The sequence below is a fragment of the Paenibacillus athensensis genome (assembly GCF_004514475.2).
Taxonomy (GTDB): Bacteria; Bacillota; Bacilli; order Paenibacillales; family NBRC-103111; genus Paenibacillus_AL; species Paenibacillus_AL athensensis.
On sequence record NZ_MYFO02000004.1, the window covers coordinates 172,666 to 228,569 of the forward strand.

General features: G+C 58.3%; 54 protein-coding genes, 1 tRNA gene, 1 pseudogene and 1 riboswitch (2 of these 57 only partly in view). Of the genes and pseudogenes, 31 read left to right on the forward strand and 25 right to left on the reverse strand.

What is annotated here, in order from left to right:
- Window positions 1–4,644, forward strand: partial view of an S-layer homology domain-containing protein gene (locus tag B5M42_RS08920; RefSeq protein ID WP_134749267.1) — the 3' portion only. Its footprint begins 273 nt before the window's first position; 4,644 of the gene's 4,917 nt are visible here — the last part of the coding sequence; the start codon falls outside the window, past its left edge; its stop codon occupies window positions 4,642–4,644.
- Window positions 4,645–4,778: 134 nt separating this feature from the next.
- Here the strand turns inward: B5M42_RS08920 and B5M42_RS08925 are convergent, their stop codons facing one another.
- Both B5M42_RS08925 and B5M42_RS08930 read right to left on the reverse strand, forming a co-directional pair.
- A complete protein-coding gene (locus tag B5M42_RS08925) occupies window positions 4,779–5,126 on the reverse strand; it encodes a VOC family protein (RefSeq protein WP_134749269.1) in 348 nt (115 codons plus the stop codon).
- An 82-nt stretch (window positions 5,127–5,208) separates the two neighbouring features.
- Window positions 5,209–6,459: an AGE family epimerase/isomerase gene (locus B5M42_RS08930; RefSeq protein WP_134749271.1), complete on the reverse strand. Its 1,251-nt coding sequence runs from the start codon at window positions 6,457–6,459 to the stop codon at window positions 5,209–5,211.
- A gap of 190 nt (window positions 6,460–6,649) precedes the next feature.
- Here B5M42_RS08930 and B5M42_RS08935 point away from each other — a divergent pair, with 190 nt between their 5' ends.
- Window positions 6,650–7,600, forward strand: coding sequence for a glycoside hydrolase family 113 (locus B5M42_RS08935; RefSeq protein WP_134749274.1), 951 nt, complete (start codon window positions 6,650–6,652; stop codon window positions 7,598–7,600).
- A 147-nt stretch (window positions 7,601–7,747) separates the two neighbouring features.
- On the opposite strand, the gene B5M42_RS08940 is transcribed toward B5M42_RS08935, so the two are convergent.
- The 5 genes from B5M42_RS08940 to htpG all read right to left on the reverse strand — a co-directional run bounded on the left by B5M42_RS08940 (window position 7,748) and on the right by htpG (window position 12,851).
- Window positions 7,748–8,200: a hypothetical protein gene (locus B5M42_RS08940; protein ID WP_134749276.1), complete on the reverse strand. Its 453-nt coding sequence runs from the start codon at window positions 8,198–8,200 to the stop codon at window positions 7,748–7,750.
- 6 nt (window positions 8,201–8,206) lie between these two features.
- Window positions 8,207–8,995, reverse strand: coding sequence for a hypothetical protein (locus B5M42_RS08945; RefSeq protein ID WP_134749278.1), 789 nt, complete (start codon window positions 8,993–8,995; stop codon window positions 8,207–8,209).
- Between the two features lie 84 nt (window positions 8,996–9,079).
- A complete protein-coding gene (locus B5M42_RS08950; RefSeq protein ID WP_134749280.1) occupies window positions 9,080–9,685 on the reverse strand; it encodes a pentapeptide repeat-containing protein in 606 nt (201 codons plus the stop codon).
- A gap of 277 nt (window positions 9,686–9,962) precedes the next feature.
- Window positions 9,963–10,778, reverse strand: a complete 816-nt coding sequence (locus tag B5M42_RS08955) for a class I SAM-dependent methyltransferase (protein ID WP_134749282.1) — start codon at window positions 10,776–10,778, stop codon at window positions 9,963–9,965.
- Window positions 10,779–10,970: 192 nt separating this feature from the next.
- A complete protein-coding gene (gene htpG / locus B5M42_RS08960) occupies window positions 10,971–12,851 on the reverse strand; it encodes a molecular chaperone HtpG (RefSeq protein WP_134749284.1) in 1,881 nt (626 codons plus the stop codon).
- Window positions 12,852–13,167: 316 nt separating this feature from the next.
- Here htpG and B5M42_RS08965 point away from each other — a divergent pair, with 316 nt between their 5' ends.
- The 6 genes and pseudogenes from B5M42_RS08965 (at window position 13,168) to B5M42_RS08990 (ending at window position 21,243) form a co-directional block, all read left to right on the forward strand.
- Window positions 13,168–13,818 (forward strand): peroxiredoxin-like family protein, encoded by a 651-nt coding sequence (locus B5M42_RS08965; protein ID WP_230632817.1) that lies wholly within the window; start codon window positions 13,168–13,170, stop codon window positions 13,816–13,818.
- A gap of 7 nt (window positions 13,819–13,825) precedes the next feature.
- On the forward strand, window positions 13,826–14,068 hold the full coding sequence (locus B5M42_RS08970; RefSeq protein WP_134749286.1) for a glutaredoxin family protein: 243 nt from the start codon (window positions 13,826–13,828) through the stop codon (window positions 14,066–14,068).
- Window positions 14,061–14,777, forward strand: coding sequence for a Crp/Fnr family transcriptional regulator (locus B5M42_RS08975; RefSeq protein WP_167689577.1), 717 nt, complete (start codon window positions 14,061–14,063; stop codon window positions 14,775–14,777). The genes B5M42_RS08970 and B5M42_RS08975 overlap by 8 nt, the downstream gene beginning before the upstream one ends.
- Before the next feature lie 212 nt (window positions 14,778–14,989).
- Complete coding sequence (locus B5M42_RS08980; RefSeq protein ID WP_167689579.1) at window positions 14,990–19,633, forward strand: fibronectin type III domain-containing protein; 4,644 nt, start codon at window positions 14,990–14,992, stop codon at window positions 19,631–19,633.
- 224 nt (window positions 19,634–19,857) lie between these two features.
- Window positions 19,858–20,388 (forward strand): annotated as a pseudogene (locus B5M42_RS08985) (TerD family protein); the annotation flags it as partial.
- Between the two features lie 192 nt (window positions 20,389–20,580).
- Window positions 20,581–21,243, forward strand: coding sequence for a vWA domain-containing protein (locus B5M42_RS08990; protein WP_230632840.1), 663 nt, complete (start codon window positions 20,581–20,583; stop codon window positions 21,241–21,243).
- A 225-nt stretch (window positions 21,244–21,468) separates the two neighbouring features.
- On the opposite strand, the gene B5M42_RS08995 is transcribed toward B5M42_RS08990, so the two are convergent.
- The 4 genes from B5M42_RS08995 to B5M42_RS09010 form a co-directional block, all read right to left on the reverse strand.
- A complete protein-coding gene (locus tag B5M42_RS08995) occupies window positions 21,469–22,449 on the reverse strand; it encodes a glycerophosphodiester phosphodiesterase family protein (protein WP_134749294.1) in 981 nt (326 codons plus the stop codon).
- The gene (locus B5M42_RS09000) at window positions 22,442–23,035 is read right to left on the reverse strand and encodes a TetR/AcrR family transcriptional regulator (RefSeq protein ID WP_134749296.1); all 594 of its coding nucleotides are present in this window, start codon (window positions 23,033–23,035) and stop codon (window positions 22,442–22,444) included. Before B5M42_RS09000 ends, B5M42_RS08995 begins: the two co-directional genes overlap by 8 nt.
- A 142-nt stretch (window positions 23,036–23,177) precedes the next feature.
- Entirely contained in the window at window positions 23,178–23,993 is an 816-nt protein-coding gene (locus tag B5M42_RS09005) for an ABC transporter permease (protein WP_134749298.1), read from the reverse strand.
- Window positions 23,990–25,009, reverse strand: coding sequence for an ATP-binding cassette domain-containing protein (locus tag B5M42_RS09010; protein ID WP_134749300.1), 1,020 nt, complete (start codon window positions 25,007–25,009; stop codon window positions 23,990–23,992). The genes B5M42_RS09005 and B5M42_RS09010 overlap by 4 nt, the downstream gene beginning before the upstream one ends.
- 394 nt (window positions 25,010–25,403) lie before the next feature.
- On the opposite strand from B5M42_RS09010, the gene B5M42_RS09015 reads away from it, so the two are divergent.
- Complete coding sequence (locus B5M42_RS09015) at window positions 25,404–26,321, forward strand: NAD(P)/FAD-dependent oxidoreductase (RefSeq protein WP_134749302.1); 918 nt, start codon at window positions 25,404–25,406, stop codon at window positions 26,319–26,321.
- Window positions 26,322–26,364: 43 nt separating this feature from the next.
- On the opposite strand, the gene B5M42_RS09020 is transcribed toward B5M42_RS09015, so the two are convergent.
- Entirely contained in the window at window positions 26,365–27,333 is a 969-nt protein-coding gene (locus tag B5M42_RS09020) for an LLM class flavin-dependent oxidoreductase (protein WP_134749304.1), read from the reverse strand.
- On the opposite strand from B5M42_RS09020, the gene B5M42_RS09025 reads away from it, so the two are divergent.
- A complete protein-coding gene (locus B5M42_RS09025; protein WP_134749306.1) occupies window positions 27,323–28,039 on the forward strand; it encodes an Rpn family recombination-promoting nuclease/putative transposase in 717 nt (238 codons plus the stop codon). The two genes, B5M42_RS09020 and B5M42_RS09025, sit on opposite strands and share 11 nt — an antisense overlap.
- A gap of 175 nt (window positions 28,040–28,214) precedes the next feature.
- On the opposite strand, the gene B5M42_RS09030 is transcribed toward B5M42_RS09025, so the two are convergent.
- Window positions 28,215–28,287 (reverse strand) — tRNA-Ala (locus B5M42_RS09030).
- Window positions 28,288–28,548: 261 nt separating this feature from the next.
- Between B5M42_RS09030 and B5M42_RS09035 the strand changes: the two genes are divergently transcribed.
- The 3 genes from B5M42_RS09035 to B5M42_RS09045 all read left to right on the forward strand — a co-directional run bounded on the left by B5M42_RS09035 (window position 28,549) and on the right by B5M42_RS09045 (window position 29,891).
- Window positions 28,549–28,836: a hypothetical protein gene (locus B5M42_RS09035; protein WP_134749308.1), complete on the forward strand. Its 288-nt coding sequence runs from the start codon at window positions 28,549–28,551 to the stop codon at window positions 28,834–28,836.
- 14 nt (window positions 28,837–28,850) lie between these two features.
- Entirely contained in the window at window positions 28,851–29,399 is a 549-nt protein-coding gene (locus B5M42_RS09040) for a VanZ family protein (protein WP_134749311.1), read from the forward strand.
- A gap of 99 nt (window positions 29,400–29,498) precedes the next feature.
- Window positions 29,499–29,891, forward strand: a complete 393-nt coding sequence (locus B5M42_RS09045) for a hypothetical protein (RefSeq protein ID WP_134749313.1) — start codon at window positions 29,499–29,501, stop codon at window positions 29,889–29,891.
- A gap of 4 nt (window positions 29,892–29,895) precedes the next feature.
- Here B5M42_RS09045 and B5M42_RS09050 read toward each other — a convergent pair whose 3' ends face one another.
- The gene (locus B5M42_RS09050; RefSeq protein WP_134749315.1) at window positions 29,896–30,156 is read right to left on the reverse strand and encodes a hypothetical protein; all 261 of its coding nucleotides are present in this window, start codon (window positions 30,154–30,156) and stop codon (window positions 29,896–29,898) included.
- A 108-nt stretch (window positions 30,157–30,264) separates the two neighbouring features.
- Between B5M42_RS09050 and B5M42_RS09055 the strand changes: the two genes are divergently transcribed.
- The 4 genes from B5M42_RS09055 to B5M42_RS09070 all read left to right on the forward strand — a co-directional run bounded on the left by B5M42_RS09055 (window position 30,265) and on the right by B5M42_RS09070 (window position 32,930).
- The gene (locus B5M42_RS09055; RefSeq protein WP_134749317.1) at window positions 30,265–30,627 is read left to right on the forward strand and encodes a response regulator; all 363 of its coding nucleotides are present in this window, start codon (window positions 30,265–30,267) and stop codon (window positions 30,625–30,627) included.
- A gap of 201 nt (window positions 30,628–30,828) precedes the next feature.
- Complete coding sequence (locus B5M42_RS09060; protein ID WP_134749319.1) at window positions 30,829–31,491, forward strand: tetratricopeptide repeat protein; 663 nt, start codon at window positions 30,829–30,831, stop codon at window positions 31,489–31,491.
- Between the two features lie 259 nt (window positions 31,492–31,750).
- Entirely contained in the window at window positions 31,751–32,185 is a 435-nt protein-coding gene (locus B5M42_RS09065; protein WP_134749321.1) for a DUF86 domain-containing protein, read from the forward strand.
- Window positions 32,186–32,297: 112 nt separating this feature from the next.
- Window positions 32,298–32,930 (forward strand): helix-turn-helix transcriptional regulator, encoded by a 633-nt coding sequence (locus B5M42_RS09070; protein ID WP_134749323.1) that lies wholly within the window; start codon window positions 32,298–32,300, stop codon window positions 32,928–32,930.
- A gap of 160 nt (window positions 32,931–33,090) precedes the next feature.
- On the opposite strand, the gene B5M42_RS09075 is transcribed toward B5M42_RS09070, so the two are convergent.
- Window positions 33,091–33,726, reverse strand: a complete 636-nt coding sequence (locus tag B5M42_RS09075; RefSeq protein ID WP_134749324.1) for a bifunctional 4-hydroxy-2-oxoglutarate aldolase/2-dehydro-3-deoxy-phosphogluconate aldolase — start codon at window positions 33,724–33,726, stop codon at window positions 33,091–33,093.
- 158 nt (window positions 33,727–33,884) lie between these two features.
- On the opposite strand from B5M42_RS09075, the gene B5M42_RS09080 reads away from it, so the two are divergent.
- A complete protein-coding gene (locus B5M42_RS09080; protein WP_134749326.1) occupies window positions 33,885–34,373 on the forward strand; it encodes a hypothetical protein in 489 nt (162 codons plus the stop codon).
- Window positions 34,366–34,734, forward strand: a complete 369-nt coding sequence (locus tag B5M42_RS09085; RefSeq protein ID WP_134749328.1) for a YtxH domain-containing protein — start codon at window positions 34,366–34,368, stop codon at window positions 34,732–34,734. The genes B5M42_RS09080 and B5M42_RS09085 overlap by 8 nt, the downstream gene beginning before the upstream one ends.
- Before the next feature lie 157 nt (window positions 34,735–34,891).
- Here B5M42_RS09085 and B5M42_RS09090 read toward each other — a convergent pair whose 3' ends face one another.
- Together B5M42_RS09090 and B5M42_RS09095 are read right to left on the reverse strand one after the other, a co-directional pair.
- Window positions 34,892–36,013 (reverse strand): phosphodiester glycosidase family protein, encoded by a 1,122-nt coding sequence (locus tag B5M42_RS09090; protein ID WP_134749330.1) that lies wholly within the window; start codon window positions 36,011–36,013, stop codon window positions 34,892–34,894.
- A 366-nt stretch (window positions 36,014–36,379) separates the two neighbouring features.
- Window positions 36,380–37,036 (reverse strand): helix-turn-helix domain-containing protein, encoded by a 657-nt coding sequence (locus tag B5M42_RS09095; protein WP_230632818.1) that lies wholly within the window; start codon window positions 37,034–37,036, stop codon window positions 36,380–36,382.
- 161 nt (window positions 37,037–37,197) lie between these two features.
- On the opposite strand from B5M42_RS09095, the gene B5M42_RS09100 reads away from it, so the two are divergent.
- From B5M42_RS09100 to B5M42_RS09135, 8 genes are all read left to right on the forward strand, one after another.
- Window positions 37,198–39,234 carry a glycoside hydrolase family 15 protein gene (locus B5M42_RS09100; RefSeq protein WP_134749332.1) on the forward strand — a complete coding sequence of 679 codons (2,037 nt, stop codon included), beginning with the start codon at window positions 37,198–37,200 and terminating at the stop codon, window positions 39,232–39,234.
- Between the two features lie 152 nt (window positions 39,235–39,386).
- The gene (locus B5M42_RS09105; RefSeq protein ID WP_230632819.1) at window positions 39,387–40,763 is read left to right on the forward strand and encodes a glucose 1-dehydrogenase; all 1,377 of its coding nucleotides are present in this window, start codon (window positions 39,387–39,389) and stop codon (window positions 40,761–40,763) included.
- 203 nt (window positions 40,764–40,966) lie between these two features.
- Complete coding sequence (locus B5M42_RS09110) at window positions 40,967–41,395, forward strand: disulfide oxidoreductase (protein ID WP_134749336.1); 429 nt, start codon at window positions 40,967–40,969, stop codon at window positions 41,393–41,395.
- Between the two features lie 212 nt (window positions 41,396–41,607).
- Window positions 41,608–42,552, forward strand: a complete 945-nt coding sequence (locus B5M42_RS09115; protein ID WP_134749339.1) for a polysaccharide deacetylase family protein — start codon at window positions 41,608–41,610, stop codon at window positions 42,550–42,552.
- Window positions 42,553–42,744: 192 nt separating this feature from the next.
- Entirely contained in the window at window positions 42,745–43,554 is an 810-nt protein-coding gene (gene racE / locus B5M42_RS09120; RefSeq protein WP_134749341.1) for a glutamate racemase, read from the forward strand.
- A gap of 154 nt (window positions 43,555–43,708) precedes the next feature.
- A complete protein-coding gene (locus B5M42_RS09125; RefSeq protein ID WP_134749344.1) occupies window positions 43,709–44,632 on the forward strand; it encodes a M14 family metallopeptidase in 924 nt (307 codons plus the stop codon).
- Between the two features lie 80 nt (window positions 44,633–44,712).
- Entirely contained in the window at window positions 44,713–44,925 is a 213-nt protein-coding gene (locus B5M42_RS09130; RefSeq protein ID WP_134749348.1) for a hypothetical protein, read from the forward strand.
- A gap of 57 nt (window positions 44,926–44,982) precedes the next feature.
- A complete protein-coding gene (locus B5M42_RS09135) occupies window positions 44,983–45,657 on the forward strand; it encodes a SanA/YdcF family protein (protein WP_134749350.1) in 675 nt (224 codons plus the stop codon).
- Between the two features lie 86 nt (window positions 45,658–45,743).
- Here B5M42_RS09135 and B5M42_RS09140 read toward each other — a convergent pair whose 3' ends face one another.
- Window positions 45,744–47,324, reverse strand: a complete 1,581-nt coding sequence (locus tag B5M42_RS09140; RefSeq protein ID WP_134749353.1) for an MDR family MFS transporter — start codon at window positions 47,322–47,324, stop codon at window positions 45,744–45,746.
- 52 nt (window positions 47,325–47,376) lie between these two features.
- Window positions 47,377–47,814 (reverse strand): MarR family winged helix-turn-helix transcriptional regulator, encoded by a 438-nt coding sequence (locus B5M42_RS09145; RefSeq protein ID WP_134749355.1) that lies wholly within the window; start codon window positions 47,812–47,814, stop codon window positions 47,377–47,379.
- Between the two features lie 200 nt (window positions 47,815–48,014).
- Here B5M42_RS09145 and B5M42_RS09150 point away from each other — a divergent pair, with 200 nt between their 5' ends.
- Window positions 48,015–48,275, forward strand: a complete 261-nt coding sequence (locus B5M42_RS09150; RefSeq protein WP_209280648.1) for a hypothetical protein — start codon at window positions 48,015–48,017, stop codon at window positions 48,273–48,275.
- A gap of 70 nt (window positions 48,276–48,345) precedes the next feature.
- Here B5M42_RS09150 and B5M42_RS09155 read toward each other — a convergent pair whose 3' ends face one another.
- The 5 genes from B5M42_RS09155 to B5M42_RS09175 all read right to left on the reverse strand — a co-directional run bounded on the left by B5M42_RS09155 (window position 48,346) and on the right by B5M42_RS09175 (window position 51,535).
- Complete coding sequence (locus B5M42_RS09155) at window positions 48,346–48,531, reverse strand: DUF2524 domain-containing protein (RefSeq protein ID WP_134749358.1); 186 nt, start codon at window positions 48,529–48,531, stop codon at window positions 48,346–48,348.
- Between the two features lie 284 nt (window positions 48,532–48,815).
- On the reverse strand, window positions 48,816–48,989 hold the full coding sequence (locus tag B5M42_RS09160) for a hypothetical protein (RefSeq protein ID WP_167689581.1): 174 nt from the start codon (window positions 48,987–48,989) through the stop codon (window positions 48,816–48,818).
- Between the two features lie 263 nt (window positions 48,990–49,252).
- Window positions 49,253–50,356, reverse strand: a complete 1,104-nt coding sequence (gene ytvI / locus B5M42_RS09165; protein ID WP_134749361.1) for a sporulation integral membrane protein YtvI — start codon at window positions 50,354–50,356, stop codon at window positions 49,253–49,255.
- A 15-nt stretch (window positions 50,357–50,371) separates the two neighbouring features.
- Complete coding sequence (map, locus tag B5M42_RS09170) at window positions 50,372–51,127, reverse strand: type I methionyl aminopeptidase (RefSeq protein ID WP_134749364.1); 756 nt, start codon at window positions 51,125–51,127, stop codon at window positions 50,372–50,374.
- A 48-nt stretch (window positions 51,128–51,175) separates the two neighbouring features.
- Window positions 51,176–51,535 (reverse strand): winged helix-turn-helix transcriptional regulator, encoded by a 360-nt coding sequence (locus B5M42_RS09175; RefSeq protein WP_134749367.1) that lies wholly within the window; start codon window positions 51,533–51,535, stop codon window positions 51,176–51,178.
- Between the two features lie 192 nt (window positions 51,536–51,727).
- Here B5M42_RS09175 and B5M42_RS09180 point away from each other — a divergent pair, with 192 nt between their 5' ends.
- From B5M42_RS09180 to B5M42_RS09190, 3 genes are all read left to right on the forward strand, one after another.
- Window positions 51,728–52,030 (forward strand): iron-sulfur cluster assembly accessory protein, encoded by a 303-nt coding sequence (locus tag B5M42_RS09180; RefSeq protein ID WP_134749369.1) that lies wholly within the window; start codon window positions 51,728–51,730, stop codon window positions 52,028–52,030.
- The gene (locus tag B5M42_RS09185; RefSeq protein ID WP_134749371.1) at window positions 52,030–52,251 is read left to right on the forward strand and encodes a DUF1450 domain-containing protein; all 222 of its coding nucleotides are present in this window, start codon (window positions 52,030–52,032) and stop codon (window positions 52,249–52,251) included. The genes B5M42_RS09180 and B5M42_RS09185 overlap by 1 nt, the downstream gene beginning before the upstream one ends.
- Before the next feature lie 331 nt (window positions 52,252–52,582).
- Window positions 52,583–54,073 (forward strand): esterase-like activity of phytase family protein, encoded by a 1,491-nt coding sequence (locus tag B5M42_RS09190; RefSeq protein WP_134749374.1) that lies wholly within the window; start codon window positions 52,583–52,585, stop codon window positions 54,071–54,073.
- A gap of 195 nt (window positions 54,074–54,268) precedes the next feature.
- On the opposite strand, the gene B5M42_RS09195 is transcribed toward B5M42_RS09190, so the two are convergent.
- Complete coding sequence (locus B5M42_RS09195) at window positions 54,269–55,168, reverse strand: TIGR01777 family oxidoreductase (protein WP_134749376.1); 900 nt, start codon at window positions 55,166–55,168, stop codon at window positions 54,269–54,271.
- Window positions 55,169–55,854: 686 nt separating this feature from the next.
- A riboswitch (cyclic di-GMP riboswitch) is annotated at window positions 55,855–55,904 on the forward strand (it continues 46 nt past the right edge of the window).

The window sequence follows — 55,904 nt, forward strand, 5'->3', positions numbered from 1 at the left end:
AAGCTGGATATCGGCGTCTATCTGGACGAAGCGCACAATGCCGTGGATCTGGCGCTGTACAGCAGTCTGGATTTTGATCTCATGGTCCCGGTGGACGCCTTCAGCGGCACATTGGGCGTCAAGGCGGCGATGAACGATCCGGATTGGGCTGATATCGATGCCGCTTACGGACTCGACCCGGCAACGGCCGAACACACAACGATAGGCAGCACGGAATATGCGGTGTTTCATCGCAGCGTAAACTTCGACAATGTGGCCAATAAAGCGACGCGCAAGCAGCTGGTACTGGAAATTGCCGGACAAAATGCAGATTTTGCAGGTATGTTATATCTGGATAATGTCAAGCTGATCAGCAGCGGCGTTGACGGCGGGGAGCCGACGCCGACACCGCCTCCGCCGACGAAGGAGGCCCCGGCGACCGATTATGTGAAGCCGCAGGCCGGACAGGATTATACGTATTCGTTCGATACGAATAACAACGGCTGGTTTGACGATTGGGGCGGCGCGTTCAAAACGAACTTCCCGATCGTTTACAGCACCGATTTGGCTCAGCCGGGCAATCCGGGGGCGCTGCGTCTGAACGTCAATTATGACGGCTCCGGCTGGAATGAAGCGAACGCCAGCGTCTGGATGAGCGGTGCGGAAAATCAGAAATTCGATTTGACCGCTTACGAAAAAATCGCATTTGACATCTACATCCCGCTGTCGGCGCGCACGGCTTCGCCGAACGGCATTTTCAAAATGCGTCCGTTCCTCAACGCGAATTTTTACGGGTTTCACGATGTATACGATTATAAGCTGAGCGATTTGCCGGTGGTGACAATCAACGGCGTCTCGTACATGAAGCTGCACGCGGAGGAGCCGCTGGGCTCGCTGCCGCGGATGGACAGCGGCAAGCTGGGCATTACGTTCGCAGCCAACGGCATCGTGCATAACGGTCCGATTTATCTGGACGATGTGAAGCTGGAAACATACAAGGCGTTCAAGGGCTTCCTGTCTGCGCCCAAGCAGGCCGATATCGTGTCCGGCAGTGTGGCGCTGAGCGCCGATGTGATGGTGCCGCCAACGGCGTCGGTCGCATCCGTGAAGGTTGTGACGCCAAGCGGCGAGGTGCCGCTGACGTTGCAGGACGGCCACTATGTCGGCCAATGGGACAGCACGCAGGTTGACGACGGTTTTTACACGTTAAGCCTGCAGGTTGTCGGCAGTGACAATGAAACCAGTCATCAGGACATCGAGGTCCAGGTGAAAAATAGCGATACGGCCGTTTCCTGGACGGCGCCGACAGCCGGCAGCGCGCTGAGCGGTTCGTATGCGCTGAGTCTGAATATTACCTCCTCTGCGGGCGTGCAAACGGCCACGGTGGAATTGAACGGCACGCAGTTCCCGCTTGTGAATGCAGGAGGTCAGACGTATACGGCCCAGATAGATACGACCTTATTCGCTGATGGCGTATACACGCTGGTTGCCGATGTGACGGACGGCAATGGACAGACGACCACTGATTTTATCGATGCGGTTATTCAGAACGGCGCAGGCGTCAGCGGCTTTGTTACGCGCGACGGCGCGCAATTCAAGCTCGGCGGGGAGCCATACTATTTTGTCGGCTATAATACGTACAATCTTCCGTTCTTTTATCCGTCTGCTTCGGGCATGAATCAGAAAATCGTTACGTTTACGACCGACGGGCGCAGGCTGGAGAAAATCATTCCGGCCGGCACCAACTACAGCTTCGAGCAGCTGGTTGACCTCAACTTGACGGAAGCGCGCAAGCTGGGCATGACGGTTGTGCGCACATGGTTGTTCAATACCGACCTGACGAACGATCATTCCTATTACGTGGGCGACTACGCGCATTTCCGCGAGGAGCAGTTCGCGCGCTTCGACTATATTCTGGACAGCGCGAAGCGCCACGGCGTACGCGTGATGCCGACCTTGTCCAACTACTGGACCGACTACGGCGGCATCAAGGCGTATGCGACGGCGAACAATCTGCAATGGCTGGAGTTTTATACCAACCCGCAGCTCAAGCAGCTGTTCAAGGATTACATCCAGTATGCAACGAACCGTACGAATACGCTGACGCAGGTTGCCTACAAGGACGATCCGACGATTATCGCTTGGGATTTGATGAACGAGCCGCGGATGGATGCGAGCAGCGATACGTCGGCCGACCGTTCCCTGTTTGATCCAACAGGCGACAAACTGGGCGCATGGCTGGAGGAAATGGCCGCTTACACCAAATCGGTCGATGGCCACCATCTTGTGGCGGCCGGCGCTGAAGGTCATGGCTACGAAGGGTTCGGAAGCCGTACCGAGGGCTATGGCGACGACCCGATCCGCGTGCAAAATCAGCCGTCTCTGGATTTCATCTCGTATCACCCGTATCCGAATGAGCCTTGGGCCGATTTCTCGTATTTCAAGGCCGACAGCTTTGTCACGCAATTCGCCGCGGACAGCTTGCAAAGCGGCAAGCCGGTGCTGCTCCAGGAATGGGGCCTGCGCGCCACCGAGCCGATTACGAACGTGTCGGGCGTGCATGTGCAGCCGGATGATCCGACCTATGCTGCGGTGAAAAATGTCTGGTTCAAAACGCTGCTGGGCGATTTCCGCCGGGCCGGAGGCAGCGGCAGTAATCTGTGGATGTTCCAGGCGTATCAGATCCAGGACCGCGCTTATGCGCTGACGGCGTATTCGACGCCGGATATGGTCGATCCGGATCGGACGCTGCTGGAGATTATCGCGCGGGAAGCCAAGCTGACCGAGGCGCTGAGCGGCAAGGTGCGCTACAGCGATACGGCAAGCGATCCGCGTCTGGGCTACATCAATGAAGCCGATTATTTGGGCTACATGAGCGGCAGCGGCGGCAGCTTCCATCCGGGGGACGGCGTGACGGCCGGCGAGTTCGTGCAGATTTTGAAAAACGCCCGGCTGGCTGACGTTTCGTTCAGCTCCGCAGAGAGCGGCGCGTTGACGGTTAGCCAAGCAGCGGCGATTGCCGCTGCAGCGATCGGCATTCCGGCTCCGACGGCGCTGGCGCCGGCATTGGACGGAAGCCGGACGCTGACACGCGCCGAGGTTGCCGAGCTGACGGTCCGCCTGTGCGACGTGCTGCAAGCCGCGGGAGCGGACAGCGCGGCTGCGCCCTATACGCTGGACGCGACGGGGCTTGGCCATCTGCTGGCAGCGGCCTTGCTGCCGGGAGGACCGCTGACGGCGGTATACGCGCCGAAAACGGCGGGCTTGGTGAAGGCGCTGGCGATTGAGCTGGCGGCGCAAAAAGGCGCCAAGCTGGCGTTGTTCGAGGGCGACAAGAAGGTCGCTGAAGCGACGGCGACCGGCGGGCGGCAGACGTGGACGGTGCCGATCAGCGTGGGCGTTCACAAGAATCTGGCGCTCACGGTGACGGATGAGCTGGGGGATTTCAACAAGGTCTATTTGCCGGTGATGACGATTCGCCAAGCCGATGGCGCGGGCAGCACCAGCGGCGATGCCGGAGGTACAGGTGCCGGTGAAGCGGCTGGCAACGGCAACGTAACCGTTGTCTCGTCGCAGACACTGACCCGTCCGGTGGACGGCAAGGTGAAGGTGACGCTTGCTGCAGGCAGCGCCAGACTGTCATTGCCGCTGGACGCAGCGAAGCTGCTGGGCGACAGCAAGCTGGTCGTCGAACGCAGCGGCTTGTCGGCCGAATTGCCGTCGAGCGTGCTGGGTCGGCTGCAGCAGTTGGCCGCGCAGAACGGCCTGAAGAACGCCAGCATCAGCTTTGGCGTTGTGCCGGTCGACAAAGCGGCGCAAGCCGCGCTGCTGGAGCAGGCGGCGGCGGCTAGCGCGGCAGGCGTGAAGCCTGCGGGCGATATGTATGAATTTACGCTTTCCGTGACTGGCGAGGATGGCAGCGAGACGAAGCTGGGCTTGTTTGACGAGCCGCTGACGCTGCGCTTCCAGGTGGAGGCCGAAGCGGGAACGAATGCCGATTTGCTGGGCATTTACTATGTGGCTGACGATGGACATCTGGAATACGTCCGCAGCCGACGGGACGGCGATCAGCTGGTAGCGGAAGTGACGCATTTCAGCAAATACGCGGCGCTTTCCTACGAGAAATCGTTCGCCGATGTGCCTGCAGGGCACTGGGCGTCGGCAGCGATCCAGCGGCTGGCTGCCCGTCAGGTGCTAGACGGCGTCACGGTCGATCGCTTTGAGCCAGGCCGCAACGTGACCCGGGCCGAAGCAGCGGCGCTGCTCGTGCGGGCGCTTGGCTTGCCGGCTCCGGCTGACGCTCCGGCGTTCGCCGACGTGCCGGCCGGCGCGTGGTATGCGCCCGCGGTAGCGGCCGCCGCAGCGGCGGGGCTGATCGAAGGGCGCGGCGACGGCACGTTTGCGCCGGATGCGCCAATCAGCCGCGAAGAGATGGCTGCGCTGGCCGTGCGCGCGACCGGAGCGGCTGACGCCGCGGCCGGCAGCGCAGCCGCGCTGCCGGGCTACGCCGACGAGGCCGACATCCAGCCGTGGGCCGTGCGCTACGTGCAAGCGGCGTTCGCCCAAGGGCTGATGGAGGGCCGCGACGGCGGCCGGTTTGCGCCGCAGGCCGGGCTGACCCGCGCCGAGGCTGCCCAGCTGGCGCTCCGCCTGCTGGAGCGCTGAGCCGGGCCTCGCAGCGGCTGCGGGCCTGAGCGGGCGGCTGCGCCAACGATCCCAAAAAACTCCCGATCGCCAAACGGCGGTTCGGGAGTTTTTTGGTGTTGGCCGAGCGCGGGCATGCAGCGCAAGGGCCGTCACTATTTTTGCCAGAGCTCGATCAGTCGGCCCTCCGGGTCTTGGATCCAGATAAAGGAACCGAATTCCCCGGTTTCTTTGCCTCTGGCCAGCGGGACACCGAGCTGTTCGAGGTGCCGGAGCATGTCGTCGAGATTCTCAACCTGAAAATTTAACATCACTTGTTGTTCGGTCGGGAAGTAATCGTCGTTTTGGTCAAAGAAGGAAAAGGCCGTCTGGTTGTCTGCGGTGGGCTGGATCACGGTGCCGTTCCAGTTGTTGATGTCCAGCTTGAGCGTGTCACTGTACCATTGTTTGGTTGCTTCCAGGTTGCGGGTTCTCCAGAAGATGCCTCCGAAGCCTTTAATCATCGTTTCCAGCTCCTGTCGTTTATCAAATGTTTTCCGTAGAATTATTCGCGATGGGAGCGGAAGTTCCTCTATGATCGGCATTTTATACGCCAGACGGGCTGCTTTCCGGGGCTTCTGCAGGCTGCTGCTCAAGCCGTTCAAGCCGCTCGATCAGCTCCATGCAGGCCCGGCCGTTATGGTAAGGACATTTCCAGGCGTTCGTTTTCGGATCTTCCGGGTAGATGTTGCCCTCCCGGCTGACCCGCCAATACCATTCGCCGTGCTCGCGATCCTTGAGCGCCGTCAGGATGAAACGCCACGTCCGCAGCGCCGCTTCGGCGTAGACGCGGTTTCCGCTCCATTGATAGGCGTTGAAAAATCCGACGACGGCTTCCGCTTGCGGCCACCAGAGCTTGTCGGTGTCCAGCCCGCGTCCGGGCTCGCGCTCGTGGAACACGCCGCCGTCAACATCGACGCCTTCCGCCAGCGTGGCTTGCGCCATACGCAGCGCCGTGCGGCTTGTATCGCGCGTCAGCTCCGCGTCGCCGAGCATCTCGGCGGCTTCGCAAAGCAGCCAGCTGCCCTCGATGTCGTGCCCGTAGGACTCGATGGCGGACAACGGCTGCCACGCCGCATCGAAAAACAACACAAAGCGCGACGTCTTTGGATGCACGATCCGCTCCTGCACGATGAAGACCAGCATCGTCAACTGGCGGCGCAGGGCGTCATTCGGCCAGACGCGATACAGGCAGGTATACGCTTCAAGCATGTGCAAATGGGCATTCATCGATTTGTCGACGACATAGGGCCGGCCGGAATCGTGCAGGCGACGCGTGACCGGGGTATGCGTCCAATCGCGGGCAAACACTTCCAGGTAGCCGCCGTGCTCGACATCGGCGCAGCGCTGCTCCAGCAGCTCGAACAGCGAAATCGCCGCGTCGAGCGCTCCGGGCTTGCCGAAGGCGCGATAATATTCGGACAAGCCGTACAGCGCAAACGATTGCCCGTAAATGCGCTTGTCCGGTACGCTGGGCGTGCCGTCGGCATGCAGCTCCCAGTAGTAGCCGCCGTGCAAGCGGTCACGAAAGCTCGCTTCCAGATAAGCAAACGCACGGTCGGCGAACGCGGCATAACGGGCGTCGGGCTTCAGGCGGTATGCGGCCGAGAACGTCCAGAGGATGCGGGCGTGCAGCACAAGCGCCTTGGGCGCGTCGGGAACCGGCTGGAGCGGATAACGGATGGTCCCGATAAAACCGCCGTGCGCATCGTCTTGCACGTGCGTTAACCAAAATGAAAGCAGGCTGTCCAGCTCGCGCTCTGCTTCCATACGCAGAGCGGGAAAATGAAGTCCCATAAATATTCCTCCTTGTTATGATAACAAAATAACGATAATAAGGGGTTTTTCAGGATTTTGTTAGCGGAAATAGCGCGATTTTAAGCTTTTTTCGAGAATGAAAACGTATTCGTTGCTGATCTTTCGAGTTTTTGTTATGATCAAATTAAACTAACGAAATGATAACATGCACAGCGAGGAGAGGACAACCATGAATTGGAAATATGGACAGGTGAACGGAATGACTTGGGGCTGGACGGGGGCGCGCGGCACGTGGGGGTGTGCGGAAGCCGACCGCTCGATGGAGGAGATGGCGAAGCTGGGCGTTGATTGGGTGACGCTGGCTTTTGCGGCTTATCAGGATCACCCGCAGGCGACAACCATTCGCTACGAGGAGGCGCCGACGATTACAGACGACGAGCTGCGCAGGGCGATTGCCAAGGCGCGGGAGCTGGGGATGCGGATTTGCCTGAAGCCGATCGTTAATTGCAGCAACGGCGTGTGGCGGGCGCATATCGGTTTTTTTGAGCAGGATGTGCCGGGTGAGCCTTCATGGACGGAATGGTTCGCGTCCTACGAGCGGTTTATGGAGCATTATGCGCGCATTGCGGAAGAGGAGCAGGTTGAGTTGTTTGCGGTTGGCTGCGAAATGGTGCAGATGGACCGTCGCGAAGCGCAGATTCGGGCGATGATTGCCAAAGTGCGCAGCGTGTACAGCGGGCTGATTACTTATAATTGCGACAAATATCAAGAGGACCGGATCGGCTGGTGGGATGCGGTTGACGTGATTTCCTCCAGCGGATATTATCCGACCGGGACATGGGAAGCGCATTTGGCGCGGATCCAATCGGTGGTGGATGCGTATGGCAAGCCGTTTCTGTTTTTGGAGGGCGGATGTCCAAGCCGCGAGGGCGCCAGCTTGCGGCCAAACGACTGGAGCCTGGCCGGTGCAGCCGATGAAGAGGAGCAAGCCCGTTATTACGAGGAAGTGTTCCGGCATTGCCAGCCGCAGAGCTGGGTGCTCGGCTTCATGTTCTGGGATTGGCCGGCCCGGCTGTATGCCCCCGCCGATGCTGCGGCGAACGACGATTACTGCATTTACGGCAAAAAGGCCGCGGAAGTCGTCTCCCGCTACTACCAGAGCCGCTCCTTGATCGGCTAGAGCGACCGGCGCGCCCAGCGCGCCCGGCAGGCAAACGTGCAGCGCCGGATGACAGCGCGCAGCCGGATGTGCGCAGGCAGCCGGGCAGCGCCTAGCAGCACAAGCTCTGGCGCAGCCTGGCGTTGTGTCTCGTGGCCTGCGCTACCGCTAGTCGGCTTGGCCGATGCCGGATGCCCGGCACGTTTGCAGGATGCTGCGTATCGTAGCGGCTGCTCCTGCCGGGCAACGGACGACGAGCACGACGTCGAAGCGCGGGGAGTTGGCTTTGCGCTGCTTGCGGGAGCGCGTGACGAGCAGGTCAAGGATGAAGCCGGCAAGCGCTCCGGCAGCCAGACCGGCCAAGCCGCTAAGAATCGGCCCCGCGGCCAGGCGAAAGCCGAGGCAGGCGGCAACGACCGCGCCGACGGTCGCCAAGACGGCCGACAAATCGAGCAGGCTTTGCCCGTCAGAGCGATGAATCGTATCGAACAGCCGGACAGAAGGCGCAACCGGCTCCAGCGCAATGGCGGTCATATCGGATTCGGCGATGCCGGCTTCGCGCAGCTGCATGATCGCCAGCTCAAGCCAGTGGGATTGTTCAAAGGAAGAAACCAGATGCATAACGGGCTACTCGCTTTCCTTGGTTTGCAGCAGGGAGTCGAGGCGACCTTGGCAGGAGCGGCGCAGAAACTGGCGCTGCTCTTTTTTGTAGAGCTTGTTTTGCTCGGTAGCCGTCAACTGTGCGTCATAAGCTGCAAAGCAGTAGATCGAAGGCAGGAACAGCGACCATTCCGGATTCATCCGGCCGGTTGGCAACGTCCAGGGCTCGGACAGCAGCTCGTACAGGCATTCGGCGAAGCCGGAATAGATGGAAATCGATATCGTACAGACGATGAGAAAGAAGCCGGTCGGGATTTTATGCAAATACAAATGCCCGAGTCCCGGAAACAGCAGCGACCAGCAAGCGGCCAGCCACGGATGCCGGCGGTCGAGATAGTTCAGCGCCATGCCCGTCATTTTGAACGGTACAATCGGCGCTTGCTCGTAGTCGGCCAGCCGGCAAATATTGTTAAGATCGACGGTCTGCCGGTAGCTGTCCCAAATCGCATGGATGTAGACCGGGATGTACAGCAGCGCCCACTTCATATGGAGCGTTTGCTTGGCCTGCTCCAGACGTCCGGTAAACGACAGCACCATCGCTTCGTTAATATGAGCGTTGGCATTGATGAAAATTTCCCAGAGAATCAAAATAAAGCCTTTCACGTGAATGCCCAGCAGCAGATGCCCAAAGCCGGGCAGCGCAGCCGACCACCAAGCGGTAATCCACGGATTGCGACGATGAATGATATTGCTGTTGATCGTTTCCGTGAAGGAGTTGTAGCGCCGGTACGCACGCGTAGCGTCGGTGTTGTTCATGCCAAGATCAGCTCCTCATAGCGGCTGCGTTCCCGCTTGCGGTCAGCTGTTAGTTTGTTCCATTGGTCGGCGATTATGCGCAGGCTACTCGACTTTGGCCCCGTAGGCTCGCAGGAAAGCGACAGCTTGCGTTGCGTCCATGCGCGCGCCCTGCACGTTCACGGCTTTGAAGTCGATGCCGTCCATCACGGCTCCGCGCAGGTCCGCGCCCTTGAGAACGGCTCCGGCCAGCTGGGCCCGCTCCAGATCGGCCTTGCGCAAATCGGCCTTCTCCAGCTCCGCTCCGCTAAAGTCCGCTTCGACAAAGCGGATGCCGCGCAGGTCCTGTTTGACGAGCCGGGCGTGGCGCAGGTTGACGTAAGACCAGTCGCCCTGCTGCATGGTGATGCCATCAAGCTTCGCTTTGGTGAAGTCGGAGCCGGTCATTTTGCACAGCTCAAATTTGGCCACAAACAGATTCGCTTCGTGAAAACGGCAGTTGACAAACGCTGTTTCCCGGTGCACCGAGCCGTTCAGCTGCGCGCCGGCAAAATCGCATTCAGCGAACCGGCAGCCGGACGTATGGATTTCATCGAGCTGCGCGCCGATAAACCGGCAGCGCGTGAAGGTACAGCGGGTCAGCTCCCCGTAACGCAAATCCTTATGACTGAAATCGACATCTTCATACGTTTGATCGATGTAGGTATACATGAGGAACCAGCTCCTATGCCAAAAAATAGGCGGTACGAATCGCGCCTGCTTATTCGACTATAGCCGTTTCACTGCGGGCTGACAACCTGCGGGTCCTGTGTGTGGCTTGGCCAAGCGTTTGCGGGCCGGGCAGGCGCAACCGGGGGCCGGTCCGGCAGATGTCCGCCGGTCTGCCGGTTCTGCAGGCGTCCGCCGGTACTGGTGCCGGGGCCGATGTGGCATACGGCATACGGTGGCTGCCCGCAGGCTTCGCAGCAGAAGCCCTTGCCGCGGGTCGCTATGCGCCGCCGCGTATGCCGCTGACAGCGAGCATGTACATGCGCATCGCCTGTGCGCCGTCGAGCAGCCATGCGCGGTAATCGCGCTCGGCCGCTGCATGCTGCTCGGCTGTCGTGAAGCCGTCGCGTGCCATTTGCGGTCCGCGGCTGCTGGCGGTATCCGCCCATACGCCGAGAACGGCGGCAAAATCGCTGCGGCTGCGCTCGCTTTCTTCATGCTGCGGCCAGACGGTCAGCTCGCGGACGCCGCAAGCTGCAAGCAGATCGGGCAGCCGGTCGGCAATCGCGTTGTCGAAGCCGGCGTCGGCCCGCCACTGCAAATACGCGGCGTAAAAGATCGCCATGCTGGCCGGAGGCTGCGGCGTCCAGGCGATTTTCTCATGATTGTAATCGGCAATCATTATCTGGCCGCCGATGCGGACCGCACCAAGCAGCGCAGCGAGCGCCCGCTCAGGCTCGGCCAGCCAGACGAAAAGCCGCGCGGCCGTGACGAGATCGAACTGCTCCCGGTAGGCGGACAGCTCATAGACGTCCTCGACAGCGAAGCTGAGACCGGGCACGTCGCCGTGAAGCTGTCGCGCGCGTTCGATCAGCTGCGGGCTGCTGTCGATGCCGAGCACCCGGCCCTCGGGGCCAACGGCTTCGGCAATGCCGCGTGTAATGGCGCCGGTGCCGCAGCCGGCGTCAAGCACGGTCATGCCCGGCCGCAGCAGGTCGGCAAGCCGGGGAAAGGACCGCTCCAGCGAGCGGGCGTCGAGCACATCGGTCAGCTTGCCGGTTAATGCTGCACGCTGTTGGGCGATACGATGATCCATGCTAACTCCTCCTTGGTCAAAGCCGTTAGGGTGCTTCCATCGTAAAGTGGATTGATATATTGGTCAAATATATAAAATAAATAAATTTGATAGTTATTTCCTATGAGGACCTTCGCTACTTTCGCGGGCCGACCGCCCTACTACCGGCTAACGGCAAAGAAGCGCACTGCCGGCCGGCAGTGCGCTTCTTTTTTATACCATAATTTTGCAAATGTCGTTCGTGAATTCAACCGGGTCCTGAATCGGCAAGCCGTCGATCAGCAGCGCCTGATTGTACAGCAGCGCCGTGTACAGGTTCAGCTTCTCCTTATCCTTGGCGAACGCGTCCTTCAGCGAGCCGAACACCTCGTGGTTGACGTTGATTTCCAGCACCTTGCTGGCTTTGACGTTGCCGCTGTTTGGCATGGCGTTCAAAATTTTCTCCATCTCGATGCTGACCTCACCTTCGGCCGACAAGCAGACCGGATGCGATTTCAGCCGCTTGGACGCTTTGACCGCCGTGACCTTGCCCGCGAGCAGCTCGGCCATATGAGCGAACAGCTCTTTGTTTTCTTCCTTGTCCGCTTCGGCATTGGCGTCGGCGTTGTCGGCTTCAATGCCCAAATCGCCGCTGGAGACCGATTTGAATTCCTTGTCCTTGTATTTCATCAGCACTTGAATCGCAAATTCGTCGATATCGTCGGTGAAGTACAAGATTTCATACCCTTTATCCGCAACCAGCTCGGTTTGCGGCAGCTTGTCGATCCGTTCGATCGATTCGCCCGAGGCGTAATAAATGTACTTCTGCTCTTCCGGCATGCGCGACACGTATTCGTCGAGCGACACGAGCTTTTTCTCGTGCGAGGAGTGGAACAGCAGCAGGTCCTGTAGCACATCCTTGTGCGTGCCGAAATCGCTGTACACGCCGAATTTCAGCTGACGGCCGAACGCTTTGAAGAACTGCTCGTATTTCTCGCGGTCGTCTTTGAGCAGGCTTTGCAGCGCGCCTTTGATTTTGCTGGAAATGTTTTTGGCAATCAGCTTCAGCTGGCGGTCATGCTGCAGCATTTCGCGGGAAATGTTGAGCGACAGGTTCTCCGAATCGACCATCCCTTTGACAAAGCTGAAATAGTCCGGCAGCAGGTCGCTGCATTTGTTCATGATCAGCACGCCGTTGGCGTACAGCTCCAGCCCTTTTTCGAACTCCTTCGTGTAGTAATCGAACGGCATGTTCTCGGGGATGAACAGGATCGCCTGATAAACCACCGCGCCGTCTGCGCTGACATGAATGTGCTTGAGCGGCTTGTCGAAGCCGTAATGCTTTTCCTGATAAAAGTTTTCGTAGTCCTCGTCGGTCAGCTCGCTTTTGTTCTTGCGCCAGATCGGCACCATGCTGTTGACGCGTTGCTCTTCCATGACTTCCTCGAACTCGTTGTCGGCGCCTTCCTTCGGCCGCTGGCTGCTGACCTCCATCTTGATCGGATAGCGGATGAAGTCGGAATATTTTTTGATGATCGCTTTGAGACGGTACGTTTCGAGAAATTCATCGTAGCTGTCGTCTTCGGTGTTTGCTTTGATGGTCAAAATAATGTCCGTACCGACCGTCGCCTTCTCGCTGGGCTCGATCGTGTAGCCGTCTGCGCCTTCGGATTGCCACTTGTACGCCGTATCGCTGCCGAGCGCCCGGCTGATGACCGTGACCACGTCTGCGACCATGAAGGCCGAATAGAAGCCGACGCCGAATTGGCCGATAATGTTGTGGCCGTCCTTGGCTTCGTTTTCCTTCTTGAACGAGAGGGAGCCGGATTTGGCGATAATGCCGAGGTGGCTTTCGAGCTCGTCCTTCGTCATGCCGATGCCCGTGTCGCTGATCGTCAGCGTGCGCGCGTTCTTGTCGGCTGTCACTTTAATGAAGTAGTTATCTTTATCGAAAACGAGCGAGTCATCGGTCAAAGCCTTGTAATAAATTTTGTCGATGGCGTCGCTGGAGTTGGAAATCAGCTCTCGGAGGAAAATTTCCTTTTGCGTGTAAATGGAGTTGATCATCATTTCCAAAAGTCGCTTGGATTCGGCCTGGAATTGCTTCTTTTCCATATCAAAACATTCTCCTTTCAGATGGGGCTCGGTCCGCCCGTGTTAGCACTCGAAGTGAATGAGTGCTATCCCTTTATTTTTTATAACATTCCTGAAATTTGATGTCAATATCCGGCAGGGCGGAAGCCGGACACTTTGGGCAAGCCGAAGCCGCTTGCAGCAGGAGGGGGAAGTGTTTTTAATGGAAAAAAACGGGGGAGATCGTCTTTTGTAAGCTGGATTACAGAAGCGGGCATCGGGATGTGATACATTGAAAGAGCTGAAAGGGAGTCGACGATTAGCCCGGACCGCATATTCATGGAACCCGAAAGGATGAATGATGATGACGCTTACGCAAATGCTTCAGGAGGCCAAGGCGCAATTTGTGGCCCAAACGCCGGCCGATATTCATATGGAAATGTTTCGGATGATTCGCGAGCAGCAGCAGGCAGGCATTGCCAGCGGCTTGGCTGAGGGGACGAAGGCGAAAGATTTCGTGCTGAAAAATGCGCTCGGTCAGGAGATTTCGCTGTATGAGGAGCTGTCGAAGGGGCCGGTTGTGCTGACGTTTTACCGTGGGGGCTGGTGCCCGTTTTGCAGCATGCAGCTGCGCGCCTACGAGAAGGCGCTGCCGGAAATTCAGGCGCTGGGGGCGCAGCTGCTGGCTATCAGTCCGCAAAGTCCCGACAATACGCTGTCGCAAGCGGAGAAGGAGCAGCTTTCCTTTCAGGTGCTCAGCGATACGAACGGGCTGGCGGCGGTGAAATATAACGTGCTGTATGACGTGCCGGATTATATCCGCAGCATCATGGAGCATAAGTTCGGTCTCAATTTGGCTGAATACAATGCGACGAACCGCTGGATTTTGCCGGTGCCGTCCACGTTTATGATCGATGAAAGCGCAGTGATCCGTTCGGCTTACGTGAACCCGGACTTCATGCAGCGAATGGACCCGGACGACATTGTGGCCGAGCTGAAAAAGCTGTAAGCGGACGATGAAACAGGTGACCGTATACATTAGCGACGGCTGCGTGGCTTGCGAGGAAACCATCGCGTATTTGCAAAGCCGCGGCGTCGCGCCGGCGATCCGCAATATCGCTGCCGGCAGCGATGTCTGGAAGGAACTGCTGGCGCTGGGCGGGATTGCTACGCCGCTGCTGGTCATTGGCGGAACGGTGCTGCATACGTTGAACAAGCGCGTAGTCGATCAATTGCTGGAGGAGGATGCGGGTGAATAGGCTGGCGTATTTGTCGCAAATCAGCATCTTTGAGGCGATGCCGCTGGAGGAATTGCTGGAGATGGACCGGCTGAAAGCGATCGATCATTTTCGTCACGTGCCAGCGCATACGGTCGTGCAGACGCCGGAGACGGAGCGCGAAGGTCTGTTTTTCGTTAAGGAAGGCAAGCTGCGGCTGTATAAGCTGCATCCTGACGGCCGGCAGTTTACGCTCGGCATTTTATCGAAGGGCAATCTGTTTGGCGAACTGGAGTCGTTTTCTCTGGGCACGCGGCGGGTGTATATCGAGACAATGGAGCCTTCGTTCCTGTGTTCGATGACGGACGCGCAGCTGGAGCGGGTGCTGCTCAGCCGTCCCCGCTTGGCGCTGAAGCTGCTCAAGGCGCTGAGCGACCAGCTCAAGGAACGCGACGATCGGCTGGAGCAGCTGGCGTTCAGCGATTTACGCGGCCGCGTTATCCATCTGCTGACGACGCTGGCGGCGAGGTTTGGCGCGGCTGGCGATGACGGCTACGTGGCGATCGATTTGCGGCTATCCCATCAGGAAATCGCCAACATGCTTGGCGCGACGCGGGAAGCGGTCAGCGTGGTTATGCGCGAGCTGGTCAAGGAAGGCCGGATTCGCACCGGCCGGATGAGCGTGGCGCTGGCGCTGGAGGCTGGGCCGGAGCTGGCGTTGCAGCCGCAATCGCAGGATGCGGATGGTTGAACAAGGAGGCACCTCTTGACGGAGGTGCTTTTTTATTTCCATCCAGCTGAATATGAAAGCCTTTCAGAAGCGTGATTGTTTTAAGGAGGATTCGGGAAGGGGGAGGTCGAAAAATGAGAGTATGGCGTATGATCATAGCAATTGCGCACAGCTCTGTTAGCGTCGCTATTGCCGTATCAAAATTTATTTGTATATGGAGGCACCGACAACTCATGAGGAATTCACGATCTACTGGAAAATTACTGCGAATGCTGCTGGCTTCCTTGCTGATGCTGGCCATTGTATGGCCGGTGCACGTTGAAGTGGCTTCGGCGGCAACCAATCTTGCCAACCTGCTGGCCAATCGTCAGCTGCACCGGGCGGTCACAATGGCCGACGGCAAGGTAATGGTGACCGGGGGCAATGACGGTATCACAGATACCGCCACGACGATGATTTATAATCCGACCAGTAATACGTGGGCGTATGGAGCGTCTATGAGTACACCGCGATTCAGCCACGCTGCAGTTTTGCTGCATGACGGCCGGATTATGGTTATGGGCGGCAACAGCTTTAACGACGGCACACTGAAAACTTCTGAAATTTATGATCCGATAACGAGTACCTGGAGCGCAGCGGCACCGCTTTCCGTAATGCGTGCTGCTCATGCCGCTGTAACATTGCCGGACGGACGCGTGTTGGTCGCCGGCGGCAGCGACGATAACGGGCAGGACCTTGCTACCACCGAAATCTACAATCCGACGACCAATACCTGGTCCGCGGGCGCTATCATGCCGCAGACCCGCAAGGAATTTGGCCTGGCGCTGATGGGCAACGGCAAGGTGTTGGCTTCGGGCGGTACGGTGAACGGCACGATGTCCAATACCGCGTTGATCTACGATCCGGCTTCGGACAGCTGGTCGTCTGCGGCAAACATGCCGGCAGGGCGGTATGTTCATGGCTCGACTACGCTGGAAGACGGACGGGTGACGGCAGTCGGCGGCTTTGATCCGACCTACTCGCCGCTGACCAGCACCATTATTTACGATCCGGAAGACAACACCTGGACGAGCGGACCTGCGATGAACGTAGGTCTCATTGTGCCAGAAGTCGTGCTGCTGCAAAGCGGCGACGTATTCGTGGCAGGTGGGTCGGGCAATTCCGGGCCTACCAATCATAGCGAAACGTACCACCCGACGCCGCGCACTTCGATGCCGCAGCCAAGCGTTGCTGCTGGAGCGGTGTCGCCGGGTACGAACATCTCGCTGACTACGTATGCGTCCGGCACGACGATCTACTATACGACGGACGGCAGCACGCCAACGACGTCCAGCACCGTATATAGCGGAGCGATTACCGTAAACGGAGCGATGACGATCAAAGCGATTGCCAATCGCAGCGGCTGGGGAAGCAGCCGTGTAATGACAGCCGCGTACACGCTGAACCTTCCGTCTGCAGCTAAGCCGACAGCTTCTCCGGCCGGCAGCGAGGTTGCGCGCGGCTCGACAGTTTCGCTGACAACCGGAACGGTCGGGGCGGACATCTACTATACGACGGACGGCAGCACGCCTACTGCGTCGAGCCAGCATTACTCGAGCCCGATCGCCGTCAACGTTGCGATGACGATCAAGGCGATTGCGATCATGTCGGGCTATGTCGACAGCGCTGTGATGACCGAAGCCTACACGCTGCAGCCGACCAAGCCGGATGCGCCGAACGTGACTGGCGTTACGCCGGGCGATAGCTCTGCCAGCGTTGCGTTCACGGTCGCTTCGGACGGCGGTCAGCCGATTACCTCGTATACAGTAACGGCTGAACCGGGCAGCATTACAGCTTCCGGCACAAGCAGCCCGATTAACGTCACCGGTCTGACGAACGGCACGGCTTACACGTTTACCGTGACTGCTACCAACTCTGTCGGCACCTCGGACGCTTCGGCAGCTTCGGACAGCTTCACGCCGGCCGGCGTGCCGGGCGCGCCTACGGCGGTTACGGCTGATGCCGGCAACGGCCAAGCGACGATTTCATTTACAGCGCCTGCCAATACTGGCGGCAGTACGATTACCGATTACACGGTCATGGCGTCTCCGGGCGGGGCGACGGCCAGCGGAACGTCCAGCCCGCTGACAGTTACCGGACTGACCAATGGCACCTCCTACACCTTTACCGTAAAAGCGACGAATACCGCGGCCGTTTCGGCGGCTTCCGATCCGTCGAATGCCGTGACGCCGATGACGGTTGCCGGCGCGCCGACGGGTGTGAGCGCTGCATGGGGCAATGGCCAAGCTACGGTATCCTTCACGCCTCCGGCCGATAACGGCGGCAGCAGCATCACGCAATACACCGTAACGGCGTCTCCGGGCGGCGCGACGGCCAGCGGAACGTCCAGCCCGCTGACAGTGACGGGGCTGACGAACGGCACGGCTTACACCTTTACCGTGACAGCGACGAATGCGAAGGGGGATTCGGCGGCCTCTGCGGCATCCACAGCCGTAACGCCGGCCACTTCGCCACAGCCGCCAACGAACGTTGTGGCAACGCGCGGCGACACGCAAGCGACGGTGTCGTTCAGCGCGCCAGCCGATAATGGCGGCGGCAGCGTAACGCAGTACACCGTAACGGCGTCTCCGGGCGGAGCGACGGCTAGCGGAACGTCCAGCCCGCTGACAGTGACGGGCCTGACGAACGGCACGACGTATACGTTTACGGTAACGGCTACCAATATCGCCGGTACCTCCGGCGATTCCGCACCTTCGGCCGGCATTATCCCGGCAGCTGTACCGGGAGCTCCAACCGGGGCAACAGTTACCGGAGGCGAAGGTCAAGTTGATGTCGCATTCACCGCACCAAGCAGCGACGGCGGCAGCCCGATTACGGGCTACACGGTAACGGTATCTCCCGGCGGACGTACGGTAAGCGGCGCAAGCAGTCCGATTACCGTAACGGGCCTGGATTACGGCGTGGCATACACCTTTACGGTTGCTGCCGTAAGCGATGCCGGCAGCTCGCCAGCTTCCACAGCCACGTCGCCTGTTACGCTGACTACGAAGCCTGAGGCACCAACGAGCGTTTCGGCGGAAAGAGGCAACGCTCAAGCGACCGTGTCGTTCACGCCTCCGGCGTTTATCGGCGGCACGCCGATTACCGGCTATACCGTAACGGCTTCGCCGGGCGGAGCCACGGCGGAAGGGGCGGCCAGCCCGCTCGTCGTCACGGGACTTCAAAACGGCACAGCCTATACCTTTACGGTAACGGCGAAGAACGCAGCCGGCACCTCTGTTGCCTCAACGCCATCGGCAGCCGTTACTCCGGCGACTGTGCCGGGCGCGCCGACCAGCGTTATCGCTTCTGCGGGCAATGGCAAAGCCTTGGTGACATTCAAAGCGCCAACCGATAACGGCGGCAGCGCCATTACGAGATATACGGTCACAGTGCAGCCTGGCGGCAAAACCGTCACGGGAGCGAAAAGCCCGATTGTCATTCCGGCGCTTAATAACGGTACGCCTTATACGTTTACGGTAGTAGCTGAAAATATCGCAGGCAGCTCCGCAGCCTCCGACGCATCGAAGGCTGTCACGCCATCGGTGCCGTCCAGTTCGTCCGCTCCCGTCGTTGTGGAGCAGCCGAGCGCGGATGCGATCATAAACGGCACCCCGGAAAACATCGGCAAGCTGAAAACGACGGAAGACAATGGCCGCACCGTCACGACCGTCGAGGTTGACGAGACGAAGCTGACGGACAAGCTGGCTAATCTGGAAAAAGGCACGGTCATCACGATTCCGATCTCAGCCGGATCGGATGTCGTATCCGGCGAATTGAACGGCCGGATCGTTCAAAGCATGGAAGAGAAATCGGCGGTTGTCGAGATCAAGACGGATACCGCTTCCTATGCGCTCCCTGCGCAGCAGATCAACATCGGCAGCCTGGCCGCCAAGTTCGGCGAAGGTACAGAGCTTCAGGATATCAAGATTCGCATTGAAATCGGCGTACCCGGAGCGGAGACCGCCAAGGCTATCGAGCAGTTGACCGGCTCGGGACAGCTCCAGCTTGCCGCTCCTGCGGTCCAATTTAACGTCAGTGGTACGTACAACGATCAGACGGTGCAGATCGACCGCTTCAACGCCTATGTGGAACGGACGATTGTCATTCCGGAAGGCGTGGATCTGTCCACGGTTACAACGGCTATCGTCATCGATGAAAACGGTACGGTACGCCACGTGCCGACCCAAATCATCGAGGTTGACGGCCGCTATTACGCACAAATCAATAGCCTGACCAACAGCACCTATGCGGTCGTGCAACATTCACTGGCTTTTGAGGATGTACAAGGTCATTGGGCGCAAGCCGCAGTCAACGATATGGGCTCCCGCATGATTCTTAGTGGCGTGGATGACCGGAACTTCCTGCCGGAGAACCCGATCACGCGCGCTGAATTCGCGGCGATGCTGGTTCGCGCGCTGGGTCTGAAGCCAGATGCGTCCGGCGCTTCCTTTACCGATGTAAACGCAGCTTCCTGGTACGCGGGCTTTGTCGGGACGGCCGTCGAATACGGCCTGATCGATGGCTTCGAGGACGGTTTGTTCCATCCCGAAGCGACCATTACCCGCGAGCAAGCGATGGTCATGACAAGCAGAGCGCTGCGTTTGACCGACGGCGCCGTTTCGCAGCTCGATGCCGCACAGGTGCAAGCCGTGATTGCCGGCTTCAGCGACGGAGGCAATACCGGCGCTTGGGCCGCTGGGAGCATCGCACAGCTGGTGCAGCGCGGGCTGATCGTCGGTGGAGCAAGCAACGAGCTTGCGCCTAAGGAGCAGATTACACGCGCGCAAGCGGCTGTGATTGTACAGCGGCTGCTGCAGCAAGCCAAATTGATCTGACGGTTGTCTGTGAAGAAAGACCCTGAAATGAAGGAAGCTCGTGAATAAGAAATGGCCGGTGCAATCTCCGTGATTGCGCCGGTTTTTTTTATGCCAGCGGCAAGTTTAAGTTTCCGTTAGTTCTTGTCGGTTTAGCGGCAAAGCGATCTTCAAATTCGTTCGCCGACAATGAGTGGGGTATAATGGAAATGTGCTTGACTATTTCAAGAGGAAGAGGTTCGCTTATGTTATTGTTAAAAGGTCAACGAGCTGACGTAACGAAGGGACGCAAAACCGATATGCTGGAGCTGCGGTTTGAATGGACAGCGGCACATGCGGCGCTGGACGTCGATGCGTCATGCTTTGTGCTGTCCGAGCAGGGGCGATGTGAGCGCGATGAGGATTTTGTGTTTTATGGTCAGCCGGCCGCGCGCGCGGGGGCGGTGACGCATAGCGTTCTGGCCGGCGGCAATGCCGCTGCCAGCGAAAAGGAAGCCATTTGTGTGCGGTTGTCGGATTTGACTGACGATGCCGCGCGGATTGCTTTTACAATCACGATCCATAACAGCGCCGAGACCGGTTGGACGATCAAGGATTTGCGCGATTTGCAAGTGCGCGTGTGCGATGCCGAACGCGGGGAGGAATTGCTGCGCTTTGCGTTTGGCGGCGATTTGTCGCAGGAGACGGCTATTGTAGTCGGAGAACTGTACCGGCACGGAGCGGAATGGAAGTTCAACGCGGTAGGCAGCGGTTTTTTTGGCGGCTTGGCGGCGCTTTGTACAAGCTACGGGTTGGAGGTGGACGGCGGGGGCGAGCAGACGGCCAATCCTGCGGCGGAAGCGACAGCTGCTGCAGGACAAGCTTCGCAGACAGGCGCGCTGGCGGCACCGGCTTCGTCGGCAGGAGCCTCGGCGCACGCGGCAGCGTCAACCTCTTCGGCATCGGACCGAGCCCCGGGGCTATCCTCCATTGACCTGCGCAAAAAGCGGGTCGAGCTGGTGCTGACAAAAAAGCAGCTCAACCGTGTGTCCGCCCGTGTCGGTCTAGTGCTCGATATTTCCGGCTCGATGCTGCGGCTTTACCGCAACGGCACGGTGCAGGAGGTTGTGGAGCGGATTCTGGCCGTGGCCTGCAAGTTTGACGATAACGCCGAGCTGGATATCTGGATCTACGACAATCTGTTCAGTCGGTTGCCTGCGGCCAGAGAGCAGGATTTTGAGCAATACGTCACCCGAGAGATCATGAACAACAAAAAAATTCATAAGTTCGGCTACAACAACGAACCGCCGGTCATGAAGGATGTCATCCGCAAATATACGGTGGAAGAGCCGTCGCCGCTGCCCGCGTTTATCGTATTTATCAATGACGGCGGGGTGCACAAATCGATCAAAAAGGTCATTGTTGAATCGTCCGTGCAACCGATTTTCTGGCAGTTCGTCGGCATCGGCAATGCTGATTTCGAGGTGCTCAAGCGGCTGGACACGATGGAAGGGCGCGTGGTCGATAACGCCAGCTTTATCCATATTCCCGAAATCGACGCCATCAGCGACGAAGCGCTGTATGATATGCTGCTGAACGAATTTCCGCTCTGGCTGAAAGCTGCAGCGGCGCAGCGGATTGTGCGGGAATAGCAGCAAGCTGGCAGCCTGCGGCACAGCGCCGCCGCCGTTGCCGGGCGGTGCGTCCGGCAGGGGCATACTTCTGCATATAAAGGGTCGCTGCATAAAAGAGCTGCTGATATCGCGCCCGGCTCCAGGCGAATAAGCGTACAGATATGCAGACAAGCGCTGTACGCCGGTTCATTCCGGCGGACGAGCGCTTGTTGAGCGTAGAGCGGCTGCTTCGCGCGGCCAAGCTTAGCGGAATAACGGAGCGATCCGGTCGATGCGGTTCGTCCAGATGACGCCGGCATAGCCCTCGGGCAAGCGCTGCACATCGTCGGGCGTGTCAAAGCCGCTCGAAAACTCGCTGCCGCTGCCGCCGACGGCAATGACCAGCGTGTCTGCCCGGTCCATGCGGCTGAGCAGCCGGTTCGGCCAGCCCCACAGCCACGGTGCGATGCCTTCGGGCAGATGCAGCTCCGTATGCTTGCAGGCAGAGGGCATGTAGCCGCTCCAGCCGATGGCCAGATACGGAATCAGACAGCGCTTCATCGTCGCCTTGGACATGACGCGCATGTCCGGTAAAAGCGCCTTCAGGGCATCGATGGGCTCGTCGCCGCCATAGACGGCGAGCCGCTGCTGCTGTTCGGTCGGCAGCTTGGACAAGAAGCGGGCGAGCAGTTGTCCTTCCGCCGGGTCGCTGCTTTTTACATTGATCAGCAGCCGCTTGTCCACATACCGCTCCAGCACGTCCGTCAGTGCCGGCATCAGCCCGATGCCCTTGCCGCGAAACGGGTGTGTTGCTCCGCCGTCGGCTGTATAGCCGTATCCGATGTCGGCTTGGCGCAGCTCGTTCATCGTATAGTCGCGCGTGGTGCCTTGCATATTCGTGCGGCAGCCGAGCGTCCAGTCGTGAAACACGGCAAACTGCTCGTCACGGGTAATATGCACGTCAAACTCGACGATATCGGCTCCCGCCGCAAATGCCGCGTCCATCGAAGCGAGCGTATTCTCCAGATAGGGCGTCTCCGGCGGATTAATCCGCTCAGCGGTGCAGGTATCGTTTGTGATGCCTTCCATCGTGAATGTTTGCGCGAGGCCGCGATGGGCGAGCAGCTGCGGCGGACCGGCCGGAGGCTTGGCGAGCAGGGAGCTGTTGTTGACGTAGATGAACACGATCAGGGCGGCGAGCAGGAGAAAGCTTCTGCTGGTGAGCACTCGACGAAGCTTAGGCATCGCCGATTCCCTCCCATACGAGCTGCAGGCGCAGGTCCAGCTGTCCGGCGAGCTGCTCTGCGTCTTCAGATGCGGGCGCGAGCAGCAGCGTTTGATAGAAGACGGCAGCCAGCACGGAAGCGCCTGCCCGAAGGTCGAGCCCGGCGCGAACGTTGCCGCGCGCTTGCGCCTCTTCGAGCAGCTCGGCCAGATGCGCTTCGAATATATTCATATTCGTCGAGCCTTCTGGCGCCGCGGAAGCGGAAGAAGCCGCTTTCAGCGTCTCAAGCAGCGTCAGCCTCAGCAGCTGGTTATGCTGCACATAGATATGCAGCAGCTCGCGCAGCATCAGCGTGAGGCGCTCCTTGAGGCCGAGACCGCGATGCGCGGCGGCGATCCCGCGCAGCTTCTCGGCGTAGGCGTCGGCAAGGTGCAGCAGCACCTGCTCTTTTTTGGCAAAATAGTTGAAAAACGTCCCTTTGGCGATCCCGCAAGCGGCGGTGATTTCATCGACCGTGACGCGGTCAAAGCCCTTGAGCTTGAACAGCTCGACGGCTTGGCGGACGATGCGCGCCCGGGTGTCCTGTTTTTTGGTTTCTCTGAGCATAACGGCGGCTCCTTTGCGAACAAAGTTGGCTACGTGTAAAAAAAATGACCGCAGTCATAAATGACTGCGGTCATTATAGCTCCTGCGGAGCTGGTTTGGCAAACTTATCTTCCGGCACAGCGTTTCAGTGCGCATTGCCTACCTATGTCCGGCGCATATACGCCCGCACCGTCAGCGGGGCAAAGATGGCGACAATCGCCGCGGCGCTGATCAGCGAAAGGCTGAACTCGCTGCCGATTGTTCCGGTGTTGACAAGGTCGCGCACAGCGCTGACCAGGTGCGAAACCGGATTGAATTTGACGAACCATTGCAGCCAATTGGGCATGGTGTCGACCGGCACGAATGCATTGGAAAGGAAGGTGAGCGGGAACAATACCATCATGGAAATGCCCTGCACGCTGGACGCGGTGCGCGCAATGACGCCGAAGAAGGCGAAAATCCAGCTGACGGCCCACGAGCAAGCAATCACCAGCAGTCCGGCAAAAACCACATAGCCGAAGCCGCCGTCCGGGCGGAAGCCCATCAGGAAGCCCATGACAAACGTCAGCACCGTGGCAATCGTGTAGCGGATCGTATCGGCCAGCAGCGCGCCGGCCAGCGGGGCGATCCGGGCAATCGGCAGCGACTTGAAGCGGTCGAAGACGCCCTTATCCATGTCCTCGCGCAGCTGGACGCCGGTGACGATCGACGTGCCGATAACGGTTTGCACGAGAATGCCGGGAATGATGATCGGCAAATAGCTGCTCACATCGCCTGCAATCGCGCCGCCAAAAATATACGTAAACATCAAGGTAAACAAAATCGGCTGCAGCGTGACGTCGAACAGCTGCTCCGGCGTGCGGCGAATTTTCAGCAGACCGCGCAGCGCCATCGTCAGCGAGTTGCGCAGCGTTTGAGCAAAGCTGGCGCGATTTTTCAGCGGTCGGTTCAGTTGAGATTGTACGGCTGCCTGATTCATGCTTGGGCTCCCTCCAGTAGTTGAGATGATGGTCGTTCCGTCTGGGCGTTGTCCGCGGCTTCATGTCCGGTAATGGTCAAAAAGACTTCATCCAGCGTCGGCTTCTGTACGCTGATTTCCGCCAGCCCGATCCCTTTGCCGCGCAAGGCGATCAGCAGATCGGTCACCTGATCAGGATTGGCCATTGGCGCGGTAATTTTGCTCGCTTCTGCGGAAGCGCTGGAGCGCACCTGCAGCACGCGTTCCACAATCTCGCGGGCGGCTGCGATATCGTCGGGCTTCTGCACGCGCAGATGGAGCGAGGAGGTGCCTACCGATCCCTTCAGCTCATCGACCGTCCCTTCAGCGACTACCCGGCCGCGGTCAATTACCGCTACGCGGTCGGCGAGCTGATCGGCTTCGTCGAGGTATTGCGTCGTGAGCAGCACGGTTGAGCCGGTCACGACAAGTCGGCGGATCGTATCCCACATCTGCGAGCGCGTCCGCGGGTCCAGCCCGGTCGTCGGTTCATCGAGAAAAATCAGCGGGGGCTGAGCGATCAGGCTGGCTGCCAGATCAAGCCGTCGGCGCATCCCGCCGGAGAAATTTTTTAGCGGCCGCTTGGCCGCTTCGGTCAACCCGAACTCCTCCAGCAGCTCTTCGGCTTTGCGCTTGGATTCGGCGCGTCCAAGGCCGAGCAAACGGGAGAAAATAATCAGATTTTCCGTCGCGCTAAGCGACTCGTCGACCGAGGCGTATTGTCCGGTCACCCCGATCAATTGCCGGACCACATGCGATTCCTTTGTCACATCGCGTCCGAAGATGCGGGCTTCGCCGCCATCCATGCGCAGCAGCGTCGCGAGCATGCGAATCGTCGTCGTTTTGCCGGCGCCGTTGGGGCCAAGCACCCCGTAGATCGTGCCGGCGCGCACGTTCAGGTCCACGCCGTCGACAGCGCGATGGCTGCCGAACGTTTTGACCAATCCGCGGGCTTCCACCGCCCACTCGCTGGAGCTTGCTTGTTTTGTCATTGTCATTTCGCTCTCTCCTTAACAAAAGGTTATGGGAATACAATAGACTGCAAATTTAAACTGAATATAAACGGTCTCGTGATTTCTGCCTGATTGCATTATAAAATGTTTCCCCCACCCGCTTACACCTGCCGAAGAAGGGTGTGCGCCTCGGTCTGCAGACGTAGAGTTGTCTGCACGATCTCCGATGCAATGAGGCAGAGGAGCGGTAGAGGCAAGCAGACGGCTATTTGGAATTCGTTTTCCGCCATTGCAAAAGAAAAATAATTCGGATATTATAGATATAATATATCTTTAATTGCTTTGATTAATGTGAGGATATCGTGCAGGCGATTGAATCGCGGGAATGCAGACCATTTGGGTATTTTTCAAGATATTACAGACATTTGGAGGTTGTAAAATGACAGAGCAACTCGTTGACGTGGCGATTGTTGGCGGTGGTCCGGCTGGATTGAGCGCGGCACTGGTGTTGGGGCGGGCGAGGAAGCGGGTGGCGATGGTCGATGAAGCGAGGCCCCGCAATGCCGTCACTCACGCAGTGCACGGGTTTCTCACCCGAGACGGAGTCAGCCCTGCGGAATTTCGTCGTCTGGCCCATGAAGAGCTTGCCGCCTATCCTTCGGTGAGCCTGACCGAAGATACCGTCGTATCGGTCCAAGGCGCGGACGGCCGCTTCGAGCTGACGACTGCAAGGGGCAGTAAGCTGATCAGCCGGAAAATTCTGTTTGCCACCGGCATGAAAGACAAGCCCTTGCGTATTCCCGGCTTGGCGGAGACGTATGGCACAAGCGCCTTTGTATGCCCGTATTGCGACGGGTGGGAGCTGCGCGACCAGCGGCTGGTTGTGATCCAACAAGGAGCTGAGCTGCTGCACTTTGCTCCGTTAATCGCGGGATGGACGAGCGATTTTGTTGTTTGTACGAATGGGCCGGACGGCTTGAGCGAGGAGCAGCGCGCCGAGCTGCGCGAGCATCGGGTCGTGTGGCATGAATCGCCGATTCGCCGCATTGAATCCGCGGACGGCATCGTGCGGCAGGTCGTGCTGGAGGACGGTACGGCGCTTGCGTGCCGGGGCATCTTTTTCAAGCCGGAGCTGGTCTGCGGATCGGAGCTGCCGGCAGCACTCGGCTGCCGCTTGACGGAGGCGGGAGCCGTCGTGGTTGATGAATTCGGCAAAACGAACGTGCCGGGCGTCTACAGCGCCGGAGATGCGGCGTCGCGGATGTATCAGGCGGTCGCGGCTGCAGCTATGGGCGCGTTTGCCGCTGCCGCGATGAACAATGAGATGAATCTGGAAGCGTGGGTGAACCGCAAATAAGCCACACTAAGGTTTTTTTTCAACGTCGAGGTTTGATTTTCCGCTATGAGGGAGTACGCTCCTGCTTCCCTGCTTCGCCGGACCCGGGAGCAAGCAGCTCATAGGAACGCAGCCGCTTGTTGTAATCCGCAGTCATGGTCACAAGCAAAAATTCATGCACCTCATACATTATCGCCATCTGCTGAAGACGGGATTGAATCGATTCGGCAGTACCGACGAGCAGCTTGGGTGCTCCAGTCATCGTTTCCTCTGACGATTTGGCGTTTGCAGCCGGCCACCCACCGGCTTGCGCCAGCTGCCGGGCTTCTTCATCCGTTTCGGCACAAACGGCGCCGATCGCAACGATGGTCCGCGGCTTGGGACAAAGCGGCGACGGGACGAAGGCTTCCCGGTATCCGCGCAGCGTCTCGGCTGGGTCCGTATCGCTCATAAACTGTCCGAATACGTAGCCCATGCCAAAGGCTGCTGCATATTCCGCGCTTTTTTTATTCGTGCCGAGCAGCCAAATGTCAGGCTGAATGGCCGGCTGCGGTCGGGCGATGACCGATTCATTGTCATACGTATATGTATCTTGCAGCAGGCGAGCGATATCCTGCAACTTATCGGGCATTTGTCCAACATGGGCTAAAAAATTCCCGCTCAGCGCCATACTGGCGTGCGCATTGCCCCCAGGCGCGCGGCCCAGGCCCAAATCGATCCGGCCGGGATACAGGGCCGCCAGCAGCCGGAAAGACTCAGCTACCTTCAGCGGCGAATAATGCGGCAGCAGCACCGCTCCCGAGCCGATGCGAATGCGCCTGGTGTGGGCCCCGACATGGGCAAGCAGCACCTCCGGCGCCGGGCAAGCCAGCCCTGGCATCGCATGATGCTCGGCGATCCAATAACGCGAATACCCGAACCGTTCCGCAGCTTGGGCCAGCTCGACTGCGCGAGCCAAAGCGGCTGTATCGTCTGCACTCTCCCACACGGGGACCAGATCCAGCACGCTAAGCTTTAAGGGGATGGTGTTCATAATCAGCAGCTCCTGTCCGGGCGAATTCCTGTCAGCCCGCTTGGTCAGCGGGTATCTGCTTTCATCTTATTCCGATTCCCCTATGTTTGCAAAATTGCGTTCATGGTATATTGGATACAGCAGAAACGGCACCTTTTTTTATTGGAGCAACATGTATGTACATCAGATTAAGGAAGGCGGCAATTACAGCAAGCTGAAGAAATGCGTCACGATCAACATCCTTAACTTCACCATCTTGCCCAATGAGCGTTATCATAACGTTTTCCATTTACGCGAAGATCACAGCGGCATAACGTTAATCGATGATATTGAAATACACATCATGGAACTGTCAAAGCTGAATGAACACATCATACCCAATGAAGGCGGTCTGCTTAACTGGCTGCTATTCCTGAAAAGCGAAGATACAACCAACTGGGAGGTGTTGAAGGTGAACGAACCAACATTGGGAAAAGCAATGACCGCATTGGAATATCTAAGCCAAGATGCAGAAGCACGCCGCATGTACGAGATGAGACAAAAAGCGCTGCATGATGAAGCCTCTATGTTGGAGGGGGCTAGGGCCGAAGGCGAGTCTATTGGTCGCTCTAAAGAGAAACTAGAAGTTGCCCAGAATATGCTGGATAAGGGCATGGACGTTACAACTATAGCAGAACTAACAGGACTTTCCTCTGAGAAACTGGTTAATCTGAAACGAACACATTGAATGCTTTAGGCTGCGGAAGAATGGCTCTCCGTAGCCTTTGTTTGTATGGATAAATAGAGTGAGTGTGCATCAAATGTTGCTTTCGTTTGCTTCCTAGAACGGGACTAAGGTTCTATTTCTATTGTAAAAACGCAAAAAAAAACGGCATCTCTGCCGTTTCCTCGACATTCTATGATGGAGAATAGGGGGCTCGAACCCCTGACCTCATCGCTGCCAGCGATGCGCTCTCCCAGCTGAGCTAATTCCCCGTATGCGGCGTTTTCGCTTTTCAGCGACTGCCGACTTTTTGAATTATACACGGTATCCAGTGTCAACGCAAGTCCCTCTTTCAAAAAAAATCGGCTCCCCCTTCCCGCGTATCATGGATATGACAAATTTGTTGCAAACCCGAGGAAAGATTGTGTCCATGACCGGATTCATGCTACCCTAGAAGTCGATAAAAGCGTTTGATGCTGCATGGAATCGGGTAATTTAATTCGGGTAATTTTATAAGGATGGAAGTGACCGGGATGTCGGACAATTTATTATACTGGATTTTCCTGGGACTGTCGTTTGCGCTGCCGTTTGCGCTGGGGATTTGGCTGATGCGCGCGACGAAAAGGATGCAGCTGGCATTCTGGCTGTCGACGGCGCTGAACGTGGTGTTGACGGTGGCGGTGGCGCTGTGGTGGGATGCCGTGAACACGGACTCGTTCCGAACGATGTTCGGGATCTTTTTCCTTGTGATCTCGGCCGTTAATTTGGTCGTATTGGAGTTTTTTGCCCTGTTCAGCATCCGTAACAAGTCGGATACGTAAAGGAGAAGCTGCCGATGAACGAAAGTGACGCATGGGCGCGCAGAGATCGGACGGGCGGGTCGTTTGCGCCGCCGGGCTTTTACGTTGCCGCAGCTGCGGCTTTGGGCTGGATGGCGCTGATTTTTGTCAAATCGGCACAATCGTATTCCGAGCAAAGCCTGTTGCCGTTATTTGCCCAGTGGTTTAGTCAGGAACAGCTCATGCGCTGGCTGCCGCATCTGGAGTTTAACTATGACGGCGGCTTGGTGAGCTTCCGCGATCCGTATGGATTTCTGGAGTTTTTTGTGCGAAAAGGCGGCCATGTCACGGAGTTTACCATCCTGACCCTGCTGTGGGCTGTGGCGCTGCTGCTTAAGCCGCTGTCTGCCCGCTGGGCGCTGCCTGCGGCCGGCCTGATCGCGCTGGCTTACGCCGCATCGGATGAGTGGCACCAGACGTTCGTGCCGGAGCGCACCGGCCATGCGATCGACGTGGCGGTCGACGCGTTAGGCGTGTTGCTGGCGCTGCTGCTGGTTGCGGTGGTGCGCGGTACAGTGCGGCGGCGCAGGCGCAAGCAACGCTAAAGAGGCAAAAACGAGTTCACGGCGTTTCACATAATTGGCGGATAAGCCGGGTATACTTTTCTGCAAGACTGTTTGTTTGCAGGGAGGTTTCATAGCACCATGAACAAGGTGGATAAAGCGGAATTCGTGCGCATGACGGAACGAAACGATGTGGCGTGCGCGGATGTGGAAGTACAGCTTGCCGGCAGCGATGAGGTGCTGTTGGCGGAGTTTACTTCGTCGCGCGATCAGGCGTTGATTTTAAGCCACATTTATCGGAAGGAAACGCTTGCAGATGTGGATTGGTACGACAACAATTTGCATCGGGCGTTTGAGGACGTGTCGGGAGAGCTGCTGCACAACGTTGCCGGTGAAGATGGCCGGGAAGCGTTGGCCAAGCAAATTCTGGCCTTTGGTACGGTGAAGGAGGAGCTGAGGGAGCATTTTCAGCTGCTGCGGCGGGCGTCCCTGTTCGGGACGGGGGATGCGGACGATCCCCCAATGGTGCATTAAACGGTTACTTCCGGCGCGGCTGCTGCCCAAAGCGCTGCTCCATCGACTGCCAGCGCGCATTGGCGATAAAAAAGCCGACGACCGCGAACAGCAGCAGACGTACCGGAACCCAACCCCAGTAGGTGGCGCCTTGGGAAACGCGCTCAATGATGCTGAATAAAAGCGTCAGGCCAAGGCTGACTGGGAGGATGCCAAAAAGCAGCAAATATTTCGATCTGCCGAGCTGCTTTCTTTTGTGCCAAAGGGCTTGTTGCTTGTCATTCATGCAAAGTCTCCTTTTCGTGCGTTCCGATTCTTCTCGCAATTTTGATTATACACGAATCCAGATTCTCCTCCAAACCGTATATTTCTTAGAGTAGGGAGGCGTAAAGAAATGGCTCGAATCATGATCGTAGACGATACTCCGTTGATGAGAACGTTAATTAACGCTATTGTGACCGAACACGGTCACGAGGTGGTCGGCATGGCCGCGAATGGCAAGGAGGCGGTGTCGCGATATCCGGAGGCTCGGCCCGATCTGGTCATTATGGACGTATCCATGCCGGAGATGGACGGACTGCAGGCGTTGACCAAGCTGCTGGAAATCGATCCGCAGGCTAAAGTGGTGATGTGTTCCACCTTTGCCCAGCAGCGCTTCGTCATCGAAGCGATTGAGCTGGGGGCCAAGGATTTTGTCGTGAAGCCATTCAGCGCGCTGCGGGTGACGGAAGCGATCGACCACGTGTTGAACCGTTAGCCATACTCCGAAATGGGCTGCGGATTTGGCCGATATGGCCTGCGGATGGCTTCGCGCGAAGGGTTCGGTGCGCATGGCGCAGACAGAGCTCCACGAGATGGGGTTATTTTGTCTGTCTGCGGCAATTTTGCGGTACTGCGAGCCGGTCGTTTGTGGTACGATAAGGAAGGTGCTGGAAAGCAAGCGGAGAGGAGAACGGCTGTGAGCAAATTGGTAATATTCGGCCTGCTGGTTTATCTGACCGGCAATCCGTTTTTGGCTATTATTTTAATGGTGATCATTTTGTATCTGCTGGATCAAAGATTTCTTGGGTTGACGCCGAGTGTGCTGCGTCCCTTCCAGCTGCGCCGCCGGGCGTCGCGATTGCGGCAGGAGCTGCGCAGCAGCCCGCACAATACGTCGACGAAGCTGGATCTGGCGCGCACCTGCATGCTGCTTGGCCGATACGGGGAGGCGCAGCGATATTTGGAAGAAACGCTGGTAATGATGTCGGATTCAGCTGACGTGCATGCCGAGCTGGGGCTCTGCGCCCTGAAGCTTGGCGATATCGGCCGGGGGGAAGCGCTGCTGCTGCAAGCGCTGGAGCTGAACCCGCGCGTCAAGTACGGCGAGCCTTATCTTCGCATGGGCGAAGCGTTCGCGGCTACCGATCCGTCGAAGGCGGTTGCGTATATCGAACGCTTCCGCGAGGAGCATTCGTCGTCCTGCGAGGCGTACTACCGATTGGGAAGGCTGTACGAGCAGCTCGGACGAAGCGAAGACGCCAAGCGCGCCTATGGCGAGGCGCTGGATATTTATCGCGGCTTGCCGCGTTACAGCCGCCGCAAGCAGCGTCGGTGGGCGCTGCTGGCCCGGCTGCGCTAGACCAGCGGCACTGCGAGCAGGCGGGCCGGTCAGGATGACGGCAATCCGTTATCCGCATTCGCCATTGCCCGACTTGACGCTATTTCCGGCGGGAGCTACACTAAAATGCGTAGATGACGAACTGCGAATAGAGCTAGAAGGTGAGACAATGAGTTTGGAATACGTCATGCAAGCAATTTTGCTGCTGTTTCTGGTCATCGTGACGTTTGCGGCGATGCTGGCTTGGACAAAGTGGCGAAAAAGAGGACGGCGATAACGGATGTATTTTGTTAATCGGGAACAAATTGAGCAGCGGCTGAGCTTTGCGGCTGTAGCGGCAGAAGCATGCCGGGAGGTTGAGCGCCGCTGGACGGACACAAGCGGCGATCTGCTGCTGCAGCTGGCCCAGGAGCGGGCGCTGCATCTGGCGATCGAGACCGTGACCGACGTGGGCAGCTTGCTGATCGACGCGTATATTTTGCGCGACGCCAGCAGCTATGAGGATATCGTCGACATTCTCCGCGATGAGCGGGCCGCCGACGAAGCGCTTGCTTCGCTGCTGTTGGAGCTGGTCAAGCTGCGCAAGCCGCTGGTGCAGGACTACATAAGCTGGCCGCGCGCGGAGCTGCACCCGCTGCTGCCGCAGCTGCCGGAGGCGCTGGAGCGTTTTGCGACGGGAGTCCGTACGTTTATGGAGCGGGAAGCGCTGCGTTAAAGCAGCGTTATTCCCAGCGTTTTCCTGCGCGAAAGCGCTTTATAGCGAATTTACATCTGTCAGGGGATGCTGTAAAATGAGACTAACTACAGCTTCGGGGGCAGGTGAGTCAATGAATCGAGAGCCTGAGACTTCTACGCGCAAAGTGATTCTGACGATGCTCAAGACGCAAGGCCCCTTGTCGGTCCACGAAATGTCCCGCCAGCTGGACATTACCGAAATGGCGGTCCGGCGGCACATCCATTCGCTGGAACGGGACGGTCTGCTGGAGACGCAGCTGGTCCGGCAGGCGATGGGCCGTCCATCCAGCCTGTATTCGCTGGCGGCTGCAGCCGATGAGCTGTTTCCCAAGAACTATCACCAGCTGTCGCTGGATTTGCTGGACGAGCTGCTGGAGCATGAAGGCGAGGAATTGGTCGGGCAGTTGTTCGAGCGGCGCAAGGAAAAGCTGCGAGCCCGATACGAGCCGCGGATGTCCGGCAAAAGTCTGGCTGAACGCGTAGCCGAGCTGGCGAGCATCCAGAACGAAAACGGCTACATGGCGGAGTGGTCGCCCAGCGGCGAAGGTGCCTTTACGCTCAGTGAGCATAATTGTCCGATCACACAGGTGGCCGGAGCTTATCAGCAGGCGTGCGCTTGCGAGCTGGCGCTGTTTCGCAAGCTGCTCGGCGCCGAGGTCGAGCGCAGCGAATGCTTGGCCAAGGGCGGAAGCAAATGCGTGTACCATATTCGAGAAGATCAATAAGCCATCTTATTCCCCGCAGGGAAAGAAGATGGCTTATTTTTGCATGCGTAAAATGCAGATATCAAGCTGTTGCGGCAGTCGACACCGGGCCGCCGTAAGGCTCCCGGATGAGCGCTGCCGCACCGTTGAAGCTGTGGAGCCGGAGGGCGCGTGTTGCGGATTACGCTGTAATGGCCGCCAGCAAACGCGCGGCTTTATCCGTAATCGCGGCAAAGTTGCCGGCCTCGACCTCCTTCAATTGCACAAGCGAGCCGCCAATGCCGAGGCCGTAGCAGCCGATGTCGAGGAACTGGCGAATATTCGCTTCGGTGACGCCGCCGACAGCCATCAGCGGAATGTGGTCAAGCGGGCCCATCAGCTCCTTGATGTAGGCGATCCCGACGCTCGCGCTAGGGAATACCTTTACTGCGGTTGCGCCGGCTTTCCACGCTTTAACGATTTCCGTTGGCGTGAAGGCGCCGGGAAAGATCGGCAATCCTTCGGCGGCAGCCCAGCGAATCACATCTTCGTCGGTGTTCGGCGTGACCAGGAATGCGGCGCCTGCTGCGGCAGCTCGCTGCGCGTCCTCCAGATCCAATACGGTGCCTGCGCCGATATACATACGGTCGCCCCATACGGCTTGCAGCTCGCTGATCATAGGGAGCGCTCCTGGAGTGTTGAGTGTAACCTCCATTACTGTAATGCCGCCGTTATATAACGCCTCGGCCAGCGGTACGGCGTGTTCGGCCTTCACGCCTCTGACGATGGCAACGATGCGGGTGCGTGTCAATTCGGCCAATCCTTGCTCGCGGTTCATAGGATGCCTCCTGTGCAGGGTTTTAGCTTTTATTATGACAGGTCTCTGAATTTTTTTCACTGCTTTTGTGTCACAATAGGGGGCAGCTGCCTATACTGTAGTAACTCATAGGCCATTGTTCAGGAGCAGCCGGCCGCTGCACAAGGAGGTGTTGAGTCGTGAGCTGGACGGAAATCAGCGCGGTGGCGGCAGCGATTGCGGCGCTTATCGTGGGGGCGTCTGCCGTGCGCGCATTGCTGGCGGCGCACAGGGCGCTAAGCCAACTGGGAGCTGCGGCAGCGGAAAGCGCGGCGTGCCTGCAGCGGACATCGCAGTCGGCCGAGGCGCTGCTGCAGGAAGCCGGCGAGCTGACGCAGACGGCGAAGAGGCAGCTGGCGGCGCTGGAGAAGAGCGCGGTGGCCGTCGGCGGTACAGCCGAAGCCGTCGGGCAGGTCAATGCGGCGCTGCGCAAGGCGTCGCGGCTGATGGATAGCTCGATCAGCGGCGTTGAGCGGACGGTGCTGACGCATCGGCGGCGTATCGAGGATGCGATGGAATGGGCCGCGACCGGCATGGAGCTGTGGCAGCGCTGGCAGGCTTACCGGCAGGCCGGAACGGACTCCCCGGAGCCCGATAAACCAACCAGAGGAGTGGATAGACATGACTAGTCCAAAAAGAGGAAAAGATCTGTTGATCGGTGCCGTAGTAGGCAGCGTGCTCGGAGCGGCGACAGCGCTTCTTTTTGCGCCCAAATCCGGCCGCGAGCTGCGCAGTGATATCGCCGGGCAGGCGCAGACGATCAGTGAGAAAACGCAGCAGGCGGCAGCAGCCGTCAGCCAACGAACGCAGGAGATCGCCAAGACGGTCGGCTCGACCACGTCCGACTGGTACGGGCGGGCGAAGGAAGCGGCCAGCGGCGTGGCCGACGGTGTGCGCAGCTGGCGCGAAGGTCGGCGCGAGGAGCCGCAGCTGGAGCAGATCGAGGTTTCCGAAGCTGCGGAGGATCTGGTGATCGTGGGCAACCGCTGACGCTGATCTTTCAAGTCCCTACGGCAGACGTCCGGGCCTGTAACGCGCAAACGGACAGCCATGCGAGGAACAACTCGCTTGGCTGTTTGCTGTGTCTATCGAGAGCGTGGAGCTCCTGCATACATGGCGAAAAAACAAAATGGCGAGCCGCTGGGGCTCACCATTTGGAAGGATCAATTTGGCGGATATCCAAACCCTGCCAAATATTAGTAATCTTAACGCCAGCCGGATCGTCAAAAGCGAGCCAAGCTGTCGGCAAATACCGTTCGCCGTATTCGCTCGAAGGTTTGTTGACGATCTCGTTGTTGCGCACGAGCACCGTTGACGAGCCGCCGTCAAGATTGGCCGCCGTCACCGCGCCGTGCTTGAGGAAGATTTCCTGCACGTCGTACAGCGTCGCGCCGATACTATGCTTCTGCCGCCCGTCGATGATCGCAAACAGGATCGCGCCGTCCTTCGTCTGGGCCATGCAGGTACGCGGCGCGACGCCCCAGCCTTCGCTTTGGTTCTTGATCAGCCCTACGCCGTTGACAATAAATCGCGGACTGAATGATACCGCTTCCTGCACGCCCATCTTCAGCAGCTCGGAGGCTTTGAAATTGCCGGCAATCATCCGCCCGTCCCGATCGATGCCGACTACATGCTGCAGCGTGTTCATGTCGCCGTCGTTATAAAAAATCCGCCCGCCCGACATCACAATTCCCTCCGGCTGAAAGCCGTTGCCCTTCCACTCCGGATCGACGAAGCCGCCGCCGTTAATACCGAGCAGCGCGCCGGTTCGCTTGACCATCGACGTGACCTTTTCGCCCTTGCCGACTTTATTCGGCACGACAACGCGCAGCGATTTCGGATCGGCAATGGTCACCAGATAGCCGGCGTAGTTGATTCCGGAAATCGGCTCGACCGTAATCGGCTCCTGCGGCCCTGACGCAAGCTCGGGCTCCGGCTGAAGCTGCACCAGCCCCTTGTCCGGCTCCTTGCCCATATCGTCAAAACGCTTCCAGTAAGCCTCCACGCGCTTTTGCAGCTCAGCGTTACCGATCAGATAAGCGGCCCATGAGCGGTGCTGCGTCGTAATCAGCGTGTCGGCCATCATATAACGGACGCTTGCGCCCGAGGAAGTCAGAAAAAACCAGCATAAACCTGCAATGACAGCCAGCGTGCAGCTGAGCATTCCATACATCGTCATGCGCCAAAACGAGAAGCGGCGCCGGCGCTTGATCGCTTTCGCCGTTCGGGGCGGCAGCCCCGGCGTCGCGGGAATCGGCTTGGTCGCCATACTTGCATCCGTTCCTTTCCGAAAAAAAAGTGGCCTCACATCTATTTGACGAGTTGCCCGGCGCAAAAGTTTCATCCGGCTGCGCTTTTCCGCTTTCGTCCGGAGGGTGCGGTCCGAAAACAAAAAATCGACAAACCGGAATCGGCCCCGTACCCGGTAAGCGCGCTTCCTGCCTTGTCGAATTCGTCATTTAAGCGAAGCCGAGGCTTGCGTTATCCCCGTGCCTTCGCCGCGTTTGTTCGGTTTTCGCTGCGCCCGGCGCTACTGCGTCTGGTGTTTGTATGCCAGCGTTTCGGTGCTTGCGCAACCGTGTTTTTGCTCTAGCCTTCGCCTTGCATCAGCCCAGCACAAGTCCCGTCTGTCTGGCTATGCTTCGCCCTTCGCTGCTTGCAGCGTCAGATCCGCGCCTCCGCGGCCAAAGTTGTATTCGAGGCTTGTGTCTGTATTGCGGGCAACGGTACGGAGCAGCAGCTCATGATATTTTTTCTGGCGCAGCGCAGAGATGACAACGGATTTGCCGGTCCCCTGCGGGTCGAAAATCAGCCGGCCTTCTTTTTCCACATATTTCTGCACGTGATTCAGATTGACGAACAGGTCCGTGTCCAATTTTTTGAAGCCGCATTCGTCCAGCATGTCCATAAAATCGCTAAAATCAACCAGCGAGCCGATGCTGCGGCTGAGCCGTTCCGCTTGCGTGTGATACACGATGTCGCGAGCGCCGACTTCAATGTACAAAATATGCTGCACATTCAAATCGTCGATCGGCTCGGAGGCGGCGTCATGCTCCAGATAGCCTGCCTTTTCCATCAGCTCGGTGTACGAGAAGTTGTAGGCGTCCGACAGCTTCTTGAGCGTAACCGGGGACGGCTTGATTTTCTCGTTCGTGGAGCGATTGCGTTCCAGCTCCAGATCGCGAATATAGGCGTGGGACAAGCCGCTCTTGTGAGCCGCTTCGCGCAGCGACATTTTGCCCCGCAGCCCTTCAAGAAATTTGCCGAAACCTTCCAATTGTTTCATCATCATGAATCCCTCCATTTGCTTCATATTGTAAACGATTTCCTCGAAAATGAAAATGCTTCGCTTCCCGCAGCCGCCGATTTCCCGGCCGAATGCCGTCAACGTGCATAGTTTGCGGGCGAAAAAGGAAAATTAGATAGCGAATTCCTTGAAAAGAGGCTGATGGTATGGCAAGAGATTTGCCCGTAGGCAACGGAAACGTGCTGGTCAATTTTGACGCATCCTATAATATTCGCGACATTTACTTTCCTTTGGTCGGTCAGGAGAATCAGGCCAACGATCATTTGTCTCATTTCGGCGTCTGGTGCGAAAAAGGTTTTTTTTGGATCGACGATCCCGAGGTGATACGCGAGCCGGCGTATTTGCCGGATTCGCTGGTGACCAATACAGCGTGCCGGCACGAGCGCCTGGGGCTCAAGCTGCTGATCCGCGACGGCGTCGACGTGCAGCAGAACATTTTTTTGCGCAAGGTGCGCGTGGAAAATACGTTCGACGAGCAGCGGACGGTGAAGCTGTATTTCCATCTGGATTTGCAGCTTTACGGAAACGGCATTGGCGATACGATTTATTATGAGCCGGAGTTGGGCTCGCTGGTGTTTTACAAGGGGCATCGTTATTTGTCGCTGTCGGGCTGGTCGCCGCAGGAGCAAGCCGCTCAGCCAAGCGGTTTTGCGACCGGGCAAAAAGGGATCAACGGCCGCGAAGGCACCTGGCGCGATGCCGAGGACGGACAGCTTGGCGGCAATCCAATCGCGCAGGGCTCCGTGGACGGCGTGCTGGAGCTGACGCTCACGCTGCAGCCGGAATCGACGAAGGAGGTGTGGTTCTGGATTTGCTTCGGGCGCAGCCGCCAGGAAATCGAGCGCTCCGAAAAGCTGCTGCGAACGGCCCACCCGCAGACGCTGCTGCAGCGGACGCACGATCATTGGGTGCAGTGGGTCAACCGCGATGTGCACGAGCTGCGCTTGCTCAAGCCGGAGCTGGCCGATTTTTACAAGCGCAGCTTGCTGTTGATCCGCACGAATATCGACAACCGCGGTTCGATTCTCGCCGCTAACGATTCGGATATTCTCAAGTTCGCCAAAGATACGTATTCGTACATGTGGCCGCGCGACGGAGCGCTGGTGTCGCATGCGCTGGACCGTGCCGGGTATCATGAGCTGGCCCGGAAGTTTTTCGATTTCTGCATCAAGGCGCTGACGCCGGAGGGATATTTGATGCACAAATATAATCCGGACGGCTCTCCGGGCTCCAGCTGGCATCCGTGGGTGAACGAGCAGGGCGAGAAGCAGCTGGCGATTCAAGAGGATGAGACCGCGCTCGTTATCTACACGCTGTGGCATCATCACCGGCTCGGAGGTACGCTGGCGATGTCCCGCGAGGACTACGACAAGCTGGTCGTGCCCGCTGCCGATTTTATGGTCCGCTACCGCGATGCGTCCGGGCTGCCGCTGCCGTCCTACGATTTGTGGGAGGAGCGCTACGGGGTGCATGCGTTCACTGTTGCCAGCGTCTATGCGGGCTTGAAGGCAGCGGCGGATTTTGCCGACTACCACAAAGACAAGGTACGGGCGACCTATTACGGCGACACGGCCAAAAAGCTGCGAAAAGCAGCCGAGGAGCAGCTGTATTCGCCGCAGCTCAAGCGGTTTTTGCGGGCGCTGATCTGGAATCGCGAGAAGAATGTTTATGAGCCCGACGAGCAGCTCGATATGAGCATGTACGCGCTTTTCGATTTCGAGCTGTTTAGCCGTGACGATCCGCGGGTAAAGGACACTATGCAAGCGCTGAAAAACCGCCTGTGGGTACAGACGGAAATCGGCGGCATCGCCCGCTATGAAAATGATTATTACCATCAGATTTCTCAGGATATCGGCAAGGTGCCGGGAAATCCGTGGTTTATTTGCACGCTGTGGTATGCGGAATGGGTCGTTGCGAAGGCGCAAACGCGCGAGGAGCTGCAGGAAGCCGAAGAGCTGATGCGCTGGGCGATCCGGCACGCGCTGCCGTCCGGCGTCATGGCCGAGCAGGTGCATCCGTATACGGGCCAGCCGTTATCGGTATCGCCGCTGACGTGGTCGCACGCGTCGTATGTGAAGGTGTGCCAGGAATATTTGGCCAAGCTCAAGCAGCTTTCGGCACAGGGTACGCCGCAAAAGACCGATATGAGCGAGCAAAAGGTGCTGGAGCCCGTACAGCGGTAGCGTTGCCGGCAGCGGGCGGACGGTTGCGGCGCTGCCGCCGACTGGCGAGACGGCTTGACGGACAAGCGCGACTCGCCGCGGCCCTGTCGGCCGGACGGAGGCGGTCAGACCCGGCGCAGCAGCAGGACGATACAAGAATGGAGGAGGATCAGATGAAGGCGATACAGATCAGTTTGCTTCAGGAAGGAACGCCAACGATTTCGTTGGCGGACGTGCCTAAGCCGGTGGTCGAGCATCCGCAAGAAGCGGTCGTGCGTGTGCTGGCCGTTGGGCTGGACGGGACGGACCGGGAAATTTTGCAGCAGCATTACGGCGTTCCGCCGGAGGGTGAGGATGCGCTGATTACCGGGCATGAGTCGCTGGGCGTCGTCGTCGAGGCCGGAGCGGACTGCGGGCTTTCGCCCGGCGATCTGGTGACGGCGCTGGTGCGCCGTCCGTGCAAGGAGCAGTCGTGCGTCAACTGCCGCAACGGCCATGCCGACTTCTGCCAGACGGGCCGTTATACCGAGCGCGGCATTCGCGGCGCCAACGGCTTCCTGACCGAGTATTACAAGGAGGAAGGGCGCTACCTGATCCCGATTCCTTCCGATTTGCTCGAAGTCGGCATGCTGGCCGAGCCCCAGAGCATCGTCGAAAAGGTGTGGGATCAAGTGCAGCGCGTCCAGCAGCGCCTGATCTGGGAGCCGCGCACGGCGCTGGTGCTTGGCTCCGGGCCGCTCGGGCTGCTGGCTGCGGCGACGTGCCGGCTGCTCGGTCTGGAGACGCACGTCTGGTCGATGTCGCCAGCGGACAGCTTGGCGGCGCAGCTCGTGCGCGACTGCGGAGCCGAGTACCGGCAGGCGCCGGGCGCCGCAGCCGCAGACGCAGGCGGGGCAGCTGGCGCATCCGGCGGCGCGGCGTCGCCAGCGGGCGGCAGCGCGGCGGACGGCGCCGGGGAGGCCGGCGAAATCGCTGCCAGCGCGGTGCCCGCCAAGGGCGCGGGCGGCAAGGAGCAGGCGTCGGCTGCAGCAGCGCCGCAGTCCCCGCCAGCGAAGGGCGCCGCCCCGTCGGGCAGCGGCTCCGGCGCAGCTCTCGGCTCCGGCCTGAGCGCCTACGTCGATTCGCTGGGCCGGCCGGTCGATCTGATTTTCGAATGCACGGGCTACAGTCCGCTGGCCTTCGAAGCGATGGGAGCGCTTGGTCCGAACGGCGTGCTGGCGCTGCTCGGGGTCACGCCGGCCGACCGCAAGCTGGAGATTCCGTCCGATGCGCTGAATCAGGAAATTGTGCTCGAAAATAAATGCGTGCTGGGCTCGGTGAATGCATCGCGCAAGGATTTCGAGACCGGCCTGTACCGGCTCGGCGAGATGCAGCGCCGCTATCCCGAGCTGCTGGCCGGGCTGATCACCAACCGGCTAAAGCTGGAGGACGTGCCGCAGCTGGATTTTGCGCAAATTCCGATCAAAGCCGTTGTCGACGTTGTGCCCCAGGCGCAGTGGGCCGATATGGTGAAGCCGTCCACCGAGCCGGCGTACAGCTTTTCTGTCTAAGCCGGTGCCAGCCCGGATCTGAGCTGGCTTGCCTGCAGTTGCCGCTGTACATCGGATCAGAACCCTGCGGGGTTCTTTTTTATCGGCTGAATGATGGCGCTTTCAAAGTGGAAATAGACTTCCCGTCGAACTTTTTTTATAATGGGAAAAGAAAACGTCGATGGAAGTATGTTGTTCCATAAAAAAGGAGGCTTGGGAACGCAATGACAGGCTGGAGGCTCTGGATGAAAAACAACGGCATGCACGTTTCCTGGATGCTGGCGCTGGTCGCGACGCTCGGCAGCTTGTATTTTTCCGAAATCATGAATTTTCTGCCGTGCAAGCTGTGCTGGTATCAACGGATTTTGATGTATCCGCTCGTCGTGATTCTGGGCATCGCTTCGGTGCGCAAGGATTACAAGCTGACGATTTACGTGCTGCCGCTGACGATCTGGGGCGCTTGTATTTCGATTTACCACGTGCTGCTGCAGGAGGGCGTGTTTCATGAAGCCGCGACGGCTTGCGGTCCGGTGCCGTGCGACGTTGATTACCTGAACTGGCTCGGCTTTATCACGATTCCGATGCTGGCGGGTACCGCGTTTATTTTGATCACGATTGTGCAGTGGATGACCTGGCGCGCGACTCGCGTTTAAACGGGTCAAGCCTTGCGTGTTACGTTTTTTGTTTGTCAAGCAGCGACCGCTGCCGGCTCAGCCGGGCGGTCGTTTTTTGTCGTTGACGGAGGGGCGAAGCTACCGGAAATTTGTCGAATGTGAACGACGAACTGGCTGATGCGGCAGGTTTTTGTCTATGCCTGTCGAATAAGAAAAGGGATTGCCAAATTCCGTAAGCGAGAGGTGTCCCGATGGATAGACGACGTTCTCTTACCGCCCCGCTGCTTCTAGTCATGCTGAGCGCAACGCTGGCCGGCTGTGCCGGGCAGGGGCCGACCGCCGCTTCAGGCAGCTCCGGCGCTGCGACTGCAACCCCGCCGACGCCGACGGCTACGGTCGTTCCGACCCCTGTGCCTACAGCCACGCCCACGCCTGAGCCGACCGCTACGCCAACGGCTACGCCCTCGCCAACTCCGACGGTGAAGCCCACGGTCAAACCCGCGGCCAAAGGCGAGCTTGCTCCGCTTTCCTGGTATTATATGAAAAAGAAAACCGGGCAAGTGCCTGATTTTCCCCGAGATACGAAGTCGTTTACGCCGGATATGAAGGCTGTCTGGGTCGGCACCGGCAAAAAGGTCTATTTGACGATCGATGCGGGCGGCCCGCTGATCGACGTCGATTTGATGCTCAAGTCGCTCAAGGATAACGACGTCAAGGCGAATTTTTTTATCTCCGGCAACAATATCAAAAACAATCCCGACTACTTGAAGCGGCTCGTCGCCGACGGGCATTTGATCGCCAATCATACGATGACGCACAAGGATTTCAACGAGCTGACCGACGAGCAGATTTTGCAGGAAATCAGCGGCTTCGAGCAGCTGTACAAGCAGATTACCGGCCAGGAGGTCGTGAAGTTTTTCCGCTTTCCGTACGGTCATTACAACATGCACAATTTGCAGCTCGTGTCCTCGCTTGGCTACACGTCCGTGTTCTGGTCGACAGCGATGCGGGACTGGGAGCCGCGCAAGAACGGCGCAGACGATCCGTATAACGATATTATGAACAATTTGCACGACGGCAACGTCATTTTAATGCACCAGGGCTCGAAGGAAAATATGGAAGCGCTTGATCGTATTTTGAAGGATGTGAAAGCGAAGGGCTACGAGTTCGGGCTGGTGAGCGAGCTGCAGGGATAGCGGCGAAAAGGCGAGGCTTGGCCTGCAAGCGGCTGCAAAGCCCGCAGGGCCGGCACGACTGCCTTCCGCCAAGCTTTTAGGGTGGGAATATGCGCCGAAATCTGATAAGATTACCTAGGTACGTTTCGGCTTGTACGTTCATATTCTAACGATGTGGCTCCACCTATTAACCGGCAAAGGAAGCGTATATTTGTGCAGCAAGCGATAGCTATTCTCGACTCCGGCGTCGGAGGATTAACGGTAGTAAAAGAAGTGATGCGTCAGCTTCCGCAGGAGAAAGTGATTTATTTCGGCGATACCGCGCGCAGTCCCTACGGACCGCGGCCAGCCGACGAGGTGCGAACCTTTACCAAGCAAATTGTCGACTATTTGATTCAATTCAATCCGAAAATGATTGTGATTGCCTGCAACACGGCAACTGCCGTAGCTATAGACGAAATTCGCGCCAGCGTATCGGTGCCCGTACTCGGGGTAATTTCGCCGGGCGCGCGCGCGGCGATCAAGACGACGCGCAGCGGCGTCGTCGGCGTTATCGGCACCGAAGGGACCATTCGCAGCAAAGCGTATGAGCAGGCGCTGCGCACTATTTCGCCGAACATTCAGGTGTACAGCGAATCGTGCCCGTTGCTGGCCCCGTTTGTGGAAAAGGGGCTGTTCCAGGGAGACGAGGCGTTCCATGTCGTGGAGCAGTCGTTGCGTCCGCTGTATGGCAAGCCCATCGACTGTCTGATTCTCGGCTGCACGCATTATCCGTTCCTGACTCCGGTCATCTCGCGGGTGATGGGACCGGACGTGACGCTGATTTCTTCGGCGGACGAGACGGCGCGGGAAATCAGCACGATTCTGTATCATCGCGGCATGCTGGCGGCTTCCGGCGTGACGCCGATTCACCAGTTTTTTTGCAGCGGCGAGCCGGAGCTGTTCAAGCGGATCGCGCAGACCTGGCTGCGCGAGCAAATTTCCATTACGCCGGTGGTGTGGCAGGTGCCGAACATCATTTGAGCGGCGGGCTGGCCGGACATAGCCGGACGTTTCCTTACGGGGAGCGTCCGGCTTTTTTGCTTTGGCGAGTCGGCCGCGCATGAACAGCTTTGACGCCGCATATGCATAAAGGTGCGCAAGCTGACTGACAGCGGAGAGAAAGGAGACGAGGCAGATGACGGCATACACGTATGAGCGGTTGTGTGCGGAAATGCGACGTTTGGCGCTGAGGTATCCGTTTTTGGGCTTTCACACGATCGGCAGCAGCGTGCTGGGCAAGCCGATCCCGGCCATCCGGCTTGGCACGGGAGCCGTGCCGGTCCATATCAATGCGGCGTGCCACGCCAATGAGTGGATAACGACGCCGCTTTCGATGCGTTTTCTGGAGGAGGCGTCGCAGGCTTATGCGTCAGGCGTGATATGGCGCGGCCGCGCGTTGCGCGAGGTGCTGGCCGATGTGACGCTGTGGCTCGTACCGATGGTCAATCCGGACGGTGTCGATTTGGTCCAGCGCGGCGCTTGGCCCGGGCAGCCCTACAGCGAGCAGCTGCTGATCTGGAACGGCGGCTCGGAGGATTTTCGCAGCTGGAAGGCGAATGTGCGCGGCGTTGATTTGAACGACCAGTTTCCGGCACACTGGGAGGAGGAACAGGCGCGACGCGGGCGCGAAGGGCCGGGCGAACGCGATTACGGCGGCGAAGCACCGCTGTCCGAGCCGGAGGCGTTGGCGCTGTTTCGGCTGACAGAGGCGCTGGATTTTGAACTGGTAGTTTCGCTGCACACGCAGGGGCAGGAAATTTACTGGAATTACCGCGATTGCGAGCCCCCGGATGCCGAAATTAGCGCCGAGCGACTGGCCCAAGCAAGCGGTTATGCCGCGGTCAAGCTCAGCGGCAGCGATGCCGGGTACAAGGACTGGTTTATTCAGCAGTTCCGGCGTCCGGGATTTACGGTTGAGGTCGGCTTGGGCGAGAATCCGCTGCCGTTCTCTGAGCTGCCTGTTTATTATGAAGAGCTGGCTCCGCTGCTGCTGGAGGCGCTTGACATAGGCCGGGAGCGGGCCGGCAGGCGCGCTGGGACGCAGCTGCGCCGCGACTGACAAGCTGCTGCAAGTCGGCCAGGCCGGCTGCGAACCGATTCGTCCACTCCTCATATATTGGGTATGAAGGAGGAGTGGAGATGGCCGGTAAAGGAAAAGGAAGCAAGTCCAAGCTGAAAAAGGACATTTCTTCGTCCCGCCCGCAGTATGCCATGCGGATCGTCGAATCGGCGACCTGCGCCGCCTGCACCCAGATGTGCTCGCGGGGACAGCGCTATCTGGAGGCGATGTCGCAGCCGGGAGCCGTCGGCAAGGGCGTCCCTTGTATTTTGACGAAAAAACGGATCAACTGATCTGAAATTGAACACGAGCGCCGGATGCCGCGTCTATATGCGTAAGAGGTGAAAGCGATGAAGCTTCGATCCCATCTGCGCAAGGGCATCCTTTTTTTATGGCTTGCGGCTGGCATTGGCGCGTTGACGGTCTGGACGGTTAGCAGCGGAATCAGCCGCGGCATGGCTCCCTATATCGTCTCTGCCGGACAAGCGCCTGTAGCCGATGCGATTCTCGTGCTCGGCGCTTATGTCCGGCCGAACGGCGAGCCTTCCGGCATGCTGGCGGACAGGCTGGAGACGGCGCTGCAGCTGTATGAGGCCGGGGCAGCGCCGAAAATTCTCGTCAGCGGCGACCACGGCCGCAAGGAGTATGACGAAGTGAACACCATGCGCGAATATTTGGAGCAGCGCGGCGTGCCGTCCGCGAGCATTTTTATGGATCACGCCGGCTTCAGCACTTATGAGAGCATGTACCGCGCCCGCGACATTTTTCAGGTGCGCGAGGTCACCGTGGTGACGCAGGGCTACCACCTGCCACGGGCTTTGTTTGCGGCCCGGCAGCTTGGTCTGAACGCGCACGGCGTAGCCGCCGATCTTCACCGCTATGGCGGGATGCCCCGCTTCGAAGCGCGCGAAGTCGTCGCCCGTGCCAAGGATGCGCTGTATGCCGGTGTGCTGCGGCCCAAGCCGACCTTTCTCGGCCGCGAAATTCCGATTACCGGCGACGGGCGGGCCACGCATGACCGCTAGCGAACGGCACATAGCGGCGCGGCAAGCGCAAAAAAACGTCAGAGAGCTCAGCTCCCTGACGTTTTTTTTGAATGGCTTGCGCGACCTTACAGCATTTCCGGCTCGCGCTTCAGCAGCTCGGCGGTCGTGCCGTCGTCGGATTTTTTCATCCGTTCCTTGCCCATGAACAGACCGGCCACCAGACCGATCAAGACGAAGACGATGCCGCTGGCAAAAACAATCGTCACCGAGTGAGCCAGCACACCGCGTACACCGGCGAGCAGCTCAGGCGGCATTTGTGCCCGGGCATCGGCGTTCAGCAGCATTTGCGGATTGGCGAATTTGCCGAGCACCTCGGCAGGAATTTGCGGCAGCTTGCCAGCCAGCTCCTGCAAGCCGCCGTTCATTTTGCTGGTCATCAGCGCACCCATGACAGATACGCCCAGCGTCGCGCCGATCGAGCGGAAGAACTGCGTCGACGATGTAGCTACACCGCGCTGCTCGCGAGGTACGGCGCTTTGCGCAGCGATGGTCAGGACCGGCATCAACGCCCCCATGCCAAGACCTGTAATGATCATGTAGAAGACGACGGTCATGTTGGTCGTATCAACGGTCATTTGCGACATCAGTACAAAGCCAAGTGTCATAATGAGCATGGATACGGTAATGATAACGCGGTAAGGCAGCTTCGTAATCAAACGGCCGCCAACGATGCTCGAAGCGATCAGCGACAGCATCAAGGGGGTCAGGATATAGCCTGCTTTCGACGCAGATTCGCCGATAACGCCTTGCACAAACAGCGGGATGTACGTAATCGCGCCGAACATGCCAATGCCCATAAAGAAGCCGACCACACTCGAGACGGAAATAGCCCGTTTTTTGAACAGAAACAGCGGAATGATCGGTTCCTTGACCTTGGATTCAATCCAGATGAATGCAGCGATCAGCACGGCTGCTGCCGAGAACAGCCCGATAATTTGTGGCGAAGCCCAAGCGTAATGCGTCCCTGCGCCGGTTTCATCACCGCCGCCAAGTACCAATGCAAGCAGCAGGGAAACGATGGCGCCGGATAGGACAATCGCACCGCCCCAGTCGACGGAACGCTTCTCGGTGCTTTTTGTTTCTTTCAGCGAAGCGGCGAGAATAATCGCGCCGACAATGCCAAACGGCAGGTTGACATAGAAAATCCAGTGCCAGTTCAAGTGATCGACGAGGAAGCCGCCGACAGCCGGTCCAACAACACTGGAAAGGCCGAACACGGCGCCGAATACGCCTTGCATTTTACCGCGGCGCTCCGGCGGGAAGATATCGCCGATAATCGTCATCGCGACCGGCATCAGCGCGCCTGCGCCGATCCCTTGAATCGCGCGGAAGACGATCAGCTCGGTCATGTTTTGCGACAGGCCGCACAACGCCGAACCGACGAGGAAAAAGCCCATACCGATCAAATAAATCAGCCTGCGGCCGTACAAGTCGGCCAGCTTGCCGAAAATCGGCACTGATGTCGTCGAAGTCAGCATGTAGATCGAGAATACCCAGCTATACAGCGAAAGTCCGTGCAAATCTGAAATGACGGTCGGCATCGCCGTTGATACGATCGTTTGATCAAGCGATGAGAGCAAGAGGCCCAGCATCAATCCGACGACGATCCATCGGAGCTGCTTAGGCGAAATCGCAGTTTGGTTCATAGTTTCTTTCCACTCCTTGTCTTTGGGGTGCGCTCGGGAGCGCAAGCCGGCTTTACAACAAGCTGTTCAGCTTGCGGAACGAGTCCAGCATCGTTTGCAAATCGTCTTTTTCCATTTGTCCAAAAATTTCAGCGAGCCGCTGCAGCCGGTCCTGCTTCAGCTTCTCGGCGACCTCGCGCCCTTGGTCCGTCAGCGTAAACTGTACGACGCGCCGGTCCTCTTCGGAGCGGGTGCGATGGATCAGCCCGTATTCCACCAGTTTGTCGGAGAGCCCGGTAACCGCGCCGGACGTGACGCCAAGCTTGGCGACGATGTCCGAAGCCGTGCACATTTGATGCTGATACACGTTCATCAGTAAAAACACGTGACCTGTGGAAAGCGGGTGCTCAAATTGCGGCATCACCATGCGATCCTTAATTTTCTTGCCCAACTGCTCCAGCAAGCCAAGCAGCTCCTGCATCGTTTCCTTGTTGTCCGGATGGGACGGCACAGGAACACCTCCTTCTTTTAAGAGTAGAAATACTTAGTGACAGAATATCTTAGTGACTAAAATAATGAATGAGTTAAATATACGCCTGCTGCTGGAAGAAGTCAATATTCAATTTTATAAAAAAGCGAGATGAATCCTGCACAAAACGGGTATATAATGAAAGAAGACAGTCCAAGCCGACAAAAAGGAGCTGGAGCCCGATGCTGCGAAAAATATGGAGTTTGCGCTACTGGAAGCATGTCCTGACGCGCGTCTGGCGTCTTCTGCGCTCGCCGCAGGTGCCGCTGGGCGCCAAGCTGCTGTTTCTGATCCCGGCTTTGCTTTATTGGGTGCTGCCCGACGTTATGCCGTTCATCCCGATTGACGATGCCGCGGTAACGATGCTGCTGGCCGTCGTGTTCTCCGAGGCGCTGGAGCGCAAATATCCCGACCGCAGCCTGGAGGCCGGCCGCAAGCAGTAACGACCCGATCCGACCGGCCCGCCGGTCAAGCAAAAGCCCATCTTCCGCAGAAGGTGGGCTTTTCGGCTGCTTATGAACGGTGTATCGAGCATTTGTTTTCAATGAAGCGGATTTGGTTGCCTACGTGGTTCAGCTGTTCCTGCTCCGCTTGCGAATGCGTGGATTTGCTTTGCAGCAGGCGCTGCTCCTCTTTAAGCGCGTGCAGGTCGGAACCGGCTAAAGCGCAGTCGTAATCGCTGTCCAGATGATCGATCATGCGCTACACCTCCTTGCAGATAGTTTAGGGTCATCTTGCGAACAGGCGTGGCTACTTCTTGCCTTTGCCGCTGTTTTTATCGGAGGTGCGATTGGTCGTGTTCTGGCTGCCGTGGCCCTGTTGTTTGTGTTCAGACATGAAATTCACTCCCCGGTGTTGTCGAATTGTGTTGAAATTCCACACAATAGTAGTATGAGGCGCTTGCGCCTTTTCGATACCCGGCAGAAAAAAACAAAAAGCCCCGCAGCGACGACAGGTCGCTTACAGGGCGGATCGGCTTGGTTTTAATGCTCGGGAAGCAGCTTGTCTTCAAGCGTTTGCTTGACTTTCTTGAGCGCTTCCGTTTCCAGCTTGTGGTTGCGCGGGAACTTGGTCCCAGCTAATGCGAGCGCTTCCTTAACCGTCATCTCGATGCGAATCACTTCTTCTCCTTGCGGAATGTGCAATGTGGAATCCATGTTCAATCACTCCCCGTTTTCCCTGAATTGGTAAGCTTGATGACACCGGCTTGCGTCTATGATCTTTGCTTCGATTGAGTGAAAAATCCTTGATTTGTCACACTTTTAATATAACACATCATGTTAGGTATTGCAAGAGAGAGAAGGGCCTGATTTGAAAAAAATTCGCAGGAATTTTTATAAAAAAAGCCTTCGCGACAAGCGGCGTTTTGCCGTGTCGGAAGGCTTGACACAAAGCTTATGTACAAACATCGCGGCAGGAATTAGCGCGCGGTCAGATCGGACGGGTATTCCTCGATCGGCTTGCGAATCCAGCGCTGCAAATAGCCTTGATCCGAAAGCGCCTTGAGCAAAATAATGAGCACCGGCGACACAATCACCCCGGCGACGCCGAACAGCGACAGCGACACAATCATGAACGCAAGTGTGGTGAAGGCCGAAACGCCCAGCGATTCTCCTGTAATCTTGGGCTCCATAAATTGCCGCACGAGAATGACGACAATCAGCACCGCCGACAGCCAAATCGCCAGCGACGTATTGCCGACGATAAACAAATAAATAATCCACGGAATGAACAGGGTGGAGACGCCAAGCAGCGGCAGCACGTCAAAAATACCGGACAAGAGCGCAATCGAAAACGCATTGTTAACGTTCAGCAGCAGCAATGCGATGAAGATCACGACGAACGTCAACGAAATCAGCTTGGCTTGCGCCTTGACGTAGCTCAGGATGCCGCGCAGCACGTTTTCCTTCAGGAAAAAGAAGGCGGCTTTGAACGTCTTGGGCGTTTTGTCTTCGGCCAGCCGCTTCCACGATTCGATCTCGATGCTCAGGAAATAAGCAAGAATGATGCCGACAACAAAGTTGAACATGAACGTCGAGAACGAGGTCAGCGAATTCACAAGGCCGGAGAGAAAGCCGGTGAGCAGCTTGGCGGCCTTGTTCGTAAACTGTGAGGCATAGTCCTTTGACTTGTCCACGACATCGGGAGGCAGCGCCTCCAGCCTGCTTTGCAGGTCCGCGACGCGTTCGACGATCTGCTCCTGAAAGACGATCTTGTAATCGTCCGCCTTGGCGACGAGATTCATGATCTGGGAGGTGAAAATAATCCCTGCGCCAACAAGCGCGCCGAGAATAACGGTAACGAACAGCAGCACCGAAATCGCCGAAGCAATCGATTTGCGCAGGCCGCGGCGGTGAAGAAAGCGGGCGAGCGGTTCGATCATCGCATAAATAATCAGGGCGAGGAAGATCGGCGTGGCTATTTTGTACAAATAGCTGAATAGCAGCATGAACAAATAAACGGTGAGGACGATCAAAGCGATGTCAAAAGCAGTTCTCCAATATTTGCGGTAAAAGGATATCACGAATGTCCCTCCGGATTAAATGATGGTTTGATCGGTCAAAATAACCGGGCCGTCGCTCGTAATGGCGATGGTATGTTCATATTGCGCGGACAAGCTGCCGTCCACGGTGCGCGCGGTCCATCCGTCGAGATCGACGCGGGCGAAATATTTGCCGATATTGAGCATCGGTTCAATCGTAAACACCATGCCCTCCTTGAGCCGCGGGCCTTTGCCGGCCGGGCCGTAATGCGGCACCTGCGGCGCCTCGTGCATCTCCTGGCCGATCCCGTGACCGACAAAGTCGCGTACGACGGAAAAGCCCTCGGCTTCGGCATGCGCTTGAACGGCGTGGCAGACGTCGCCGAGCCGATTGCCCGCGACAGCCTGTTCAATGCCCTTGTACAGCGACTCCTTCGTGACGCGCATCAGCCTTTCGGCTTCCGGCGACACCGTGCCTACGGCGTAGGACCAGGCCGAATCGGCCAGCCAGCCGTCGAGATTCACAACCATGTCGATGGTCACGATATCGCCGTCGGCCAGCGGCTCTTTTTTCGGGAAACCGTGACAGATGACGTCGTTCACCGAGGCGCAGGTGGCGTAGGGGTAGCCGTTATAGCCTTTTTGCTCGGGCTTGGCGCCGTGGCGGAGCATGAAGCTTTCCGCGAACTGGTCGATCTCCCAGGTGGTGATTCCGGGACGGATCATCTGGGCGATTTCCCGGTGGCAGGCGGCGAGAATACGCCCGGCTTGGGCCATTTTCTCGATCTGCTCTTTCGTTTTGATAACGATCATGGCATACACTCCTCTTATGGTTTCAAGGTGTTGTCTTATCACAGCCCATTATGTCCATTTGGCTGACCAAAGCTTCATTTCTTTTAATATTTGATGCAGATCCTGACCTTTCGGTGTCAGTGAATACTCGACGGTTACCGGCACAGTCGGATATGCCGTGCGCTCCAGAACGCCGTGCTCTTCCAGATGCCGCAGTGTGTCGGTCAGCGATTTCGGGCTGATGCCGCAAATTTGCCGCTGCAGCTCTCCAAAGCGCCGCGTGCCCTGAAACAGCTCGCGCAGCACGAGAAACGCCCATTTGCCGCCGATGACTTCGAGCGTGCGTTCAATGGAGCATTCGATCACCTTAGGTTCCTTGGGCACGTAGTTGCTGAGCGGAGCGACCTTCTCGTTTTCCAGCGTAGACATTCGGTTTATCCTCTCCTTTGGCGGTTGCTTTCGTTTTGAAAGTAAGTATCTCATGTGTAATAAGTAGAGAAATCGTTTACTGCTTTCCATTTTAAATAGCGGGCGGAAAAATGGCAATAGCGGTCCGGGTTGATTTCGCTTCATGGATTCTTTACAATAAGAAATAAAAAAAGTTCCAGGAGATGTCGACTAATGAAGGTGAAAATTTCCCGCAATGCCGCAAAAATGCTCAAAATGGAGCTTGAAAAGGAAGAAAACCAAGGTCTGATCGTGCGCGTTCAAGTGACGCAGCAGCACGGCGACCACGCCCACTACGGTCTCGGACTTGACGACCGCAATGACAACGACGTTCTTGTGACGACGGACAAAGGCATCGATGTGCTGCTCGACCAAAACGAGCCGATGCTCGACGGCATCCGCATCGACTACTTCTATTTACCGCAAGAAGGCTACGTGATTACGAACCCGAGCAAGGGGTATCACGGGGATCACTAATGGCCAATGATATTCGCATTTGCGACAAATGCAAGCATATGAAGGTGAAAACCGCTGTATCCAAGCTGGAGCGCCTCGCGCCAGGCGTCAGCGTGAAAGTCGGCTGCAAGTCGTATTGCGGCCCTTGCTCTCGTTTTGCTTTTATCTACATTAACGGCCGCTACATCACCGGGGCAACCGAAGATGAGGCCATCGAAAAAGCGCGTAAATATGTGAAGTAGAGAAACGCTCCCGGCGACGGGGGCGTTTTTTTGCGCAGGCAGGGACGCGGGCGCGTCCGGGGCGTTGTGCATGGGACGCGTACCGTGTGTTGTGTGCCGCGTACCGCGTGCTGTGTGGCGCGTGCCGCGTGCCGTGTGGCGCGTATCGCGTGTTGTGTACCGCGTGCTGCGTGCCGTGCGGCGCGTACTGCGTAGCCGCGTTCCGCGCAACTGCGCCATCGCGGCCGCTCGCTGCTTTTACAAAAGCTTCAAACCGCGCTGATCTTGCCGAAACAAAGCCCCGGTAAGCTGAAGGAGTGAAATCATTCTTGCCATAACGGAGGGAATTCGGATGAAACGATGGTTGGGCAACAAACGCGTGCTGCTGGCCGCGGCTGCAATATGGACCGTAACCGGCGCGCAGCTGGCGTTTGCTGAAGGTGATCAGGCTGCTCTGCAGGCGGCGGCTGTACAATTCAACATTATCTCGCAGGGTAAGGCGTTGTCACTGGACAAGGACCCTGTCGTCATCGACGGCAGCACCTATGTGCCGCTGCGGGCGATTGGCGAAGCGCTTGGCAAGCAGGTGGAATGGAATGAGTGGAACCAGTCGATCACCCTCAAGGATGTGCCGCAAATCAGCGCGACTTACGAGTGGAAGAATGCGCCCGAGCTGGGCAAGGGCATTCAGGAGGGCGGATTCTCGGGGCTGGTGCATCTGCCGGGCGATCCGGCCGATACGTTCTACTCGCTGGGCGACCGCGGACCGAACGGCGAAGTGGGCAAGGACAAGCTGCGGACGTTCCCGATTGATGGCTACAATCCGCGTCTGTATAAATTCAAGGTGAGCGACGGCGGGATTCAAATTCTGGATACGATCAAGCTGCAGCTCCCTGTGGGCAAAACAGACGCCGTTACCGGAAGTCGTCTGATTACGGGCTTGCCGAATCTGGTCGGTCCGGACGAGGTGCCGTTTGACGAAAAAGGCGCGGTCAAGCTCGGCTATGACCCCGACGGCCTTGACCCGGAGGGCATTGCGTACAGCCCATCCGACGATACGTTCTGGATCTCGGAGGAATATCGTCCTTCGATCCTGCAGGTGAAGCGCGACGGCACGATTCTCGGCCGTTACGTGCCCAAAGGCGCGAAAGCGAAGCTGGTTGCTGCTGGCGCGCAAACGGAGATTTACGAGACGCTGCCCGAAATCTACAATTCGCGCATTTCCAACCGCGGTCTGGAAGGCGTGACGATTTCGCAGGACGGCAAGTTTTTGTACACCTCGATTCAAAGCCCAATGGCCAATCCGGATAAAAAAACCGGCGAAGCCTCGCGCAACCTGCGAATTTTGAAAATGGACCTGACGACCAAGCAGATCATCGGCGAATACGTGTACGTGGCGGAGAACGCCGCGATGTTCCGGAACGTCAAGCAAAAGGACGTCGTGATCAGCGATCTGTCCGCGCTGTCGGACGATGTGATGCTGATTGACGAGCGCGACAAAAACGCCGGCGCCGACGCCCAGCTCAAGCGCATCTACAAGGCGGACTTCTCGCAAGCTTCCAATTTGCTCGGCACCCCGGTCAGCCTTGGCCTGGAAGCGATGACCGTCCAGCAGCTGCGAGACCACGGCATCGTGCCGGTAGGCAAGGAGCTTGTCGCCGATATCGCCAAGCTTGGTTATCCGTATGAGAAAATCGAAGGCTTGGCCGTGACCGACGCGCACACGATCGCCATCGTCAATGACAACGACTTCGGCGTCAGCTACGACGACGCGGGCAAGCTGTCGCTGACGGGCGTACCGACACAGCTCATGCTCATCAAGGTGAGCGAGAGCTTGAAATAGACCAACCGCCGCCGGACATCCGGGCGGCGGCGCAAACCAGGCAAAGGCGGCTTCCTGCTCCCCCGAATACGGGGAAGGGAAGCCGCCTTTGCCGTTGCTGTCGTGCCGCGCGGCACGACAGCCGGGGGAGCCGGCGTTGCGCCAGGCTCCCGAAACGCGGCCGGCCCGGTGAGGCCGGCCAAGCCAACGCTGCCCTCAGCGCGCCGCGCCGCCGCCGACGATGTCGGCGAGCGCCGCTTCCAGCTGCGGGTAGCGGAACTCGAACCCGTGCTCAAGCAACGCACGGGGCAGCACGCGCTGGCCTTCCAGCAGCAGGATGGCCAGCTCGCCAAAGGCCAGCCGCATGACCCAGGCTGGCACGGGAAACAGGTTCGGCCGGCGCATCGCTTTGGCGAGCGCCGCGCCGAACGCGGCATTCGTGACCGGATGCGGTGCGGTCGCGTTAACAGCGCCTGCCATATCGTCATGCTGCAGGCAAAAATCGATCAGCCGCACCATGTCGGCGATATGAATCCACGACAGCCATTGTCGTCCGCTGCCGACCCGGCCTCCGACGCCGAGCTTATACGGCAGCGCCATTTTGGGAAACGCGCCTTCCCGGCCGTCGAGCACCAGCCCGACGCGGATTTTGACCAATCGATCGACCGGAATCCGGTCGGCGGCGCGCTCCCACTCCTCGACGACGGAGGCGAGGAAGTCCGTGATTCGCGGCGGGCTTGTTTCGTCAAAGCTTTGCGTCTCCGACGTTCCGTAGATTGACATGCCGGAAGCGTTAAGGACAACGCGCGGCTTGACGGCAAGCCGTTCGACCAGCTCGGCGACACGCCGGGCGGCGTCCAGCCGCGATTCGAGGATGACGCGCTTGGCCTCCGCCGTCCAGCGTTTGTTAATGGACGAGCCGGCCAAATTGACGATGGCCTCAACGCCGTCCAGCAGCTCCGGCTGCTCGTGCAGCTGCGCCCAGGTCAGCACGTCCGATTCTTGCGCGCGGCCCGGATGGCGCGACACGATCACGACCCGATGGCCGGCCGCGCGCCAAAAGTCAGCCAAATGCCCCCCGATGAAGCCTGTTCCTCCGGTAATAGCAATAAGCATACGATCCCTCCTCATAGTTTCCATTATAGCGAATTTGCACGATTTTCCAACGGCCGCCCAGTTTGCCCGCCAGCAAAGGCCATCGTCCGTCGCGGCATCGGCGCAGCCGCGTGTGCCGTAGCCGTCCGCCCGCTCTGCCCATCAGCATAAGCCGTCGTCCGTCGCGGCATCGGCGCAGCCGCGTGTGCCGAAGCCGTCCGCGCGCTCTGCCCGCCAGCAAAGGCCGTCGTCCGTCTCGGCATCGGCGCAGCCGCGTGTGCCGAAGCCGTCCGCGCGCTCTGCCCGTCAGCATAAGCCGTCGTCCGTCGCGGCATCGGCGCAGCCGCGTGTGCCGAAGCCGTCCGCCCGCTCTGCCCGCCAGCAAAGGCCGTCGTCCGTCGCGGCATCGGCGCAGCCGCGTGCCGAAACCGTCCGCCTGCCGTATCCCGTCGCCAGCTCAGGGCTCCGCTACCGTGGTCCCGCTGCTTCCGCTGCCTTGGGCGCAATTCGTCCCTTCGGGGGATTTTTGTGCCGCAGTTGACGATTTAACGGCCAAAGGCGTGTCGAAAAACGCATCATTTTGGAAAAATAGTCCCAACTACCTAGGGCTTTTCTGAAAAATAGTTACGATAGGGTATTCGATTTGCCGGAAACTTCACTTATCCTTGTAGGTAGCAACAGATCAAGCTGTTGCGGTATCGAACATTTCTCGATAAAGGCAAACCTGGCGAAAGCCAGCGACGCAAAGCTACAGGGG

Excerpts from the sequence above, each read along its gene's own strand:
- B5M42_RS09000 (WP_134749296.1), bottom strand. The coding sequence starts at position 23,035 with ATGCTCAGAGAAACCAAAAAACAGGACACCCGGGCGCGCATCGTCCGC.
- B5M42_RS09135 (WP_134749350.1), top strand. The coding sequence starts at position 44,983 with ATGAAGCTTCGATCCCATCTGCGCAAGGGCATCCTTTTTTTATGGCTT.
- B5M42_RS08965 (WP_230632817.1), top strand. The coding sequence starts at position 13,168 with ATGATGATGACGCTTACGCAAATGCTTCAGGAGGCCAAGGCGCAATTT.
- B5M42_RS09130 (WP_134749348.1), top strand. The coding sequence starts at position 44,713 with ATGGCCGGTAAAGGAAAAGGAAGCAAGTCCAAGCTGAAAAAGGACATT.
- B5M42_RS09140 (WP_134749353.1), bottom strand. The coding sequence starts at position 47,324 with ATGAACCAAACTGCGATTTCGCCTAAGCAGCTCCGATGGATCGTCGTC.
- B5M42_RS08950 (WP_134749280.1), bottom strand. The coding sequence starts at position 9,685 with ATGTATACCTACATCGATCAAACGTATGAAGATGTCGATTTCAGTCAT.
- B5M42_RS08995 (WP_134749294.1), bottom strand. The coding sequence starts at position 22,449 with ATGCCTAAGCTTCGTCGAGTGCTCACCAGCAGAAGCTTTCTCCTGCTC.
- B5M42_RS09020 (WP_134749304.1), bottom strand. The coding sequence starts at position 27,333 with ATGAACACCATCCCCTTAAAGCTTAGCGTGCTGGATCTGGTCCCCGTG.
- B5M42_RS09070 (WP_134749323.1), top strand. The coding sequence starts at position 32,298 with ATGAATCGAGAGCCTGAGACTTCTACGCGCAAAGTGATTCTGACGATG.
- B5M42_RS09110 (WP_134749336.1), top strand. The coding sequence starts at position 40,967 with ATGACAGGCTGGAGGCTCTGGATGAAAAACAACGGCATGCACGTTTCC.
- B5M42_RS09150 (WP_209280648.1), top strand. The coding sequence starts at position 48,015 with ATGCTGCGAAAAATATGGAGTTTGCGCTACTGGAAGCATGTCCTGACG.
- B5M42_RS09190 (WP_134749374.1), top strand. The coding sequence starts at position 52,583 with ATGAAACGATGGTTGGGCAACAAACGCGTGCTGCTGGCCGCGGCTGCA.
- B5M42_RS09115 (WP_134749339.1), top strand. The coding sequence starts at position 41,608 with ATGGATAGACGACGTTCTCTTACCGCCCCGCTGCTTCTAGTCATGCTG.
- B5M42_RS09085 (WP_134749328.1), top strand. The coding sequence starts at position 34,366 with ATGACTAGTCCAAAAAGAGGAAAAGATCTGTTGATCGGTGCCGTAGTA.
- B5M42_RS09075 (WP_134749324.1), bottom strand. The coding sequence starts at position 33,726 with ATGAACCGCGAGCAAGGATTGGCCGAATTGACACGCACCCGCATCGTT.
- B5M42_RS09010 (WP_134749300.1), bottom strand. The coding sequence starts at position 25,009 with ATGACAATGACAAAACAAGCAAGCTCCAGCGAGTGGGCGGTGGAAGCC.
- B5M42_RS08945 (WP_134749278.1), bottom strand. The coding sequence starts at position 8,995 with ATGAACAACACCGACGCTACGCGTGCGTACCGGCGCTACAACTCCTTC.
- B5M42_RS09040 (WP_134749311.1), top strand. The coding sequence starts at position 28,851 with ATGAACGAAAGTGACGCATGGGCGCGCAGAGATCGGACGGGCGGGTCG.
- B5M42_RS08940 (WP_134749276.1), bottom strand. The coding sequence starts at position 8,200 with ATGCATCTGGTTTCTTCCTTTGAACAATCCCACTGGCTTGAGCTGGCG.
- B5M42_RS09090 (WP_134749330.1), bottom strand. The coding sequence starts at position 36,013 with ATGGCGACCAAGCCGATTCCCGCGACGCCGGGGCTGCCGCCCCGAACG.
- B5M42_RS09045 (WP_134749313.1), top strand. The coding sequence starts at position 29,499 with ATGAACAAGGTGGATAAAGCGGAATTCGTGCGCATGACGGAACGAAAC.
- B5M42_RS09005 (WP_134749298.1), bottom strand. The coding sequence starts at position 23,993 with ATGAATCAGGCAGCCGTACAATCTCAACTGAACCGACCGCTGAAAAAT.
- B5M42_RS08935 (WP_134749274.1), top strand. The coding sequence starts at position 6,650 with ATGAATTGGAAATATGGACAGGTGAACGGAATGACTTGGGGCTGGACG.
- B5M42_RS09160 (WP_167689581.1), bottom strand. The coding sequence starts at position 48,989 with ATGGATTCCACATTGCACATTCCGCAAGGAGAAGAAGTGATTCGCATC.
- B5M42_RS09035 (WP_134749308.1), top strand. The coding sequence starts at position 28,549 with ATGTCGGACAATTTATTATACTGGATTTTCCTGGGACTGTCGTTTGCG.
- B5M42_RS09175 (WP_134749367.1), bottom strand. The coding sequence starts at position 51,535 with ATGTCTACGCTGGAAAACGAGAAGGTCGCTCCGCTCAGCAACTACGTG.
- B5M42_RS09025 (WP_134749306.1), top strand. The coding sequence starts at position 27,323 with ATGGTGTTCATAATCAGCAGCTCCTGTCCGGGCGAATTCCTGTCAGCC.
- B5M42_RS09105 (WP_230632819.1), top strand. The coding sequence starts at position 39,387 with ATGAAGGCGATACAGATCAGTTTGCTTCAGGAAGGAACGCCAACGATT.
- B5M42_RS09015 (WP_134749302.1), top strand. The coding sequence starts at position 25,404 with ATGACAGAGCAACTCGTTGACGTGGCGATTGTTGGCGGTGGTCCGGCT.
- htpG (WP_134749284.1), bottom strand. The coding sequence starts at position 12,851 with ATGGAAAAGAAGCAATTCCAGGCCGAATCCAAGCGACTTTTGGAAATG.
- B5M42_RS09185 (WP_134749371.1), top strand. The coding sequence starts at position 52,030 with ATGGCCAATGATATTCGCATTTGCGACAAATGCAAGCATATGAAGGTG.
- B5M42_RS09155 (WP_134749358.1), bottom strand. The coding sequence starts at position 48,531 with ATGATCGATCATCTGGACAGCGATTACGACTGCGCTTTAGCCGGTTCC.
- B5M42_RS09195 (WP_134749376.1), bottom strand. The coding sequence starts at position 55,168 with ATGCTTATTGCTATTACCGGAGGAACAGGCTTCATCGGGGGGCATTTG.
- B5M42_RS09180 (WP_134749369.1), top strand. The coding sequence starts at position 51,728 with ATGAAGGTGAAAATTTCCCGCAATGCCGCAAAAATGCTCAAAATGGAG.
- B5M42_RS08970 (WP_134749286.1), top strand. The coding sequence starts at position 13,826 with ATGAAACAGGTGACCGTATACATTAGCGACGGCTGCGTGGCTTGCGAG.
- B5M42_RS08930 (WP_134749271.1), bottom strand. The coding sequence starts at position 6,459 with ATGGGACTTCATTTTCCCGCTCTGCGTATGGAAGCAGAGCGCGAGCTG.
- B5M42_RS08925 (WP_134749269.1), bottom strand. The coding sequence starts at position 5,126 with ATGATTAAAGGCTTCGGAGGCATCTTCTGGAGAACCCGCAACCTGGAA.
- B5M42_RS09095 (WP_230632818.1), bottom strand. The coding sequence starts at position 37,036 with ATGATGATGAAACAATTGGAAGGTTTCGGCAAATTTCTTGAAGGGCTG.
- B5M42_RS09055 (WP_134749317.1), top strand. The coding sequence starts at position 30,265 with ATGGCTCGAATCATGATCGTAGACGATACTCCGTTGATGAGAACGTTA.
- B5M42_RS09100 (WP_134749332.1), top strand. The coding sequence starts at position 37,198 with ATGGCAAGAGATTTGCCCGTAGGCAACGGAAACGTGCTGGTCAATTTT.
- B5M42_RS09065 (WP_134749321.1), top strand. The coding sequence starts at position 31,751 with ATGTATTTTGTTAATCGGGAACAAATTGAGCAGCGGCTGAGCTTTGCG.
- B5M42_RS09125 (WP_134749344.1), top strand. The coding sequence starts at position 43,709 with ATGACGGCATACACGTATGAGCGGTTGTGTGCGGAAATGCGACGTTTG.
- B5M42_RS08980 (WP_167689579.1), top strand. The coding sequence starts at position 14,990 with ATGAGGAATTCACGATCTACTGGAAAATTACTGCGAATGCTGCTGGCT.
- map (WP_134749364.1), bottom strand. The coding sequence starts at position 51,127 with ATGATCGTTATCAAAACGAAAGAGCAGATCGAGAAAATGGCCCAAGCC.
- B5M42_RS08955 (WP_134749282.1), bottom strand. The coding sequence starts at position 10,778 with ATGGATCATCGTATCGCCCAACAGCGTGCAGCATTAACCGGCAAGCTG.
- B5M42_RS09050 (WP_134749315.1), bottom strand. The coding sequence starts at position 30,156 with ATGAATGACAAGCAACAAGCCCTTTGGCACAAAAGAAAGCAGCTCGGC.